At 37.6% G+C, this 51,998-nt stretch carries 39 protein-coding genes, 1 tRNA gene and 2 pseudogenes (1 of these 42 only partly in view); 16 read left to right on the top strand and 26 right to left on the bottom strand.

Going from position 1 to position 51,998, the window contains the following annotated elements; all coding sequences use genetic code 11:
• Positions 1 to 189: 189 nt before the first annotated feature.
• Positions 190 to 1,551 (top strand): Gfo/Idh/MocA family protein, encoded by a 1,362-nt coding sequence (locus tag ACFX5U_RS22685; RefSeq protein ID WP_400262203.1) that lies wholly within the window; start codon positions 190 to 192, stop codon positions 1,549 to 1,551.
• 2 nt (positions 1,552 to 1,553) lie between these two features.
• Here ACFX5U_RS22685 and ACFX5U_RS22680 read toward each other — a convergent pair whose 3' ends face one another.
• The 3 genes from ACFX5U_RS22680 to ACFX5U_RS22670 form a co-directional block, all read right to left on the bottom strand.
• Positions 1,554 to 2,141 carry a hypothetical protein gene (locus tag ACFX5U_RS22680; RefSeq protein ID WP_400262202.1) on the bottom strand — a complete coding sequence of 196 codons (588 nt, stop codon included), beginning with the start codon at positions 2,139 to 2,141 and terminating at the stop codon, positions 1,554 to 1,556.
• A 246-nt stretch (positions 2,142 to 2,387) separates the two neighbouring features.
• Positions 2,388 to 2,951 (bottom strand): hypothetical protein, encoded by a 564-nt coding sequence (locus ACFX5U_RS22675; protein WP_280571333.1) that lies wholly within the window; start codon positions 2,949 to 2,951, stop codon positions 2,388 to 2,390.
• Positions 2,952 to 3,797: 846 nt separating this feature from the next.
• A tRNA-Glu gene (locus tag ACFX5U_RS22670) sits at positions 3,798 to 3,869 on the bottom strand.
• Positions 3,870 to 3,995: 126 nt separating this feature from the next.
• On the opposite strand from ACFX5U_RS22670, the gene ACFX5U_RS22665 reads away from it, so the two are divergent.
• The gene (locus ACFX5U_RS22665; protein ID WP_400262201.1) at positions 3,996 to 5,213 is read left to right on the top strand and encodes a family 20 glycosylhydrolase; all 1,218 of its coding nucleotides are present in this window, start codon (positions 3,996 to 3,998) and stop codon (positions 5,211 to 5,213) included.
• The gene (locus ACFX5U_RS22660) at positions 5,155 to 6,507 is read left to right on the top strand and encodes a family 20 glycosylhydrolase (protein ID WP_400262200.1); all 1,353 of its coding nucleotides are present in this window, start codon (positions 5,155 to 5,157) and stop codon (positions 6,505 to 6,507) included. The genes ACFX5U_RS22665 and ACFX5U_RS22660 overlap by 59 nt, the downstream gene beginning before the upstream one ends.
• 75 nt (positions 6,508 to 6,582) lie before the next feature.
• Here ACFX5U_RS22660 and ACFX5U_RS22655 read toward each other — a convergent pair whose 3' ends face one another.
• Both ACFX5U_RS22655 and ACFX5U_RS22650 read right to left on the bottom strand, forming a co-directional pair.
• A complete protein-coding gene (locus tag ACFX5U_RS22655; protein ID WP_280571335.1) occupies positions 6,583 to 6,990 on the bottom strand; it encodes a DoxX family protein in 408 nt (135 codons plus the stop codon).
• A gap of 5 nt (positions 6,991 to 6,995) precedes the next feature.
• On the bottom strand, positions 6,996 to 7,901 hold the full coding sequence (locus ACFX5U_RS22650) for an LD-carboxypeptidase (protein WP_400262199.1): 906 nt from the start codon (positions 7,899 to 7,901) through the stop codon (positions 6,996 to 6,998).
• A 99-nt stretch (positions 7,902 to 8,000) separates the two neighbouring features.
• Between ACFX5U_RS22650 and metG the strand changes: the two genes are divergently transcribed.
• Positions 8,001 to 10,070: a methionine--tRNA ligase gene (metG, locus tag ACFX5U_RS22645; RefSeq protein ID WP_038695154.1), complete on the top strand. Its 2,070-nt coding sequence runs from the start codon at positions 8,001 to 8,003 to the stop codon at positions 10,068 to 10,070.
• Between the two features lie 47 nt (positions 10,071 to 10,117).
• Here the strand turns inward: metG and ACFX5U_RS22640 are convergent, their stop codons facing one another.
• The 13 genes and pseudogenes from ACFX5U_RS22640 to ACFX5U_RS22580 form a co-directional block, all read right to left on the bottom strand.
• Positions 10,118 to 10,909: a GLPGLI family protein gene (locus ACFX5U_RS22640; protein WP_400262198.1), complete on the bottom strand. Its 792-nt coding sequence runs from the start codon at positions 10,907 to 10,909 to the stop codon at positions 10,118 to 10,120.
• Between the two features lies 1 nt (position 10,910).
• Positions 10,911 to 12,653: an outer membrane beta-barrel protein gene (locus ACFX5U_RS22635; protein WP_400262197.1), complete on the bottom strand. Its 1,743-nt coding sequence runs from the start codon at positions 12,651 to 12,653 to the stop codon at positions 10,911 to 10,913.
• Entirely contained in the window at positions 12,650 to 13,696 is a 1,047-nt protein-coding gene (locus ACFX5U_RS22630; RefSeq protein WP_400262196.1) for a carboxypeptidase-like regulatory domain-containing protein, read from the bottom strand. The genes ACFX5U_RS22635 and ACFX5U_RS22630 overlap by 4 nt, the downstream gene beginning before the upstream one ends.
• Before the next feature lie 143 nt (positions 13,697 to 13,839).
• Entirely contained in the window at positions 13,840 to 14,289 is a 450-nt protein-coding gene (locus ACFX5U_RS22625) for an Rrf2 family transcriptional regulator (RefSeq protein WP_038695150.1), read from the bottom strand.
• 165 nt (positions 14,290 to 14,454) lie between these two features.
• Positions 14,455 to 16,095: an alkaline phosphatase PafA gene (pafA, locus tag ACFX5U_RS22620; protein ID WP_051959717.1), complete on the bottom strand. Its 1,641-nt coding sequence runs from the start codon at positions 16,093 to 16,095 to the stop codon at positions 14,455 to 14,457.
• 34 nt (positions 16,096 to 16,129) lie between these two features.
• Positions 16,130 to 18,932: pseudogene (gene uvrA, locus ACFX5U_RS22615) on the bottom strand (excinuclease ABC subunit UvrA).
• Between the two features lie 126 nt (positions 18,933 to 19,058).
• Complete coding sequence (locus ACFX5U_RS22610) at positions 19,059 to 20,756, bottom strand: GMC oxidoreductase (protein WP_400262195.1); 1,698 nt, start codon at positions 20,754 to 20,756, stop codon at positions 19,059 to 19,061.
• 284 nt (positions 20,757 to 21,040) lie between these two features.
• Positions 21,041 to 21,679 (bottom strand): M20/M25/M40 family metallo-hydrolase, encoded by a 639-nt coding sequence (locus ACFX5U_RS22605; protein WP_400262194.1) that lies wholly within the window; start codon positions 21,677 to 21,679, stop codon positions 21,041 to 21,043.
• Positions 21,657 to 22,646, bottom strand: a complete 990-nt coding sequence (locus ACFX5U_RS22600; RefSeq protein ID WP_400262193.1) for a hypothetical protein — start codon at positions 22,644 to 22,646, stop codon at positions 21,657 to 21,659. Before ACFX5U_RS22600 ends, ACFX5U_RS22605 begins: the two co-directional genes overlap by 23 nt.
• Positions 22,647 to 22,936: 290 nt before the next feature.
• Complete coding sequence (typA, locus tag ACFX5U_RS22595; protein WP_280571341.1) at positions 22,937 to 24,736, bottom strand: translational GTPase TypA; 1,800 nt, start codon at positions 24,734 to 24,736, stop codon at positions 22,937 to 22,939.
• Between the two features lie 78 nt (positions 24,737 to 24,814).
• Positions 24,815 to 26,005 carry a glycine C-acetyltransferase gene (gene kbl / locus ACFX5U_RS22590; RefSeq protein WP_038695140.1) on the bottom strand — a complete coding sequence of 397 codons (1,191 nt, stop codon included), beginning with the start codon at positions 26,003 to 26,005 and terminating at the stop codon, positions 24,815 to 24,817.
• Between the two features lie 114 nt (positions 26,006 to 26,119).
• Positions 26,120 to 27,367 (bottom strand): ABC transporter permease, encoded by a 1,248-nt coding sequence (locus ACFX5U_RS22585; RefSeq protein ID WP_038695139.1) that lies wholly within the window; start codon positions 27,365 to 27,367, stop codon positions 26,120 to 26,122.
• A gap of 140 nt (positions 27,368 to 27,507) precedes the next feature.
• Positions 27,508 to 27,936, bottom strand: a complete 429-nt coding sequence (locus ACFX5U_RS22580; protein ID WP_280571343.1) for a DUF2147 domain-containing protein — start codon at positions 27,934 to 27,936, stop codon at positions 27,508 to 27,510.
• A gap of 205 nt (positions 27,937 to 28,141) precedes the next feature.
• On the opposite strand from ACFX5U_RS22580, the gene ACFX5U_RS22575 reads away from it, so the two are divergent.
• The gene (locus ACFX5U_RS22575; RefSeq protein WP_038695135.1) at positions 28,142 to 28,492 is read left to right on the top strand and encodes a phage holin family protein; all 351 of its coding nucleotides are present in this window, start codon (positions 28,142 to 28,144) and stop codon (positions 28,490 to 28,492) included.
• An 88-nt stretch (positions 28,493 to 28,580) separates the two neighbouring features.
• On the opposite strand, the gene ACFX5U_RS22570 is transcribed toward ACFX5U_RS22575, so the two are convergent.
• The 3 genes from ACFX5U_RS22570 to ACFX5U_RS22560 form a co-directional block, all read right to left on the bottom strand.
• Positions 28,581 to 29,942: a PepSY-associated TM helix domain-containing protein gene (locus ACFX5U_RS22570; protein ID WP_400262192.1), complete on the bottom strand. Its 1,362-nt coding sequence runs from the start codon at positions 29,940 to 29,942 to the stop codon at positions 28,581 to 28,583.
• A gap of 86 nt (positions 29,943 to 30,028) precedes the next feature.
• Positions 30,029 to 31,438, bottom strand: coding sequence for a hypothetical protein (locus tag ACFX5U_RS22565; RefSeq protein WP_400262191.1), 1,410 nt, complete (start codon positions 31,436 to 31,438; stop codon positions 30,029 to 30,031).
• A 14-nt stretch (positions 31,439 to 31,452) separates the two neighbouring features.
• Positions 31,453 to 33,894 carry a TonB-dependent receptor gene (locus ACFX5U_RS22560; protein WP_400262190.1) on the bottom strand — a complete coding sequence of 814 codons (2,442 nt, stop codon included), beginning with the start codon at positions 33,892 to 33,894 and terminating at the stop codon, positions 31,453 to 31,455.
• A 153-nt stretch (positions 33,895 to 34,047) separates the two neighbouring features.
• Between ACFX5U_RS22560 and ACFX5U_RS22555 the strand changes: the two genes are divergently transcribed.
• Positions 34,048 to 34,935, top strand: a complete 888-nt coding sequence (locus ACFX5U_RS22555; protein ID WP_400262189.1) for a helix-turn-helix transcriptional regulator — start codon at positions 34,048 to 34,050, stop codon at positions 34,933 to 34,935.
• 298 nt (positions 34,936 to 35,233) lie between these two features.
• Here ACFX5U_RS22555 and nagB read toward each other — a convergent pair.
• Positions 35,234 to 37,154 (bottom strand): annotated as a pseudogene (gene nagB / locus ACFX5U_RS22550) (glucosamine-6-phosphate deaminase).
• A 435-nt stretch (positions 37,155 to 37,589) separates the two neighbouring features.
• On the opposite strand from nagB, the gene ACFX5U_RS22545 reads away from it, so the two are divergent.
• Positions 37,590 to 38,270, top strand: a complete 681-nt coding sequence (locus ACFX5U_RS22545) for a peroxiredoxin (RefSeq protein ID WP_038695130.1) — start codon at positions 37,590 to 37,592, stop codon at positions 38,268 to 38,270.
• 65 nt (positions 38,271 to 38,335) lie between these two features.
• Here ACFX5U_RS22545 and radA read toward each other — a convergent pair whose 3' ends face one another.
• Entirely contained in the window at positions 38,336 to 39,721 is a 1,386-nt protein-coding gene (gene radA, locus ACFX5U_RS22540; RefSeq protein WP_280571349.1) for a DNA repair protein RadA, read from the bottom strand.
• Between the two features lie 97 nt (positions 39,722 to 39,818).
• Here radA and ACFX5U_RS22535 point away from each other — a divergent pair, with 97 nt between their 5' ends.
• From ACFX5U_RS22535 to ACFX5U_RS22525, 3 genes are read left to right on the top strand one after another with little or no spacing between them, the layout of a single operon-like run.
• Positions 39,819 to 40,319, top strand: a complete 501-nt coding sequence (locus tag ACFX5U_RS22535) for an RNA polymerase sigma factor (RefSeq protein ID WP_400262188.1) — start codon at positions 39,819 to 39,821, stop codon at positions 40,317 to 40,319.
• Complete coding sequence (locus ACFX5U_RS22530) at positions 40,319 to 40,939, top strand: hypothetical protein (RefSeq protein WP_400262187.1); 621 nt, start codon at positions 40,319 to 40,321, stop codon at positions 40,937 to 40,939. Before ACFX5U_RS22535 ends, ACFX5U_RS22530 begins: the two co-directional genes overlap by 1 nt.
• Before the next feature lie 34 nt (positions 40,940 to 40,973).
• Positions 40,974 to 41,252, top strand: coding sequence for a DUF1294 domain-containing protein (locus ACFX5U_RS22525; RefSeq protein ID WP_400262186.1), 279 nt, complete (start codon positions 40,974 to 40,976; stop codon positions 41,250 to 41,252).
• Here ACFX5U_RS22525 and ACFX5U_RS22520 read toward each other — a convergent pair.
• Together ACFX5U_RS22520 and ACFX5U_RS22515 are read right to left on the bottom strand one after the other, a co-directional pair.
• Complete coding sequence (locus tag ACFX5U_RS22520) at positions 41,249 to 42,406, bottom strand: dipeptidase (RefSeq protein ID WP_400262185.1); 1,158 nt, start codon at positions 42,404 to 42,406, stop codon at positions 41,249 to 41,251. The genes ACFX5U_RS22525 and ACFX5U_RS22520 overlap by 4 nt on opposite strands.
• A gap of 16 nt (positions 42,407 to 42,422) precedes the next feature.
• Complete coding sequence (locus ACFX5U_RS22515; protein WP_400262184.1) at positions 42,423 to 44,174, bottom strand: serine hydrolase domain-containing protein; 1,752 nt, start codon at positions 44,172 to 44,174, stop codon at positions 42,423 to 42,425.
• Positions 44,175 to 44,427: 253 nt separating this feature from the next.
• Between ACFX5U_RS22515 and xseA the strand changes: the two genes are divergently transcribed.
• On the top strand, positions 44,428 to 45,696 hold the full coding sequence (gene xseA, locus ACFX5U_RS22510) for an exodeoxyribonuclease VII large subunit (protein WP_400262183.1): 1,269 nt from the start codon (positions 44,428 to 44,430) through the stop codon (positions 45,694 to 45,696).
• Positions 45,686 to 45,901 (top strand): exodeoxyribonuclease VII small subunit, encoded by a 216-nt coding sequence (xseB, locus tag ACFX5U_RS22505; RefSeq protein ID WP_038695121.1) that lies wholly within the window; start codon positions 45,686 to 45,688, stop codon positions 45,899 to 45,901. Before xseA ends, xseB begins: the two co-directional genes overlap by 11 nt.
• Here xseB and ACFX5U_RS22500 read toward each other — a convergent pair whose 3' ends face one another.
• Positions 45,902 to 46,588, bottom strand: a complete 687-nt coding sequence (locus ACFX5U_RS22500; RefSeq protein ID WP_038695119.1) for a FadR/GntR family transcriptional regulator — start codon at positions 46,586 to 46,588, stop codon at positions 45,902 to 45,904.
• Positions 46,589 to 47,124: 536 nt separating this feature from the next.
• Here ACFX5U_RS22500 and ACFX5U_RS22495 point away from each other — a divergent pair.
• The 4 genes in view from ACFX5U_RS22495 to ACFX5U_RS22480 are tightly spaced (at most 20 nt apart) and all read left to right on the top strand, a layout consistent with a single transcriptional unit that may run on beyond the window.
• Positions 47,125 to 47,859, top strand: coding sequence for a dihydrodipicolinate synthase family protein (locus ACFX5U_RS22495; protein WP_400262182.1), 735 nt, complete (start codon positions 47,125 to 47,127; stop codon positions 47,857 to 47,859).
• A gap of 4 nt (positions 47,860 to 47,863) precedes the next feature.
• The gene (locus ACFX5U_RS22490; RefSeq protein ID WP_400262181.1) at positions 47,864 to 48,976 is read left to right on the top strand and encodes a kelch repeat-containing protein; all 1,113 of its coding nucleotides are present in this window, start codon (positions 47,864 to 47,866) and stop codon (positions 48,974 to 48,976) included.
• A 20-nt stretch (positions 48,977 to 48,996) separates the two neighbouring features.
• The gene (locus ACFX5U_RS22485; protein WP_235212319.1) at positions 48,997 to 50,226 is read left to right on the top strand and encodes an MFS transporter; all 1,230 of its coding nucleotides are present in this window, start codon (positions 48,997 to 48,999) and stop codon (positions 50,224 to 50,226) included.
• Positions 50,210 to 51,998: the 5' portion of a GDSL-type esterase/lipase family protein gene (locus tag ACFX5U_RS22480; RefSeq protein ID WP_400262180.1), read on the top strand. 284 nt of this gene lie beyond the right edge of the window; the window shows 1,789 of its 2,073 coding nt (coding positions 1-1,789); its start codon is at positions 50,210 to 50,212; the stop codon falls past the right edge of the window. The genes ACFX5U_RS22485 and ACFX5U_RS22480 overlap by 17 nt, the downstream gene beginning before the upstream one ends.

The following is a 51,998-nucleotide window of genomic DNA, read 5'->3' as shown; positions in this document are numbered from 1 at the left end:
CCAAGTTCAACTTCTTTTCAAATTTATAGCCTCCGTATATAGTCATTTCTATAAGGAATGGGAAAAGAATCAGATAAAACATCAACTAAAATCTTCTTATTTAAATAGATCTTTAGACCAGAAATAGCCAAATAATTAGTATCTTCATGTGTTATGCTTCCTCATAACAACCAATAAACCAACAGATATATGGCTGACTTAAACCTAAACCGTAGAAAATTCATTCAAAGTACAAGTGCCGTTTTAACATTATCTGCACTGCAGACTAATGGGCTAGCCTTTACAAATCCAAGTAAAAACTTGCGTGTCGGATTGATCGGAGCTGGTTGGTATGGAAAAAGCGATCTTTTCAGACTCATGCAGGTCCGTGACATTGATGTTGCTGCAATCTGCGATGTGGACAATAACCATCTACAAGAGGCGGGTAAACTCATCAGCGAGCGACAAGTATCTAGAAAGATACCAGCGCTTTATACAGATTACAGGAAGATGTTGGCGGAGCATAAATTCGATCTCGTGCTTATCGGTACTCCAGATCATTGGCATGCGCGTCAAGCAATTGATACCATGCGTGCTGGTGCCCATATCTATCTACAAAAACCCGTAAGTATTGATGTGCTAGAAGGAGAAGCCATACTCCAAACTGCTCGAAAGCTCAATAAAAAAGTGCAGGTAGGTACGCAACGGAGAAGCACCCCACATCTCCTAGATGCTAAACAAAGGGTAATAGACCAAGGTCTACTCGGTAAAATAGCACAGGTAGAGATGTGCTGCTACTACCATATGCGTCAAAATGGAAATCCACCATTACAACCTGTCCCTGATTTTCTGGATTACGAAATGTGGTCTGGGCCAGCCCCACTACGTCCTTATGACGGCTTACCACATGGAGGTTGGTGGCGGACTTTTATGGAGTATGGCAATGGTATTACGGGAGATATGGGCATGCACATGTTCGACGCTGTCCGTTGGCTCCTTCAATTGAAATGGCCCACCAAAATCAGTGCATCGGGAGGAATATTTGTCCAAAAAGAAGGAAAGTCAAATATCCCAGATACCCAAACGGCTATATTTGAATATCCTGACCTCAATTGTGTCTGGCAGATGCGCTCATGGGGTACAGCAGCTGACACTGAATATCCATGGGCATTTATTATCTATGGTGAAAAGGGAACTTTAAAAGGGAGTGTGATGAAATATGAGTTTATTCCAATCGGAAAAGGGGAACGAATCGCGATGGATGTGGTTTATGAAAAAGAAGAATTCCCCGAAGATCTAAAAGAACCGCGTATCGAATTGCATACTGCTCCCGCAACGCGGCAGCACATGCGGAATCTCCTGTCGGCAATTGAAAAAGATCATCTACCTGTTGCTGATATCGAAGAGGGGCACATATCGACGTCAAGTTGTATTCTTGCAAATTTATCCATGCTGCTGAAACGTCCGTTGGTCTATGACCCGATCAAAAAAATATGTATCGATGATCCAGAAGCAACGCGGCATTTAAGAAGACCTTATCGTGCTCCTTGGCAGCATCCGTACACAATTTAATATCAGGAAGGGTCATTTCCTCCTCGCGACAAATGAAGGGGAGTGCTGTAAGTCATGATTTCCGTACCGTTAGACTTTTTCACAATTTCTTTTGTATTTCTAAGTATCAATGTATGGCTTCCAAGTTTGCTATATGAAACAAATTCGCCATCCGGAGTTTGGTTGCAGATAACAAACATATGCCATCCTGTGTCCTCCGGAAGGGAGATAATCACTTTTTTACCAGACTTCAATTCATTTTCTATAGTTTGAAAAAGACTGTCTATCGGAAAGTTTGCATCCCGAGGCAAAACAAATTTTTGGGAAAAAGTAATGCCGTATAATTCTTTATTGTCAAAATTACGGAAAGAGCCATCAGTTTTGTTTTTCCATTCATTTTGTAAGTCGTAAAAATCAAAATCTACGACATCATAATACTTTAGTACCATTTCGACAGCTGATGGAATGCAAGACAATTGAAAGAGTTGATTGTGGTTATTTACGACAGTATCAAAAAAATCACAATTATCGATTTTTTGTGTTTGAGCCTTCGAATGAAAAATAACAGATGTGGATATGAACATGACCAATGTTAAGAGAATCTTTTTCATAATTTAAATCATTATTGTTTTTACCAAAGCTGTGTTAAACGGTCGAAATCTTGGTGAATAAACATATTGTACTCCCCATAACATGCTCATTTTAATGTTTGTACTAATATATATATTTGGCAAAAGTTTTTTACAAAGAATGCCTTTATATTCCATCTTTTTTTAAATATATCTATTTTTATTTTTTTGTTAGGAGGAATAATAAACAGGCTACAAGTCTGTACCATAGGGCATTCTTACCTCTCACTACAAACGAGGAGAAATGCTGTAAGTCATGATTTCTGTACCGTTAGACTTTTTCACAATTTCTTTTGTATTTCTAATGATTAAGGTATGGCTTCCATGTTTGCTGTATGAAACAAATTCGCCATCTGGAGTTTGTTTATAGACGACAAAAATAGGCCAGCCCGCTTCCATTTGCAGTGCGATAATTACTTTTTTACCAGACTTCAATTCATTTTCTATGGTTTGAAAAAGACTGTCTATCGGAAAACTTGCATCACGAGGCACAACAAATTTTTGCGAGAAAGTGATTCCGTATAATTCTTTCTTGTCAAAGTCCCCGAAAGAACCATCCGTTTTGTTTTGCCATTCATTTTGCAAGTTGTAAAAATCAAAATTCACTACCTTACAATACTTTAGCACCATTTCGATAGCTGAAGGAATACCTGAGAATGGAAAGATTTGATGATGATTGTTTACGACAGTATCGAAAAAATCAATTTTATTGATTTTTTGTGTTTGAGCCTTCGAATGAAAAATAACAAATGGAGATGTTAACATGACCAATGTTAAGAGAACCTTTTTCATAATTTAAATTATTCTTGTTTTTGTAGCAAACGCAATAAAACTGTTCTAAACACAAGTTTCTCCAACTTTTTTAAATAAGATACAATTGTAAATTTTCACTCAGGTTCCTCGCGTCTCTCAAATATACGCAATAATCTGCTGTATGAAAGGATGTCAAATATCTTGCTATTAACCCCTTTAAATAGTTGTTTTTAAGCGTCTTGAGTTGGTTTTGTTAGGTTTTTATTGGTGTGAAAGATAAGGTTCTTTTCGCTATGTGTGCGTATTTTCAACTCTTTTACTATTATTTTGACAAAAAAATAATACCGATACTACAAAAGTGTTATAGTTCTTTTCATTCCACCAAGCTAACCATTTATGTTATTGCTTGATAAGTTACTATACACGCATTTGAATAAGTTCCTTAGAAGCGTTGCCCTAAATGAACCTACCGGAAAAAGTTTCGTAACAAGACACTACGCGAGGCTAAAATAAAGAAGCATTTTTGAGCGAACTAGATTATAATTAAAGAGGTACTAAGCTAATACCAAGTTTTGATTTAATAAGGGAATAACAGGGGGTTAATAGGGGTTTTATAGGGGGTTAGTAGGGGTATATCCCTATTAACCCCCTGCTAACTCCGGCTTACCACTATCGTAACCCTAATTTAATGGCGGATTTGGTATCCACTTGTTCCCCTTTTACCCCCCTACTGTTCTGGAAACTGTTCTTTTCGAGGGATATGCTGATTGCCTGCTTAAGGTTACTTAATGGACCATATGCACACATCGTATATTGTAAATAAAAAATGAAATATGACAGAATAGATTGCATAAAAAAAGCGACTCTTTTGGAGTCGCTTATTTGTAGCCCGTAGGGGAATCGAACCCCTGTTTCTAGAATGAAAATCTAACGTCCTAACCCCTAGACGAACGGGCCTTTTTGTGTTTCGGTGTGCAAATATAGAAAGTATATTGAATATATCAAAATATAAATGATAAAATTATTTATTTATCTAAAAATTGTATCTTTAGATACACAACAAACTAGAGCGCTATTAAATTTATGAATAATCAATCTTATAGAAAGCACTTTTTGCTATCGGCAACAATGGGGCTTTTGGCTGCAAATCTCTTTGCGCAGTCGCCAACAAATATTGAAAATAAAATTGAGGTGACATGGGAAGTACCGACTGGAAAAAACTTGAAAAAGAATCCTTCTTCTAAATTAATCATCAAAAACACCAATAGCCAAGCGCTTGCTCTCCAGGATTGGTCTTTGTGGTTTAATTTCATCCGTGGAATAAATGCTCAATCTGTCGATTCACGTTTTAAGTTATCCCATCGTAATGGTGATTTATTCCAGATCGAGTTTGCGAAAAATAACCTAATCTTACAACCTAAGGATACGATAGAAATCAGCTTCACCACGGTAGGCGGTTTGATTAATTACACCGATGGGCCTATTGGGCTATATGTAAGTTATGACGACAAGGGTACTTATGCTGACATCAAAAACTATCAAGCACAAAGGAATACCTTTACTGAGGACGAACGGAAAACATACTTAGCGCAGAAGTTTACGAGCAATGAACTACTTTCTAAAGGAACACAACAAGATATTTTACCATTACCGGCACAAGCCATAGTGGATAGGGCTAAGTCCTTTAAGTTGGTTAATACTGTTTCGATCAATTCAGATGCAGACTTTAACAAGGAGGTTGCTTTATTCATCCAATTCTTAAAAGAACAAACAGGTATACAAGCACAAAACAGTCAAAGCAAAGAATCGCAGTTAAAGATCGTGAAATCAGCAGGTTTCGCAAACGAAGGCTACGCATTGACGATCGATAACAAAGGAATCGAAATTAAAGCCAGTACCGCAACAGGCGCTTTTTATGGTTTACAATCGTTAAAATCGCTACTTCCTGCAACAGACTGGAGCAGCACAAACAAAACTTTAAACTTTCCATTTGCTCAGGTAAAAGACCAACCACGTTTTCCATACAGAGGATTAATGCTGGATGTAGCACGCAACTTCCACAGTAAAGAGGAGGTTTTACGCATCCTCGATGCCATGGCACAATATAAATTGAATAAATTTCACTTCCATTTTATCGATGACGAGGGTTGGCGCTTAGAGATTCCAGGATTACCAGAATTGACAGAAATAGGAAGTGTCCGTTCGGCTAACTTTAAAGACGGAAAAGCGATACAACCAGCCTATGGTTTCTGGTGCGGTAGCAAAAGACAAGCAATACCTAACTGCACAAGATTACATTGATATTTTACGTTATGCTGCAGCGAGACATATTGAAGTGATACCAGAAATCGAAACGCCGGGACATGCTCGTGCTGCGATAAAATCAATGGAAGCTCGCTATAACAAGTTGAAGAAGGCTGGAAACCTAAAAGCTGCTGAAGAATATTTATTGCATGACCCAGCTGACCAATCGGTTTACAATTCTGCTCAAAACTGGAATGACAATGTCTTGAATCCAGCTCTACCTTCTGTTTACCATTTTCTAAGCAAAGTCATTGACGAGATTAAAAGCATGCATGAACAAGCGGGTGTACCGCTGACAATGATTGATTTAGGTGGCGATGAAACACCAGCTGGCGCATGGGAGAAATCTCCACTGATCGCGGCATTCATGAAAGAAAACAACATCACCTCTATATACGATGTGTGGCCATATTATATCAATAAGATTAATGAAATCTGCCAGTCCAAAGGATTGACCATGTCGGGTTGGGAAGAAATGGGAATGAAGAATTTCGGAAAAGGAATGGATGTCAACCCTGCACTAGCGGATCATAAAATAAACTTAAATGTCTGGAATAACCTCATTGGTGGTGGACAAGAAGATTTAGCTTACCGCTTAGCAAATGCGGGCTATAAGGTCGTCTTTACATCTGCTTATAACAATTATCTGGACATGACTTGGGACCATAATTTTGCAGAGCCAGGTCACAGCTGGGTGGGATTGGTTGATATCAACAAAACATACTCTTTTGCTCCGGAAAATTATTTCCTCAATATTTTTAAAGATAATGCTGGAAATGACTTACCACAAGATTTTGCAAAAAATAAAGTGCACTTGACTGCAAAAGGAAAAGCCAATTTCTTAGGGGTGAAAGCTGGTCTTTGGTCCGAAAAAATAAATAATGACACCCGGTTAGAAGAAATGATTTTCCCACGCTTATTGGCTGTTGCCGATCGTGGATGGGCAGCTGAACAAAGCTGGGAAAAGGGCGATAGCTTTGATGCACAAGCTTACCAGAAGAGCTATGCCGGATTTATGCAAAAACTGGGTAATGATGAATTAAAGAAACTAGACAAGTTAAATCAGGGATACCATTATCGCGTACCAGCTGTTGGCGTCAAACTAGTCGATGGAAAATTGGTTGCAAATGCCGATTACCCTGGATTTAAGATCTATTATACGGAAGATAACACTGAACCCTCTTTAAAATCCAAGGAATTCAAAGAGGCCATTCCTTTTCATAACAAATCGACATACAAATTTAGAGTCATCACACCAAACGGTGACCTAGGGATTATTTCTAGCTTCTAAAATAGTTGATCAACAAAAAAGCGGGATTCCATAATTTGGAATCCCGCTTTTTTTTTTGCTGTAAGCCTTATCGGTTTATTTTTTATCGACTGAGTATTTCCCAGGTCCAATAAATAACAGACCAAAAAACACAAAGCACAATTCGATAGCATGGGAAGCCCCATTAAGTCCATCCCCTTTTCCAAAATGAACTAAAGTAGCAATGAACATCGTAAAGGCTAAGAGTAATAAAGATGGTCTAGTCCAAAGGCCTATTAATAGAAATAACCCTCCTATACTTTCCGTAACAGCTGCCATCAACCCCCAAAAAACGGGTAAAAAATGAACGCCCAAAACACCCATAGACGCACCTAGTTTTTCCCACATCGGCATCCCACCCATTATCTTCGGGAAACCATGCACAATCATCATCGCTCCCAAACCTATACGTATCATCAATAAACCTAGATCCTTGTATTTTCCTAATGTTTGAAATATTGCCATAATATTTAATCGATATATGTTAATGAAACCTTATTTTGTGTTATTTTCAATTTTACTTTCTTCCCTAGAATCAAGGCATGATTATCGTCAATATGTCCTGCAGGATAATCAAATGCAACAGGAAAATGATCATCGGATACTTTATCCATCACCATCTCTGCTACCGTTTGGCCAAAGGAAGGGTCTCCATCTTTCATGGCCGTAAAACCACCGACGATTAAGCCCTTCAATTTTCTAAATTTACCGGCACGTTTTAATGCCCATAACATGCGGTCTACACTATAGAAAGACTCTCCTACGTCTTCAATAAATAAAATTTTACCATCGTAATTGACATCCGATTCTGAAGCCAATACGGACAAAAGTATGGCCAAATTTCCGCCTATAAGCACGCCTTCGCCCTCACCTATCCGACTTGGAGCCGCTTCTTGGATATATTGATGATCTATAATATGTCCAAATAATGCTGCTTTTAGGGTATCTAATGATGCTTCAGTCCCAGCTTCAAATGATTTGGGCATCTGTCCATGTATCGTGGGGATACCATATTGACGTTGGATATGACTATGTAAAACCGTGATATCACTAAAGCCAACAAGCCACTTGGGTTGTTTTTCAAAAAGAGAAAAATCAAGTTGATCAATGATACGTACGCAACCATATCCACCGCGAGCTGCGAAAACAGCTTTAATAGACTCGTCATCCAAAGCCCATTGCAAATCTTCAGCACGTTCGCGGTCATCACCTGCAAATTGATGATAAGCAGCAGTCACGGTCTTCCCTAAAAGAACCTCTAGACCCCATGACTCTAATATTTTAACCGCTACATCTATATTCCCACGGATAAAACTTGCTGGACAGACAATTGCGACTTTATCGCCTGCTTTAAGAAATTCAGGTATTTTCGTCATAATCTTTATTTTAATACCGCAAATTGAATTATCTTTGTGAAAGAAACAAACATTTAATTTGTTTTTTTATTTCGCTAACAATTAATTTACTGTATAGCATTGAGTAATTTATCCAAAAAACGTTACACCATTACATCTGCATTGCCTTATGCTAATGGTCCTTTGCATATTGGTCATTTGGCCGGCGCATATATCCCAGGCGACATTTTCGTTCGTTATCTACGTCTAAACAATAAAGACGTTGTTTATGTTTGTGGTTCTGATGAACATGGTGCTGCGATTACCATTCGAGCTAAAAAAGAAGGTATTACGCCACAGCAGATCATTGATAAATACAATACGCAAATCAAAGAAAGCTTTGAAGAGTTTGGTATTGCGTTCGATATCTATCATCGCACTTCCGAACCTATCCACCATGAATTATCCCAAGAGTTCTTCACGAATTTATACGATAAAGGAGAGTTTGTTGAAAAATTTTCAGAGCAATATTATGATGAAGATTTTAATCAATTCTTAGCTGACCGTTACATCGTTGGTACTTGCCCGAACTGTAAGGCTGAAGGCGCCTATGGCGATCAATGTGAAAAATGTGGTACATCATTAAGTCCTACAGATCTAATCAATCCGATCTCTACATTAAGTGGTAAAACACCGATATTAAGAAAAACAAAACATTGGTACCTTCCTCTGGATAAGTATCAGCCTTGGTTAGAAAAATGGTTGATAGAAGGTAAAAAAGATGTTTTAAAATCCAATGTTTTTGGTCAGTGCCAATCTTGGTTAAAATCAGGTTTACAACCGCGCTCCATGACACGTGATCTGGACTGGGGAGTAGATGTTCCGCTTAAAGAAGCTGCTGGTAAAAAACTCTATGTTTGGTTAGATGCTCCTATCGGTTACATTTCGGCTACTAAACAATGGGCGATAGATCAGGGTAAAAACTGGGAAGATTATTGGAAAAAACAAACAAATCCAGAGGATGACTCTTGTTTGATACATTTTATTGGAAAAGATAATATCGTATTCCATTGTATCATCTTTCCTGCCATCTTACATGCGCATGGTGAATACATTTTACCAGATAATGTACCTGCCAATGAATTTTTGAATCTTGAAGGTGATAAATTATCGACCTCACGTAACCATGCTGTATGGTTACATGAATATCTAGAAGAATTTCCAGGAAAACAGGATGAATTGCGCTATGTATTGACATCAATACTTCCGGAGACTTCAGATAGCGAATTTACATGGAAAGATTTTCAAGCACGTGTGAACAATGAATTGGTTGCCATTTTAGGGAACTTTGTCAATCGCGTCATGGTGCTTTCTCATAAATATTTCAATGGTCAAGTTTTATCCGGATCACCTTTAAATGAGGTGGACCAACATGTCTTCAGCGAAATGGCAAAATTGCCGGAGGCAATCGCTGGTTCGTTGCAACAATACCGTTTCCGTGAAGCGATGGCTCATTTTATGAACGTTGCTCGCCTAGGAAATAAGTATTTAGCAGATGAAGAACCATGGAAAGTCATCAAAACGGATGAAGAACGTGTAAAAACAGTGTTGAATGTGGCTACGCAAATTGTTGCAAACTTAGCTGTATTGGCACAACCATTCCTTCCGAAAACGGCTACTAAACTTTTCGAAATGCTGGATTTCCCGCGTAAAGACTGGACAGATGCTGGAAAGTCTGACTTAATTGCTGATGGACATCAATTGAGTGAGGTACAGTTATTATTTGAAAAAATAACGGATGAGCAGGTTGAGTTTCAATTGAACAAGTTGGCGGAAGCAAAAATTGCGAATGCAGCGGCTAACGTGAAAACGGAACCTGAGAAAGCAAATATTGCTTTTGAAGACTTTACGAAACTTGACATTCGTGTAGGAACTATCCTCGAAGCGGAAAAAGTTGCCAAGACGAAAAAATTATTAAAAATCAAAATCGATACAGGGATTGATCAACGTACTGTTGTGTCAGGAATTGCTGAATTTTTCTCGCCTGAGGAAATCATCGGTAAGCAAGTATCTATATTGGTGAATTTAGAACCTCGTGATATCAAAGGAATCACCTCTCAAGGGATGATCCTAATGGCGGAAGATGCAGATGGTCGTTTGGATTTTGTCAATCCAACAACGGCAATCAAGCCTGGTAGTACCATTAGATAACAATACGAGCATAAACAAAAAAGGGAACGTTGCGTTCCCTTTTTTGTTTAAAATAAAATAGCATTCAGCTTTTTATTAAATTCCTTCTCGCTTAGCCAATCGTAGACGGAGGTCTTCAATTTTGCGATAATGGCTGTTTTTGGTTCTGCCACGACCTTCTTTTTCTTTGTCAGCACAGCAGAAACGGGTGTATTGGTTAACTCCACCTTGGTCGCAAATATATTGACGTTCATACTGGGAATGGATACCCCTAATATCAAGCCGGGCAAGCCGTGGATAAGCTCTGGGCCTACCGGAACAGGAATTTGTCCCGCAAAAAAAGCGACCACATAAATGGAATCTTGTATAATCCCATTTGCCCGACGGCAATCGTATCCCGCAATATTGCGATACTCATCGGTATACTTCCACTTCACATGGGGTAGCGAGTCTTTCATTAATAATTCCTCATCACCAAATGGAAGTAGCTTAAAGAAATTACTATCTTTTAAGTTGATGTAGGTCTTGCTGTCGGCAATAAATGGACTATGCCAAAAGACGTTCCGATAATTGGCCGGATAATCTTCTTTTATGGTCTCAAAAACAGTCTCATCATCAAAAAATTTCAAACTGTGATGGGTAATCATCTCTACAGGTCCATTTTTTACTGCTGCTTCTACACTGATTTTGTCCCAAGCTTCCAAATCGGGCTTATTCATAAAATTTCTATTCAAATAATTCCGAAGATGGAATTTTCTTTCATAGGTCACGGTGCCACTACTTGGAAAGAATGCGTATTGGGCCGACACTTGAGCGATAAAGCCCATACATAAGAATAAACATACGAGATATTTTTTCATGCTATTTTCCTCCTTTCATAGTTGTAAAATTATAAATCACCTTCAACATGCCATAGCGGTGTAACACCTGATTACTGGACTGAATAAAGGATGAACCACTTTGAGAGCGATCGATACCTTTATTTTTATTCAAGATATCATTGACAAAGAGCTGGGCTTCTAACGATTTGTCTTTAAAGAATTTTTTCGAAATATAACCATTCATGTTGACGGTATTAATTGCTTGTAGGGTCTGTGTAGCACGCTGATAGTTTTGGCCTACGTTGATCCCGATTTTAAATTCTTTGGGTAAATAGTACGTAGCATTACCATAAGATCTCATTTTAAAAGTCATACTGCTGTACTCAGGCTGTAACGAAGAGTTTAGATTTTCAAATCCTGGACTGATACTGAGGTAAAAATCAAGCTTATTTGCTTTGTAGCGACTAATGCCAATTTCAGGGGCTGCTCTCCAGGTCTCATTCTGGTTGAGTTCTGCTTCTTCTCCTTCTATCGATAGGTAACTATATTGGCTATTATAATTGATATTTGCACCCAAGTCTAAATTTAATCCCCACTTCTTGTGCACGACAAATCGGTATCCCGAGCCTCCATAAAGACCCCAATTGGTCTTATCGATATTCACAAATTGAATCTCTTGTCGACCATCATCAAAATACTTCACTTTGTTCGTTATACTGTTCACTCCTTGCGATGCACTGAGGTAAACATAGATACTTTGATCTTTCAGCTGCTTGTACGAATTGAAGTTGATCGAGTAATTATTGTAAAACCCTGCTTTCAAATCAAAGTTGTCAAGATAGGTCACCAATTGCTGTGCGTTTTGTTTTAAGGGTTCAATTTGAGTCAATGAAGGCTGCGTAGAACGTCCTGAATAACGCACATTGAAACTTTTACTTTTCGTCAGTTTATAGTTGATAGACATGCTTGGTCGAAAAGACGTTTGATTGCGTTGTAGTACCGTCTCTAAATTATTATACTGACGTTTAACATCTTCCAAATCCAATTGATTGCTCACATTCATGGTCAACTTATCGTCTTTATAATTCAGTGAAGTCGTGATTCCATTTTTTGTACTGGTATAGTCAAAATCATTGAGCACTTTCTGGTCAAGCACCGTATATTCTCCTGTTATAGGGTCTTGGTCGAATGACTGATTCAAGGTCTCTGAGCCATTACTTGAAAACGTGTAACCGAGCGATCCGGTCAATCTTTTGGACAAAGGTTCGCTGAAGGTCAATGAGGCATTTAAGCTGCTATTATTATTCTTGTCTTTCTTCAATTGATCGATGACGGCTGTTTTATTTTCAGTCGCTAAATAGGTACTTGAAAAATAATTCGTTTTCGCATCATTTTGATCAATATTGGTATTGATGCCTAGTGTCAGTGATCTTCGTTCTTTCTTAAAGCGTCTGGTCAATAAGACGTCCAAATTAAACCGTTCCTGATCGCCATTCACTTTGTTTCTAGCATCTGTCTTTGTAATCAGCTTGCGGTCTAGATTCATTTGTTCACTAAATGATTCTGAAAAATCATCGCGTTGCACTTTATTGAACCCCATCTTGACAATCAAGTCGGTCAACGAGTCCAATTTACCATCGTACCTCAGATTTGCCGCTTGAGTCCGACTCTCTTTGTCCGAATGGGTTAAAGAGCTATCAATGCGCGCTTGTCCTGGAAGGTTATTTTGAGCAAAATAGGTGCTTGTATTACGGACATTGAGCTGATTGCGTTTTACATTCACATTAATTTTATGTTTATCATTGGCTGTTTTATCTGAAAAGCTCGCTCCAAAGTTAAGGGCTTTGGGTACGCCTCCACCATAGAAAACTGACCACTGTAACCACCTTCTGCTCCGTCTCCTCCTGAAATCATGATACCGCCACCATCCATAACTTCCATATTACCGGCACCGCCTACACCATATTTCTGACCGTCTTCAAAACCAAGGCCAACCATACCATCATTAGCTGCTATTCCATAGACAGCTATTTTCTGACTGCCATTGAAACGATTGGCCATGACTTTAACGCCGTAATAGTCATCGGTTCCAGTGCCAACAGTAGCCTGTCCGAACATACCCTTTTTACTATCGGCCTTAAGCTTGATATCGATGGTTTGCGTGCGTTCTCCATCATCCACACCTGTACGGTCGGTTAAATCTGATTTCTTCTCGTAAACTTGGACCTTACTGACCATATCCGACCGGATATTTTTAGTGATTAGGGTCGGGTCGTCACCAAAGAATTCCTCACCATCCAATAAGACTTTCTTTACTTCTTTTCCATTGGCAGTGATTTTTCCATTGGCATCTATCGTCATACCAGGAAGGACTTTCAATAGATCTTCAACCTTGGCATCCTTCTCCACTTTAAAACTCGCGGCATTGTATTCAATGGTATCTCCTTTAATTATAACCGGTATTCCGCCGACTACTTGGGCTTCCTCCAGCAATAAAGCGGCTTTTGATAATTTGATTGCACCCAAATTAATCGGTACTTTTCCTACCTCAACATCCTTGACATAGTCTGCATATTGCGGAAAGGATACGATGAATTTATAGGTTCCAGTATCAATTTGTGGAAAGTTAAAAGTTCCATTTTCTTTTGTCCGGACGAACTTAACAAGAACAGAATCTTTAGCATTTAATAATACAACAGCTGCTTTACCTAGTTTTCCCCCATCCTTCGAATCAACTATCTCTCCCGCTACCTTGGTTTGTGCATGTGCTGAATTGGTCAGAATAAATGAGCATAGTATCAGTATGCTCCAATAGAATTTGGCCATTAAATCAGGTTTATAGTAGTTTAAAAACTAAAGATATAGTTTTGATACGATAAAATCGTATTCTTTTTGTTAAATTTTCGTTAAAAATAAAAAGGGTCGCGTTAATTGATTAACGCGACCCTTTTTATACCTATTAATGTTAACTAACTATCTTCTGATGTATCTAAGTTTAATTGTTTTTCCTTATTAATTAAACTTGCTACACTTGTATCGTTCAATATTTGTAACATAGCGTTACGAACCTCGACAAATGTATCGCGTATACCACATGCATGCTCCGTTGTACATTCATCACAAGAGCGATAAAAATTAAGACTTACACAAGGTAATAAGGCTATAGGACCATCAATCAATCGCATTACCTGAGATAAATAGACATCTTCAGGTGCTTTATTCAAACTATAGCCACCTCCAGCACCTTTTTTGCTATACAAAATTCCAGCATTACGCATTTCTAACAATATCTGTTCTAAAAATTTCTTAGGAATATTTTCTTCCTCGGCAATTTTCACGATCTGCATGGGGTCCTTACCGTAGTTCCTACCTAAAACCATTAAGGCCTTAATTGCATATTTTGTCTTTTTAGAAAGCATATTATTTAATCAAATTTTATCTACAAACTTAGATAAATTTGTGCTATTTACAATTTTAATTACATTGTATATAAAACAAACTTATCTTCCTATCCACTTCATACACTAATTTTTCATAGCGGAAATCAAACATCCCCTACCTGCCATATAGCATTAAAAGCAGTATTACTGCCCAAGCACCTCTACGATTGGTGTGCCAATGCTACCATTTGGTTCCATGACATGCAACAAGGCAGCAAGTGTAGGAGCAATATCGGTTACGTTTACAGCTTTATTAGAAACGCCAGGTTTGATGCCCCAGCCCATAAATACCAGCGGTATATGGGAATCAAAGCTCGACCAGGTTCCATGTGTCGTTCCTGTCGAACGTGGTGTACCATCATACCATTGTGGTTCAACAACGATTTGAATAATACCACTACGTTTCATATGATATCCGTTTATTGCTTTTTCTCGTATCGCAAGTGGCGCCTGTAAGACATCCCCTTTTGACATATCAAATACAAATGCAACGCCATCCTGTTTCTTCAGATACTTGATGATATCCGTTTTAATCGCTTCTTCATCTAACTTTAAGGTCTCAATCTTTTCATTATCCAAATGCACCTGGTAGTTCATTAAGCTTTTAACCAGTTTTTCTTGACCATATTTCGCTTTCAAATTTTCGTTTAAAGCTGTTATAATCTGTCTACTTGGAAAATAACCACCGTTGCCCTTCATATCCATAAAATAACGCGAGTTATAAGATGCGGCATGATCTGCTGTTAAAAAGAACGTATAATTGCCCGCTCCAACGGTCTTGTCCAAATAGTTAAAAAGATCAGCCAATTCATGATCCAGTTTCAAATAGATATCTTCGATTTCTACAGAAGAAAGAGAATAGCGATGTCCTACATAGTCCGTAGCAGATAAACTGACACACAAAAAGTCTGTACTTTTCGTCGGGTTATTTCCTAGTTTTTCATTTTCAATAGCTGCTTTAGCCAAATCCAATGTCAAGGTATTGCCCATAGGTGTAGTTTTGATTAACTCATAACCTTCAGTCTCCATCAGTTTGGATGTCGCTCTTGGCAATGTTGGACTTGTTTCTCCGGCATATTTCCCCTCATATATATTGTCATCTGCAATACTTGAAGTATAGGTTGCCAAAGGATATGATGGTTTCCAATCTTGTTTTAAATATTTTTCAGCAAGCTTTTTCTTATTAAAATCATCTACCCACTTCGGTAACTTATCCATATAAAAATTGCTCGTAATCCAATTGCCTGATTTAGCCTCAAACCAATATGCAGCATCAGCAAAATGACCTGCTGGAAGAATACCACCACGATCTTTAATGGCAATACCGATAACCTTTGATTGAAAATTGGTTGCCAACTTCAGTTGATCTGTAATCGTTGAAGCCAACAGATTACGTGGCGATTGCTTACCCTCAGGCTCTGTTGTACCAACACCTTCTACATTGTCATCCTGTGTACAGTACATCGCTTTACCGGTTTGCTCCATAATCCAATCATTTCCTGAAATACCATGTATAGCAGGGACTGAGCCTGTATAGACCGAACTATGTCCAATTGCTGTATAGGTTGGAATATAGTTGATCAAAGTATTTTCACAAGAAAATCCATCACTCAACAATCTTTTGAAACCTCCATTACCGTACCTTTCAGCAAATCGATACAAATAGTCCCAACGCATTTGGTCAACCATAAGACCGACGACTAATTTAGGACGTTCTGGAGACTGTGCGAAGGTTGTTAAGGTACTCAACCCAAAGCACATCATTACTAACATTTTTTTAATCATGCCTTTTGTATAATCTAGTCTATAAATGTAAAAACTAATTTTTTAAATGCGTTTGTAAATATTGTCCTGTATAAGAATCTTTACAGTTTACCAAATCTTCGGGCAGACCCGCGAAAACTAATTTACCCCCTTTGTCTCCACCCTCGGGCCCGATATCAATAACCCAGTCTGCGGACTTGATCATATCCATATTATGTTCGATGACCAAAATGCTATTCCCCAAGTTAATCAGTGCCTCAAAAGATTTCAAAAGCTTTTTGATATCATGAAAATGAAGGCCTGTCGTAGGCTCATCAAAAATGAATAGTGTTTTCTTACTATTATTTCCTTTGATTAAAAATGAAGCCAATTTTATCCGTTGTGCTTCTCCTCCAGACAGGGTACTCGATGATTGTCCCAACTTGACATAACCAAGTCCAACATCTTGTAAAGGTTGTAACTTAGCTAATATCTTAGGTTGATCAGCAAAGAAAACAATGGCCTCATCGACACTCAATCCTAAAATATCAGAAACAGATTTATGTTTATATTGCACATCCAACACATGTTGCTTAAACCGTTTTCCATCGCAGACTTCACAAGGCAAGACGATATCTGCCATAAACTGCATCTCGATCTTCACTTCACCTTCACCTTGACATACATCGCAACGCCCGCCTTCCACGTTGAATGAAAAGGCTGCCGGTTTGAGACCCGCGGCTTTTGCTGCCGGTAAGTTCGAATACAATGCTCTCACTTCATCCCATGCCTTCACATAAGTAACAGGGTTGGATCGTGAGGAACGGCCAATAGGATTCTGATCGACCATTTCTATTTGCTCCACATGATCAATATCTCCTTCGATACCGTCATACACACCGGTTTGTTCTCCCGAATAATTTCCGATGGCTTTCTGCAAAGCGGGATACAGAATTCGTTTCACCAAGGATGTTTTACCAGAGCCTGAAACACCGGTAACCACTGTAAAATTGTTCAACGGAAACGTCACATCAATTCCCTGAAGGTTATTCTCATGCGCGCCCTTGATGGTAATGGCATTATTCCACTGCCGACGTTGCTTAGGAATATCGATACTATCTTTCCCGCTTAAATAGCGTCCTGTCAAACTTTGATCATCCTTAATAATATCTTCGTAATGACCTGCAAAAACCAATTCCCCGCCATTAATTCCTGCTTCAGGACCAATATCGATCAAATAATCTGCGGCCTCCATCATTTCTTGTTCATGCTCCACCACAATTACGGTGTTCCCAATATCACGTAATGATTTTAACACACTGATCAACCTTTGTGTATCTCTAGGATGCAAACCGATACTGGGTTCATCCAAAACATAGATAGAAACCGACCAAAGAACTTCCTAAAGAAGTGGCCAGATTGATACGTTGTGACTCTCCTCCGGAAAGCGAGTTTGAAAGTCTATTTAAGGTTAAATAGCTCAGTCCTACATCGCAAAGAAACTGTAATCTACTTTCAATTTCTGATAATAATCGCTTCGCTATCAAGAGATCATTTCCCACCAATACCAAGCCTTGAAAAAAGGCTAATGCTTGGTCTAATGGCATCAAAACAATATCTGTAATGGATCTATCCCCAACCTTAACGTATGTCGCATCTTGGCGAAGACGTGAACCATGACAATCTGGACAATCGGTCTTGCCACGATACCGTGATAACATAACCCGATACTGGATCTTATAGGTCTGCTCTTCTAGTTCCTTAAAGAATTTATCCAAACCTGAAAAATACTTATTCCCAGTCCAAAGCACCTTCTTTTGTGCGGCGGTTAGATCCGAATAAGCGCGATGTATAGGGAAATCAAATTTTAAGGAGACTTTAATTAAAGCCTGCAACCATTCCCCCATCTTTTCACCACGCCATGGCGCAATAGCGCCGTCATACACCGAACGACTTTTATCAGGAATAACCAAATCAGGGTCTATGCCGACAACTTTTCCATATCCCTCACATCGACGACAGGCGCCATAGGGATTATTAAAACTGAAAAAATTGGCAGTTGGCTCTTCAAATAAAATACCATCGAGTTCAAAGCGATCAGAGAAATGATGGACTTCTTCGCCCACAGTAATGGAACAATTGCCTTTTCCTTCAAATAAAGCTGTCTGAATGGAGTCCGAAAGACGATTTAAGGTGTCGTCATCCGATTCGATGCGCAAACGATCCGTAACAATTTCAATCTCTCCTTCTTTTATGGCCTTATTATCGATCTTTTTATTATCGATAATACTTTCTATTTTCTGCAGTTCGCCTTTATATTTTATACGAACAAAGCCTTTTTGCAATAATAGCGAAAGCTCCTCTTTCAATTTACGATCGTTCGTAGGAATAAGCGGGGCATAAATAGTAATGGAAGTTCCCTCTTCTAAAGAAGTGGCAAAATCGACAATACTGGAAACAGTATCTTTCGTCACAAGTTGCCCAGATACAGGAGAAAAAGTTTTGCCGATACGTGCATATAGTAATTTTAGGTAGTCATAAATCTCTGTGGATGTACCTACCGTAGAACGTGGATTGCTGGTGATGACCCGCTGCTCAATGGCAATTGCTGGCGCAATTCCTTTGATATAATCCACCTCTGGTTTATTCATCCTTCCCATAAACTGACGGGCATAGGACGACAGACTTTCGACATAACGACGCTGCCCCTCTGCATATAATGTATCAAAGGCTAAAGAAGATTTTCCTGAGCCTGACATACCTGTGATAACAACCAGTTTGTTTTTCGGGATATCGACATCAATATTCTTTAAGTTATTGACCCTTGCCCCTTTTATTTGAATATAATTTTTCGGACTATTATCCTGTGTCTTCGCCATTTATAAATTCCAATCTAATTTGTTTTCATCTGACATACAGATAAAAACAAAAATAAGGATTTAAAATCCTTATTGATAATCTCCTTCAATAAAAGCTTTGATATTTTACATAAGCTTAATAAAGAATTATTTTATATTTCCTTTTTTCATCTGTTCAACTGCATATGTAACTGCTCTGGCGGTTAGTGCCATGTATGTCAATGAAGGATTTTGAGTTCCAGTAGACACCATAGATGCACCATCTGTCACAAAAACATTAGTACAATGATGCATTTGATTCCATTTGTTCAAAATTGACGTTTTAGGATCTAGCCCCATCCTCGCTCCTCCCATTTCATGAATATCGAGCCCTGGATTTTGACCACTATTATGTGTTGAAATATTTTTTGCTCCACCAGCTTCTAACATCTCCGCTCCCTGCTGAAAGAAATCATCCCGTGATTTAAAATCATTTTCATCATACGCAATTGCTGTAATGACCAATGGAACTCCATATCTATCCTTTCTATCTGTGCTTAAACGAATGTGATTTTTTTCTTGAGGAATGGTCTCGCCCTGCATCATCATGCCTACATGCCAATCTCCTAAAGTACTCAATTGATCTTTATAATCACCTCCTACCTGCATGGCTAATTGAGAGGCTGATGAACGACCTCGGGAAGCTCCAAAAAAAGATGCATATCCACGTAAAAAATCCATTTCCTGTTTTGCTACATTTCTAAAATTAGGGATAATAGGCTGTGTAGGTCTCCTTCCATAATAATAGCTATCTTCAAAACCTTCATAACTCGCACTGATGGAACCTAAGTAATTGTGAAAGGCAATATACTTACCCAAAACACCGCTATCGTTACCTATTCCTTGCGGGAATCTGTCGGAAATAGAATTTAATAAAATTTGATTTGTAGCAATTGCAGATGCATTTACAAAAATTACTTTAGCATAGAATTCCATACTTTTATTGGTCTCGGCATCTATGACACGTACACCAATAGCTTTTCCTAATTGATCATCATAAATTATCGAATCGACGACTGCATGAGGTCTCAACGTTAGTTTACCGGTCTTCTGTGCCCATGGTAAAGTGGAAGCATTGGAACTAAAGTAACCTCCAAAAGGACAGCCTCGTTGACAGAGGTTTCGAGCTTGACATGCTCCTCTTCCTTGATCAATATGTATCTGTTTTGGTTTAGTGAGGTGTGCACATCTCCCTGCAATCACTTTGCGGTCAGGATAGCTATTGTGAATTCTACGTTGAATTTCTAATTCTACTTGATTCATTTCCCAGGGTGGCAAAAACTCTCCATCGGGCATCGCCTCAATACCATCTAAATTACCTGAAATGCCAACAAATTTTTCTACATAACTATACCAAGGTGCTATATCAGCATAGCGGATCGGCCAATCTACAGCAAATCCATCCCTTGCGGGACCCTCAAAATCATATGGCGACCAACGTTGTGTTTGTTTAGCCCAGGTCAAAGATTTACCTCCCACCTGATAACCTCTAATCCAATCAAAGGGTTGTTCTTGGATATAAGGCTGTACATCATCCGGTGTAAAAAAATGTTTGGCATCTTCCTTATTCGCGTAACATTTTGAGGCAATTGGATTTTCTTTTTGTTCCTTTAAAGTCAGTTGATTATTATTTCCAAGCTGCCAGGGATCTTGGTATGCTGTGGGGTAATCTTTAATATGCTTAACATCTCTACCCCTTTCTAATACCAATGTTTTTAATCCTTTTTCACAGAATTCCTTTGCGGCCCATCCTCCGGAAATTCCAGAACCGATTACAATAGCATCATAATTATTATCGTTTTTCATCTATAAAATTAGGTTGTGGTTGTTTCTAAAGGTAATTAATCTATTGACTAGATCCAAAATAGATTACATACTATTTTCTCAAAACTTCATGCAGACACGACTTCGCTTTATAAATTTAAAAATTTTATATGGAAACAAGAAATTGTAAACAAATAGATTTTCTAAGGATACAAGCAGACTTATTAGAATCGTAAACATTAATCTGTAACTAAAAAATCTTTAAAATAATGATTTAGATACATTATTTTAAAGATTTTCATGAAGGTCTTATTCGTTCGTTCTGCTTAATAACCAACACCACTTCTCCTTGGTTGCCTAATGGGAGGCCAAACACCCGGTTTGCCATCTCGATCTGCAGGTAGCACACGTTGTTCCCTATTAACTAAAGCAGGTTCTTCAGAGGCTTTATACGCCATCACAGCGGTAAGGATGACATTGTATTTCAAATCATCGAATACCAACTTATCATAAGTATCTAAGTTCGTATGCCATGTATTCGTAAAGTAACCCCAAGATAAAGAGCTTAACATAAAGGCTGGTACACCCGCTGCGACAAAAGAAGAATGGTCTGACCCACCGCCACTTGGAGATCCTGGGAATTCAGTTTTGATATCTTTTGTCACCGCAACCGGTACGGCAGACATCCAACGTGATATATAATCGTAAGCATGTACAAAGCCCGAACCATTAATTCTCTCTACACGTCCTGTTCCATTATCCAGATTGAAAACAGCTTGTGTGTTTTCAACAATATCTGGATTATCCAATACAAAAGAGCGAGAACCATTTAAACCCTGCTCTTCACTTCCCCAAAGACCAATCAAAATAGTTCGTTTCGGATTTGGTAATACCTGTTTTAAAATACGTGCTACTTCCATCATTGCGATAGTCCCTGTGCCATTATCTGTGGCGCCAGAAACCACCCTCCCACGAATCTAGATGCGCCGAGAGAATAATATACTCATTGGGAAATTCACTTCCTTTAATCTCTGCAATGGTATTGAACGAAGGCACATTGCCTAAGTCTTTTGAAGAGGTCTCTACACGGATCATAGGTTTGATACCTTTATCTGCGAGACGATATAACATACCATAATCCTCTAAAGATATATCGAGCGATGGTGCCTTATATGATCGTGCTCCAAAGATTTTATTTGCACCAAATTCATTTGACCAGTTACTGGTCAAAATACCTGCAGCTCCTGCATCTTCCAAAATGGAAGGAATAGAGTTCGCTGACATGCCCGATGCTTTAATGCGATTGTTCCATAAAAGCGCCAAAGAATCCCGAGATCTATTCATTTTTTCAATAGACTGCTTTGTCCCAAACTCTTCCCAATTATGATCTGGTCGCCCTGTAGGTTGTGGCATGGAAATCATGACGAATTTGCCTTTAACATCTGGTAGCCATTTGTAAAAAGACAAGGAATCCTTTACATCTGGTAGTGCTATAACCTCTCCTTGTATACTTTTTCCTTTTGTACTTGGACTCCAAGCCAGTTGTGTGCCGACCAATGACTTAACACGAGGCGTGATCATATCGATATGCGAAATACCGCGTTCCCATCCTCTCCATTCACCAAATTTCTCATTCTTGGCCGCAATTCCCCAACTTTCAAACTTTGCTAATGCCCATTCATTTGCCCGAGTCATACCTGGAGTCCCCACTAAACGTGGACCAACAACATCGAGCAACTCAAATGCAAGTGATTCTAATTGAGAATTATGATTGGCTTCTACTACGATTTTTTGCACAATAGGTTCTAATACCTGCGGCGCTTGTTGAGATCGGTTTTGTGCAAATCCATTGTCTATCGCTAGAAAGCTTAAAAACAAAGCATATCCTAAGACTTTTTTTGATAAAATATACGTAAGATTAGTTCTTTTCATAAAAACATGATGTTTAGCGTTTTTTAATAAGGCCCCATAAAAATCGAAATTTATATTGACATTAGCTATTTTGCATTCATTTTTATTACAAAAAGAATAACGATATCTAAAACGAAATGATGAATGAAATCTTGGAGAATTTAAAGAATGGCTCCATCATGATCCCGACAGGCAAATAACCTTTTCATGAATACATCTGATAGATAAAAGTTGTAGTAAAAATAGGTTTGCACAAAAAAAGCCTCCGATTTCTCGAAGGCTTTTCTATTATTTTGATTCTAATGATAAGATTAGAATTTTTTATTCACTTTACGTTCACCTTCTGTTAAGTAGATTTTACGTAAACGGATAGATTGAGGAGTAACCTCGATATATTCGTCACCTTGGATATACTCCATTGATTCCTCTAAAGAGAATTTGATTGCTGGTGCAATACGTGCATTATCATCTGTACCAGAAGCACGCATGTTAGTCAATTGTTTCGCTTTAACGATATTGATTGTTAAATCATTATCACGGATATGCTCTCCTAAGATTTGTCCTTCATAGATATCTGCTCCTGGATCAACGAAGAATTTACCACGATCTTGTAATTTATCGATAGAATAAGCTGTTGTAGTACCTTTATCCAATGAAATCAATACACCATGTTGACGTCCAGGGATTGTACCTTTCCAAGGTTCGTAACCTTTCAAACGGTGCGCCATAACAGCCTCACCAGCAGTAGCAGTCAGTACGTTGTTACGTAAGCCGATGATACCACGAGAAGGAATTTCGAACTCTAAGTGTTGCATTTCACCTTTTGTCTCCATAATCAATAACTCACCTTTACGTTGTGTTACCAATTCGATTACTTTACCAGAAACTTCAGCAGGAACATCAACTACCAATACTTCAATTGGCTCACATTTCTTACCATCAATTTCTTTCAAGATAACCTGAGGTTGACCAACTTGCAATTCGTAACCTTCACGACGCATTGTTTCGATCAAGACTGATAAATGGAGAATACCACGACCATATACTAACCATGCATCAGGAGATTCTGTAGGAAGTACACGTAATGCTAAGTTTTTCTCTAACTCTTTTTGTAAACGATCATGGATGTGACGAGAAGTAACCAATTTACCTTCTTTACCAAAGAAAGGAGAGTTATTAATCGTGAACAACATGTTCATCGTAGGCTCATCAATGTGGATGACCTCTAATTGCTCTGGGTTTTCGAAATCAGCGATAGTATCACCGATGTCAAAACCATCGATACCAACTACAGCACAGATATCACCACAAGCAACTTCTTCAACACGACGACGACCTAATCCTTCAAATGTATGTAACTCTTTTACACGAGATTTAACGATTTTACCATCACGTTTCATTAATGAAATAGGTTGGCCTTCTTTAATTGTTCCACGTGCAACACGACCGATAGCAATACGACCTACGAATGTAGAGTAATCTAAAGATGTGATTTGCATTTGTAATGTACCTTCATTATATGGTGAAGGTGGGAAATGTGCAATGATAGCATCTAACAATTCAGATAAATCCTCTTTAGGCTCTTTCCAATCAGTTGACATCCAACCTTGTTTACTTGAACCGTATAATACAGGGAATGCTAATTGTTCCTCAGTAGCATCTAAGCTAAAGAATAAATCAAATACATTTTCATAAACCTCGTCAGGACGACAGTTTTCTTTGTCCACTTTATTCACAACAACTAAAGGTTTTAAACCTAAAGCTAACGCTTTTTGTGTAACAAAACGTGTTTGAGGCATTGGACCTTCAAAAGCATCCACCAATAGCACAACACCATCAGCCATTTTCAAAACACGTTCAACTTCACCACCGAAATCGGCGTGACCAGGGGTATCAATAACGTTGATCTTTACATCTTTATATTGAACAGAAACGTTTTTAGCAACGATCGTAATACCGCGTTCACGTTCTAAATCGTTGTTATCTAGAATTAAATCACCTGTACCATCATTATCTCTAAAAAGATTTGTGAAGTGTAAGATTTTGTCTACCAAAGTAGTTTTACCGTGATCGACGTGAGCGATAATCGCTATATTTCTAATATTTTGCATCCAGCAAGTAAATTTGTTTTAAATTCAGGGTGCAAAGATAAGTAATTTGCACCATAAATTCATATAACTATGTGTATTTTATTTGATTACACCTAAATCTTTTCCAACTTTCGTGAATGAAGCTATTGCTTTATCCAAATGAGACACCTCATGACCTGCTGAAATTTGTACACGAATACGTGCTTTCCCTTGTGGAACCACAGGGTAATAGAACCCAATAACATAGATTCCTTCTGCCAACATTCTTGTGGCAAATTCTTGCGCTAATTTCGCATCATACAACATAACAGGCACAATCGGATGGAATCCGGGTTTAATATCAAAACCTGCTGCAGTCATTTTATCGCGGAAATAAGCTGTATTTGACTCTAATTTATCACGTAAGTCTGTTGTCTCACTCAACATGTCCAAGACCGCTACAGACGCTCCTGCGATAGCTGGTGCCAACGTGTTCGAGAACAAGTATGGACGTGAACGTTGACGCAACATGTCGATGATTTCTTTACGACCTGAAGTAAAACCTCCAGATGCACCACCCAATGCTTTACCCAAAGTACCTGTAATGATATCTACGCGATCGATAACATTGTACAATTCGTGTGTTCCACGACCTGTTTTTCCAACAAATCCTGTACAATGTGACTCATCGATCATTACTAAGGCTTCATATTTATCTGCTAAATCACAGATCTGATCTAAAGGTGCTACTGAACCGTCCATAGAGAAGGCACCATCTGTAACAATAATACGGTGACGAGCTCCAGAAGCCGCTTGTAACTGTGCTTCTAAATCGGCCATATCCGCATTTTTATAACGGAAACGTTGTGCTTTACACAAACGAACACCATCAATAATAGAAGCATGGTTCAATTCATCAGAAATGATTGCATCTTCTGCGCTAAATAAAGGTTCGAATACACCTCCATTTGCATCAAATGCAGCTGCGTATAAAATCGTGTCCTCTGTTCCTAAAAATTTAGAAATTTTTGCTTCCAACTCTTTGTGAATATCCTGCGTTCCACAAATAAAACGCACCGAAGACATACCATATCCATGTGAATCTATTGCTCTTTTCGCTGCTTCAGTCACTTTCGGATGCGATGATAATCCTAAATAGTTATTTGCACAAAAATTGACGACTTCTTCACCAGTGCTCACTTTAATATCAGCACCTTGAGGCGTAGTAATTACGCGTTCTTCTTTATACAAACCAGCTTCTTTGATAGCTGCTAATTCTTTCTGCAATGCAGGTTGAAGAGTTTTATACATAATATTTCAAAATTTTCTACAATAATAAGATTTTATAAGAGGATTTACCTCAATTCCGGATGAAGTTTGTGTTATTAATGCGCAAAGCGCGTGTGAAACCGTTTGCACAATTTTTTATTCATAACGCAAAGCCTCTACCGGATCCAGTTTTGATGCCTTAGATGCAGGATAATAGCCTGAAACCATGCCGACGACAATACAAACGGTAAAACCTAAGAAAATCCAGTTCCATGGAACAATAAACGAAGCGCCCAATTGCAAGGCTAACAAATTACCGATAACAATACCCAATAATATTCCGGCCGCTCCGCCTATAAGACAAATCACAACGGCTTCAATCAGAAATTGCTTACGGATAACAGAAGGAGTAGCCCCGATTGCTTTTCGTATACCAATCTCCCGCGTTCGTTCGGTCACAGAAACTAACATGATATTCATAAGACCAATGGATGCACCAATCAATGTAATTAAAGCAATCACAATAGCTCCCATAGTGATGACTACCATATTCTGTAGTAATATCTGTGCTACCGCATCAGATTTTGTAATCTCAAAGTCAGACGTTTGTTTGGCTGTCAATCCACGGATATTCCGAAAGACAATGGTAGCCTCTCCTACCGCGGCTTCTAGACGGATTGGGTCATTTGCCGACACCGTAATGGTGTAGGATGGCTCCTGTCCAGCCATAACGCTCCTGGCCTTAATCAATGGAATGATACAGGCTTTATCTGCCCCCATTCCAGCACTAGAACCTTTGTTTTTCAATACACCAATCACTTGGTAGCGAACACCCCCAATGGTCATAAATTCACCTATTGGATTGATGGTGCCCTTGAATATTTTTTGATATATTTCATCGCCAATAATAACAACCGAATTACCATTATAGACCTCTCGATTTGTGAAATTACGTCCTAAGGCCAAATTATAACCCGAGGTCTTCAGATAAGACTCATCAGCTCCGATCACCCCAATATTAGGGTTGGTCTTTTCGGATTTATATTTCGCAGTTGCTGCCCAGGATACATTGACATTGATGGAGGTAACGGCATCGAATTTAAATAATTCTTTGAAACTTGAAGCATCACGATAAGTAATGGACGAAAAGACTTTTGACTGCTCTCCACTGTTACCTATCCGTACATTCAATCCACGATTTCGAATATTGAATGAATTGGAACCCATTGAAGAAAAAGAGTCTGTCAGTGAAGATTTAATCGCATCGATAGAAGTTAATACCCCAATCAATGCTGTAATACCAATTGCGATAATCAGTGCTGTCAGAAATGTCCGCAACTTATTGCCTACAATAGATTGTAGTGCAAGTTTTATATTCTCCGAATAGGACATCTTAACAGCCATAGCATTATTATCGTTAATTTTAGTGCTGAAATTACTGCTATTAAATTAATTATACAATATTTTTAAAAATAAAGGCCCAATAAACAACAAAAGTGCTGTTTAACGCAACAGCACTTTTTCAATTTTTATAGCATAAAGTATTATTTAACTCTTGTCCACACATCGGTTCTACCGAATAAACTGACACCGACATACCCTCTAATATCCAACTTATCAGCTCCCTGTAAAGTCATCTTACAGCTATATGTTTTCCCTGTCTTAGGGTCATAAATCTTACCTCCGCCAAATGTGCTACCGTCTTTTGTAAAGTTGGTTAATATCTCTAAACCCAATACGTTTCGGCTTTGCAAATTTTTATCTGGATTCTTAATATCTTTTTTAGGTTGACCTTGATCATTATTGGGTTCTTTTAGCCAATATAATTTTCCAAAATAGTGATTTCCCTTTTTAAAGATCTCGATCCTTCCCTCGCCACTTGAGTTTTGCCACTTCCCGAGAATGGGTTCTGTCTGGGCAAAAATAGCTATTGTGGTCAATAGCATTACTAATGTCATAATCATCTTTTTCATACCATCTTCATTTATAATTGTTCTATGTGAATTTACGAAAAATATGTTATGCATGCATAACATATGTTCACTTCATTATAGTAAACACTCCAAAGTGCTAAAAGTTTAAGGCACTAAAAATCAATATTTATGACCAACACTTATCGATATTTTGGCATCGCATTTGATATAAAAAAATCAAGAGTTAACTAAAATTATACATATTATGAAATTCATTATTAGCCTACTTATTACAGGTATAGTTATCGCGGTAGCCGCTTACATATCTCCAGGAGTACATGTTGCCAGCTTTTTTTGGGCGATTATAACAGGTCTTGTTATTGGATTTGTTAATGCAACAGTTGGTTCAATTTTAAGACTATTCACCTTTCCCCTAAATTGGTTAACACTCGGTTTGGTTTCATTTATCATAACCGTGTTAATGATCTTACTAACAGACTCCTTACTCGGTTCTAAATTCGATGTTTCAGGTTTTTGGACAGCAGCACTGTTTGCTATTGTAGTAGCGGTATTGGAGATGATTATCGGGAGATTATTTCCAGGGAAGACCGATTAAATATAGATTTTACATCAACAATAAAGGCTCCCAATTATAGATTGGGAGCCTTTATTGTTTGTTTTTATTCTAGCAGTGTGTAATCGGATTACTTTCTACTAGGCTTCTTTTTCATCTTATTGATCCAGATAAGCACACCTGTTATTGGCAGTGAAGTGGCTATTAAACAGGAAATAAAATAGAGAAGCTTTGAAAATGGTCCATAGATATCCCCAATATGCAATGCTTTTATGGACGCAGAGGCTCTCTGTGAAAATGTTTTCTCTCGAAATATTTCCTTTTCCAAGATTTGTCCTGAATACTGATCCAATGTGAGCTTATCTCCTGCAGATGGAGCAAAAAAGCCTACTCTATTCTTCAACACCGAGATTGTTTCTGAACTATCTTTAGGAAAGTTGATCGTGACATCGCCATCATAAGGGAGCACTTTATTGATTGCAACTAGCGTCTCGTCAATCGTCATGGCCTTTCCCCCTGTTATCGGGTAGATAGAATTCAACTTAGCTTTTTCTTCTTTTATACTTGTAGGGTTCTCATAAGTCCCCCAAGTTTTTTGCCAACCTGTACGATACCAATCAAAAGACCAAAATGGTCCGGTTACACTCATCAAAAACAAGATAATACAACTATAAAAACCAAGTGTATTATGGATATCATGATTGATTCGCTTCCAGTTTCCAGACCATTTTACGGATAGGCCGTTTTTCCATCCTCTTAATTTATTAGGAAACCAAATGACCATGCCACTGATGACTCCCAATAAAAATAATAAGGTTGCTGTACCTGTTATCCAACTTCCTAATTTTCTATTTTCAATGCCTTCAAAAATCGGTTCCTCGATTTCATTCAGCAGTAACCAACGGTGCAGTCCAAACATGACCTGCATAAAGTCATTCGTACCGTTCTTAATATCGTTAGCATCTCCAATGATTTCTGCTGTATAAGGGTTTACCATCATTTGATTAGCTCTAGGCTTACGCCCACCCTGTTTTTTTGGTTCTTCTTTTTTAGGTTCTGATGATTTATTTCCTCCTTCAACGGCTATAACACCACGATCTGTTTTCTTTCCGATAGCAGTAGCTGTTTCTTTTTTCTCAGCACGTTCTTTATCGGACTTCCCTTCCCCCTCTTTTTTAGGTTTACTGTAAAGGAATGCCACAGTACGTTCCTGATCAAAAGGTATTTTCATACCAACTATTTTCCCTTGAATGCCTTGCTGTGCAATATGTAATAAAGAGTCTGGAGCTATTCTTCCCTTATCTTCTGAATTTACGTGATAATATTTTGGTGCTGCAGCCTCACGGATTTCGGTATTATAAACATAGATAGTTCCTGTTATACAAACGACAAACACGACAATACCGCTAATAAGTCCAAACCACAAATGTAGATCATTAAATAATTTCCTGATTTTCTGCCAATTGGATGTTTGATTTTTTGCAGCTTTCATAGCTCACAGATTCGATTATGGGTTAAAATAAAAAATTAGGAAAGGTAAAATACCCTTCCTAATTCATAACAAAATTACAATTTATCTTAGTAAGCTCCTAAATAGAAACTACCTGATTGGTTTTTCAATTTAGCTCCTTTTGTTACCTGTCTGGTTTTTATATTAATCACATATAAATTACCATCAAGACCATTTGGCGTCAAAGGGACATAAGCAAGATCTCCAATAATACCAACATTTTGGAATTGACCGAAAGTACCTGTTATAGCCGCAACCCCTGTAGCTTTATCTGCCGATCTACCGGAAAACCCTATATTAGATTGATTTTCAGTCGCCAATTTTACTGCTGTATTAGCCGTTAAATCAACAAGGGCTAAATAACCACCATCTACGCCTGTCTCCGTATACAATACTAAACCGAGATTATCTTTCACATATCTCCATGCGCGAATAGCAACATTATTACTTGTTCCTAAAGCCGCTTTTAAATCAAAGTTATAAGCCTGATCATATGCTCCTGTTGAACCGTTGATTCTTAAAATTTGAGAACCTGAAGTGGCTGTTGCTTGATAAATATTGCCATCGGACCCTAAATATTGAGTCATTGTACGGTACGAATGATTAGTCGCATTACTATTGGACGAATAAATCAAAGTTGGATTGTTTAAGGAAGGATAATCTACGACTAAAGTTGCTGTCCCCAACTCATTTGCTGTTGTACTCCATACTTGGTTCCCAGAAGAATTTACAGTAGATTTTTTTGTTACATCTGTTCTGGTTAAATTACAACCAATAAACAACTTCGTTTTTGCAGCATTCAAAATGGGCACATCGATACGTCCAATTTGATAACCAGCTTTCGTTTGTTCTGCACTAAATGGGATCACAAATTCTGTTTGACGCGTAATTTGGGGGTCATTTAAATTCAATACGGCTATTTTCGCTGTACTGCTCACATTCACAAAGTCTGCCCCTGCTCCTTCATCTGTGCCCGAAACCTTAGCTGATGCATAGACACCGACACCAATACCTTCTGCCGCAACAACCCAGCGCGGTGCTGTACCTAAAATAGGTTCAGTGTTGACTTCTTCACGTGTATCCACAAAGCTTTTACCACCCTCTACTTTATATTTATTAAAGATACCGCCATCATTACCCGTGTACTGAATATTGTACAAGTAATTCCCATTGACAGAGCCTTGAACACGTGCTGTACGCTGAGATCTTAATCCATAACCTTGAGCAAATACATTGACTTCAAATTGAGCGTCTAATGCTTGCTCTGGTGTGATTGCAAAAGCCATTGTACCGCCATTACCCGCAGTCCCTTCAGCATCAGGAAATGCACCCGTTAATGTAATATATTTACGCTCTCCTAAATCTGCACCAGACTCTTGCTGTTCAGCATCAACGCCTTCACTTTTTTTACAAGAAGTCAATGCACCAATAGCGATTGCAGTACCGAGCACTGCTGTCTTAAAGAATTTCGTTTTCATGTGAATGATCGTATTTAAAATTTATTAATCGTATAGTTTAATTTAATATAAAATGCTCTTCCTGGTTTTTGCACGCCAAAATTATCGTATAGTTCAGCGTTCAAAATATTCTTACAATCTAAACTAGCTACCAATTTCCCGCTCGGAAAACGATAACTTGTTCCTAGATCATGTGCAAATTGTGTTGGCGTAGTAAACCATTCCGATTCGATCCAAATGGTACTAAATGGTGCTACATAACCGACATTGTAATATAAATTGACAACAGATTTTTTTTGGATGATATTATTTAGGCGATACTGCACATTGCCATTTACGGTGAAAAAGGGTTCATTGGGAATTTGTTTGTCATAAAGACTATGTGGATTTCCCATTTCATCGGACTTCACTTTAAACAAGGAGTTGAATTTTGAAAAATTCACCATCGCATTGATCTTATCATCAAACACATAGTTAACCTCTGCTTCATAGCCGATAGACTGCGTTTTAGATAGATTAACAAATTGTGTTACCTGTATATCTTCTACTTGCTCTTCTCTTCCATCAATAACCTCATCTATACGTGTTTGCTGAATAATCTTATCGTATCCATTCCTCCAAAATATATTTCCATAAAAAGAAAGTCTATGCTTACCCATTTCCATTGCACCATATCGAGCTCCCAGATTATAATTAATGGCACGTTCGGGTAAAATATCCGGGTTGGCTAACAAATTATTTTCCGGTTCGCCATACATATGTCGATCTGTGGGCATGATGAAAGACTTCTCTGCCGAGACAATAAGGAATCCTTTTTCTACAGCTTGATACGATACTGTCGCACCAAATCCCTTATTGTTTCTTTTTACTTTTTGTTGTTCATAAATCATCACGCCATCAGTCTCAGCTGTTGGTTTACGTTGTTCCGTCTGATAAAATGCATACTTACCAAACAGGTTGGTTTTTAATTTGCCATCTAAGAGCTCGGATTCATAATTCAAACCCCAGATATTGGTGGTTGTATTGCTATTTGTAATCCAACGATTTCGTGCTGGATTTAACAAATCTTTATCTTCCCTTCCTGTTTTCTCAAACTTATGGTTCAATGAAATTCGATGACCTGAAAAAACGGTGTAAGCTAAATTAGACCGAACATTAGAAATAGTTCTATCGATATCTGTAATAACAGCATCGCCCTGTTGTCCCTTTCCAGGTTCATACCCATAATATTCTGGAGGGCCTTCCGAATTTTTCACCAACAAACTACCATCCCAGTTATATTTTAAACTTACCGTATCTTGTAAATACGTGTTTCGTTTACTGTGAACGGCATTCACGTTAAGAGAAAGTCCATCAATAAATAAATTCTTTTTGTTGTAGTTCAAGCTAAATACATGGGCTTGATAATCATTAAAGCGTCCAAAATAGGGCTTTGTCATCGTGATACCGTGCGGGACTTCTTTGTGTGAATCGGATACATTATAGCCTATAAAAAATTGATCTGCCCATTTTACATCTGTAAAACCAAACTCAAAACGGCCACCTAATGACTCAAACTTATCATTAGCACGCTCGACTCGGTAATTACGAATTATGCGCCCTCCTGGTTTAGTGTATTTGGAAAACTTACCCCACATCTCATAATTATTATCTGAATGGGTGTAAAAACCTGACAATCTCGCTGTAAAGCCGCTTTTCTGATTTCTATATAAACCTCCAACATCTGCTCTATAGGTGTTAAATGAGCCATAAGAAACCGCTGCAGTGATATTATTGGCTGAAGCATCCTTCTTCATGATGACATCGATAGCGCCGCCAATATAATTACCTGTCAAATGCGCTGGCAATACACCTTTATAGACCTCAATTCGTTCAATCATGGCTGGTGGGATATTATTCAGGTTAAACGAAGAACCATAAGTAGATATCTCAATACCATCCAAAAACAATCCTATTGTGCTACCAGACATACCGTTTAAGTTATATTCAATCGGCGATCCTTCTCCTCCATTTTGGCGAACACGCACGCCGACAGCTCTGTCCAATAACTCATTGGTTGTAAGATTTCTTAAAGAGGCTTCTTTTGTCTCAATAACAGCTACTGCAAATCCACTCGTCTCTATCTCTTTTTTTACTGATTTTTTTTCTATACGCACCTCATCTAAAGAAATATCTCCTTTGGTATCGATATGAATATGTAATTCATGTACTTTTTTATTCACATTAATTTTGAGTTTCTTATTCTGAATCTCAACAGAAGAAACCAATATTGTTTGCTGTCCATAAGGCACATTCTTTAATTCATAAGCTCCTTTGTCAGAAGATACCCCAACCAGATTGGTGTTTTCGATTACTAGTGTTACATGTGAAACAGGTGTTCCATCAAGCAAATGAACAATTCCTTTAATAGTCCCCGTTTGGGCAAAAGCAGACCACGCTATTATAAAAAATACAAAGGTTGTGTAAAATCTTTTCATTAATTGAGATTAATTCTTAACTTCGAGCATCCGTTTAGAACGAGTCTAAATAAATACTGTGCCGCAAATATAGAACTCTTCTAAATACGAAAAAGACGTTATTGGAAAATCTAATAACGCCATCCGAAAAATCAATAGAATACTTTAATCGAGATGATTAATTTAGCATTAGACCATAATTACAAGCTAATTAAAATATCAGACCATATACAGTTTGGAGAATTGAATGCCTTTTCTGGATTTGAAATGAAATTTAATGAAGAAGTATATGTTAGCCTTATAGCTGTTCGGCAAACATGCCTATATTCGACATCAAACTCCAATGCACTTGCAATTCAAGAACGGGAAAGTATAGTGATTCACGTTTCGAAAGACCGTAGTCTAATTGTTCATTCTCCACAGATTGATAGCAGATGCATCGTTATTATATACAGCAGTAGCTTTATCGATAGATTGTGTATTGAAGATCGAAAGTTCCTAAAACTAATTGAAGCCTATAAGCGCCATTCCATACAAGACGACTCAATTTATCCATTGACACTGGAGCTATTGCATAATAGTATGCCTGATTATCTAAGAAATATTCAACAAAAATCTAAAGTCCTAGAAATATTTTTCAAGCAACTTACCCATATTTCTACTCATCAAGCAGAAAATATTTTCAACCTGAAAAAGGTAGAAATGAAGAAGGCTGAAGATGCCAGACAATTGATAGATAGTGATGTCTCCAATTCATATACGATTCCAGAATTGGCAAGAATTATTGGCACCAATGAGCAATATCTAAAAAAGCACTTCAAACAACTCTATGGAACTACAATCCATAATTATATTTTGAAAAACAAGATGCAGCACGCCAAAGAGTTGTTAATCACAAGTGAGCTTAAGATTGCTGCAATTGCGAATAAAATAGGCTACAAACATGCGACTCATTTTACGACTGCTTTTAAGAAGTATTTCGGATTTCTACCTAATTCTATGCGATTCAATTGGATAGCCTACTTATCTCCCTATTATTTAGAATTTCTTTGTATCATTTAAGGTATCATGGACCAGTCGTCGACTCTTACTTATTGGCTAATCTATGAGGTCGCTTAGATACAAGTGAGCAACAATACGTAAGCGATGCGCCATTTAAGCTGGATGACTCCAAGATAAGATCACCTTTTAGTACTGGCTAGCATTCGTAAGTATATGGACGCCAATCGTACTTAGCCTTATCTGAAGTCTAGACAAATCACCACAAATCGACTTAAGTTCGGGTGAAAATATCGTCTTAAGAGGGTATAAAAAAGGCCCTCCTAAATGGAGAGCCTATTCTTTAGTTATTTCATCATATTTAGAATTCCCATCTTACGAATGCTTCTATCGCTTCGTAATTTGCTAATCCCAATTGATCGTACAATTCTGCTGTTTCACTTGTACGGTCTTCAGCACGTACCCAGAATTCACGTGGATCATCTCCAGGGAAAACAGGAAGATCTTTTTGTGACTGATGTTTAAAAATCGCAAGACGTTTACGGTAGACTTCTTGTGGAGACAATGGAACTGCCATTTCAATTTCGTGAATAGGGTATTCATGCCAAGCACCACGGTATAACCATAACCAACAATCTTTTGTCCACTCATCAGTTGCTTTTAAACGTTTCAATGCCTCGAATAGAATATTAAAACATACTTTATGCGTACCGTGTGGATCTGCAAAATCACCTGCAGCAAACACTTGATGTGGTTTTACCTGACGTAATAACTCCATCGTTTGTTGAATATCATCTTCAAAAGAAACATCCTTTGCAAATTTTTGTCTATCATAGAAAGGCAAATCTTGGAAATGGATGTTAGTATCTGGCAATCCTACGAAACGAGCTCCAGCAATAGCTTCTCCCTTACGAATCAAAGCTTTAATCTTACGCACGATATCCGTATCGATTTGATTTGGCTTTTTAGAATCGAAAATTTCACGGCTTTCTTGATATAATGTTGAAATTTTTGAAGAATCAATGCCCATTTCTTTGGCAAAATCCTCTGCAAATTCCAAATAACGAACCACATCATCATCCCAAACTGCTGTGTTACCACAAGTTTGATAAGCAACGTGAACATCATGCCCTTGATCCGCTAGACGAATAAAAGTACCCCCCATAGAGATAACATCATCATCTGGATGTGGTGAGAAAACAATCGATGTTTTCTTTGCTGGGTTAGCGCGTTCAGGTCTTTGTGAATCGTCAACATTAGGTTTACCTCCTGGCCAACCCGTAATAGTATGTTGCAGTTCATTGAAAATCCGAATATTGATATTATAAGCGGGACCACTTTGAGTCACCAACTTTGCCATACCATGACTATTATAATCTTCTTCTGTTAATTTAAGAATCGGTTTTTTAACCTCTAAAGACAACCATACAACCGCTTTTTTAATCAAAAGTGGCGTCCAGTCAACATCCTCAGCTAACCATGGTAAATCAAATCTTGTCAATAATGATGCAGACTCTGTATCCAATATAAACTCAACATGATCAGATAACTGCAAATAAGTTGCAGGAATCTCTGATGAGATCTCTCCTTCAACAGCTTTCTTTATGATTTCGGCCTTATTACTACTCCAAGCCATCAAAATAATATCTTTAGCTTTGAAGATTGTACCTACACCCATTGTGATTGCTTTGCGAGGTACATTTTCTTTACCACCAAAATCACGAGATGCATCACGACGAGTTAAATCATCCAACGTCACGATACGTGTTCCCGAGTTAGGTGCTGAAACCGGGCTCATTAAAACCAATATGACCTGTACGACCAATTCCTAAGAGCTGAATATCTAAACCACCTAAATCAGTTATCTTTTGCTCATATGCTTCACATGCTGCATTGATCATGTCTACCGCCAATGTGCCATCAGGAATATTAACATTTGTTCTTTCAATATCAACATGATCAAACAAATTTTTATTCATGAAAGTCACATAACTTTGTGCAGCGTCTGGTTGCATAGGATAATATTCATCCAAGTTAAATGTAACGACATTTTTAAAACTTAAGCCTTCTTCTTTATGTAAACGAATCAATTCAGCGTAAACTTTAATAGGTGTCGCACCAGTAGCAAGTCCTAAAACTGCTTTTTCGCCGTTTTCTTGCTTTGCACGAATAATATTCGCAATACGATCCGCTACAACTTTGGAAGCTGTGCTTGGGTCAGGATACACACTTACAGGAACTTTTTCAAAGCGTGTTTCTTCCAATAAATTTAATCTAGCCATTATTAGAGTATAATATTGATAGGGTGAACTACAAATTTATAAAATATTGTAGCTTATCCACCATTTATTGCAAGTTTTTAAATGTTTTATAACAAATATACCAATGCACACGTTTGTTATATCGTTTGTTGAAAAAAAATGCAGCATATTATTAAGGAAATCAACTTCTTGTGATTGGATTCCAACTTTACCTTATAGCTGTATGCATGAAAAAATCATTCTTTTTTCATCTTCTTTTGGGATAAAATTAGTGCCACGTTATCGCTAAATAAAAGGATACGTCTTATAGGTCAAGAACTCCCGCTCAACCATATAGGATAATCCTATATTCCAGCGCTTTTATCTTAAAGAAATGTAAAAAAATAAAAAAAAACACAATAGTACTCGACTAATTCGGTAGATTTTAAATAGTTTTGTTAAAACATACACTAAAGAATGAAAAAGATAATTGTATACCTTATTTTATGTCTCCCTTTACTCGCTATTGCTCAAACCAAAAGCTTGACAAAAGAAGACTATATAGCTCGTGTCAAAGCTAATCCCGATTCCATTTCTTCCTTGATCGACTTGAGGAGAGTAGGTGGTTATACACCAGAATATGCTGAATTACATCGTTTATATCAGACTTTAGGAAAAAAGGTGAAAAATTCTGAAGAAGGAAAGGAATTTGAAACCTACCTTGAAGCATTATCTGCTGTCACAATTGGAAAACAAGCTCCTCTATTTTCACAACCGGATACTTCAGGTAATCTGGTGAACCTTTCAGATTTTAAAGGAAAATATCTCTTACTTGATTTTTGGGCTTCATGGTGCCCAGATTGTCGTGTAGAAAGTCCGAACCTTGTTAAAACCTACGCTCTTTTTAAAGATAAGAACTTCGAGATTTTAGGAATCTCTTTCGACAAAGACCGTAAATCATGGATTAATGCCATTCATATGGATAAACTTCACTGGCGACATATTTCGGATTTAAAACGCTGGCAGAATGATGTAGGGACTTTATACGGTGTAAAATCTATCCCTCAGAATATACTGATTGACCCGACAGGTAAAATCATTGCTCGAAATCTACATGGGGAAGATTTAAATAATAAATTGAAAGAAGTACTTAAGTAATATGTAGGAACAATAAAAAAGGAGCAATGATAGGCTCCTTTTTTATGAACTATATGCATCTATTTTTATCCAAATAAAGCCCTAAATACGTCTTCAAGCGTCGCAACAGGACGGATTGCAATATTATATTTTTTAGCATCTAAGCCTTTTGTATTAAATTTTGAAATAAAAATACCCTCAAAACCCAATTTTTCAGCTTCCGCAATACGTTGCTCTATCCGGTTCACTGCTCGAATCTCTCCAGATAAACCTACTTCACCAGCAAAAGTCATACTCGTTTTCACAGCAATATCTTGTTGTGAAGATATGATAGCAACAATGACAGCCAAATCTATTGCTGGATCTTCAACGCGCAATCCTCCTGCAATATTTAGGAAAACATCCTGTGCACTCAGACGAAAACCAAATCGTTTCTCCAATACTGCAAGTAGCATACTTAATCTTTTGGTATCGAAACCTGTGGACGTCCGCTGTGGATTTCCAAAAGCAGAATTACTAACCAATGCCTGTACCTCGATCATCATTGGACGAGCACCTTCTAACATGGCTGCAATCGATACCCCACTTACAGGTGCATCTCGTTGCGAGATCATGATTTCAGAAGGATTGGATACTTCTCTCAGACCAGTACCTTGCATCTCATATATACCCAATTCTGATGCTGAACCAAAACGGTTTTTCACTGCTCTCAATATACGGTATACATGGTGTCGATCACCCTCAAACTGCAGGACCGTATCTACCATATGTTCTAACACCTTGGGCCCAGCAATAGAGCCGTCTTTTGTAATATGCCCTACAATCAAAACTGGTGTACTCGTTTCTTTTGCAAACCGCAACAATTCTGCAGTACACTCTCTTACCTGCGATACCGAACCTGGTGCTGATTCTATTTGAGAAGAATGTAGCGTTTGAATGGAATCGATAACGATGACATCGGGTTGTACGATTTCAATCTGCTTGAATATATTTTGTGTTGAAGTTTCAGTCAATATATAACAGTTCGCATTGGAAGATTGTGATAGACGCTCGGCTCTCATCTTGATCTGCTGCTCACTTTCTTCTCCAGAAATATATAAAGTCTTTACCTGTGGAATCGATAAAGCTAATTGTAACATTAAGGTAGATTTACCAATGCCCGGTTCACCACCTATCAGTACTAAAGATCCTGGGACTATCCCCCCACCTAATACACGGTTAAATTCCTGATCGGGAGTTAAAATACGTGATTCATCTTGATACACAATCTCATGGATTACTGCGGCTTTATTTGCTCGCTTAGGAGATGAGGTTAAGGTGGTACTTCGCCATTCTGGAACTTTCGAACTTGCTTTCTCTACAATTTCTTCTACGAGAGAATTCCATTGTTTACAGGAAGGACACTGTCCCAACCATTTTGCAGATTCAAACCCACAACTTTGACAGAAATATGCTGATTTTGTTTTTGCCATTGTACGAATTTACCACTTTTTATACGTCTAAATTTAGGTTATTAAAAATTCTTATAATATTTTGTAACAAGAATGAGGAGTTTTCGACTTATCAGTTATGAATTTAGAACAAGAGTTTGTCATACTTTTAGAAAAGAATCAAAATATTATCCATAAGATCTGTAAAATATATACCGATCAAGAGGCTACCCATCAAGATCTTTTCCAAGAAATAACCATACAGCTCTGGCATTCTTATCCAAAATTCAGAGGAGAAGCAAAGTTTAGTACCTGGGCATATCGAATTGGGCTAAATACTGCGATATCATTATTTAGGAACAAAAAAAGGACTTTACCAGTTATTGCGTGGGATCAAAAATTAGAAAAGATATCATATGAAGAATACGACCCGGATAAAGATGATCAACTTCAATATTTATATGAAGCTATCCAGCATTTGAATGATATTGAAAAAGCACTCATATACCTTTATCTGGAAGATAAGGATTACACAGAAATCGCTGAAACTTTAGGAATAAGTGAGGTGAATGCTCGTGTTAAAATGAATAGAACAAAGACAAAATTGAAAGAAATATTAAAAAAGAGAGGAGCTTTATAATGGACGAGTTAGATCAATTAAAAAAACAATGGCAAAAAGATCAAAACTTCATTAGGATCGATCAGCCTGAAATCAAGACGATGCTTCATAAAAGTTCTTCTTCTATCGTGAAATGGATTTTTATCATTAGTCTAATTGAGTTGAGCTTAGGTATTATATTGTCTTTTATCGTCCCAACCTCAGATAAAGAAGAGTTATTCTTTCTTCAGTTTCTAGATTATGCTTCGCAGTTGATTTTTTACATTGGAATAGGCTATTTTATCTATCACTTCTTTAAATCCTATGCGAGTATCTCAAATACGAACAGTACTAAAATATTGTTAAACAGCATTTTATTGTCTAGAAAACATGTTGAAAATTATATAAAATTTAATATTTACTTTTTGATTTTTGAATTTTTCATGTCCTTTATTCAGCTATTAATAGATAAATTAGATCTCAACAATCAATGGGGCTACAATTTCTTTATGACGATTGTATTTGCTGTTTTATTTACTTTAATAACCTTAATATTTATCTCCATTTTCAAATTCTATTATAAAATCGTTTATCGTCGATTGCTAAAGAAACTCAATAAAAATTACGAAGAGCTATCAAAATTGGAAGAAGAAAAAATTTAAAAGAGACTATAGCTTTTAATTACCTTTGTGAAACATGAAGCAAATAATCGTAATTTCTTTTTTATTCATCAATCTATTTACCCTAATAATTTTCTATATCGACAAACGGAAAGCTAGAAAAAAAGTCAATAGAATATCGGAGAAATCGTTACTTACCTTATGTGCTTTTGGTGGTACTTTAGGTGGATTTATAGCCATGCAATTCTTTAGGCATAAAACAAAAAAGAGAAGCTTTTTGCTCCCCTTTTATATCATTATTATAATACAAATTGGTTTATTATACCTCTATGTAAAGCAAAATAAATGTACCTAATTTTCATTTTCTTTTAATATCCTTAAGAAGTTCAATCCCATAATCTTCGCAACATCATCTTGAGAATAACCTCTTTTTAATAAAGATTTTGTCAATAATGGCAATTTACTGACATCCTCTAATCCTTGAGGAGTAGATTCTATACCATCATAGTCTGAACCGACAGCAACATGGTCGACACCTACTTTTTTTACTAAATAATCGATATGCTTCAATAATTCACTTAATGGAGCATCTGCTTGATGTCTAAATTCATCAGATAATTTATGATATTGACTAGAAGCCGAAAGGGTAAAATCACCATCCTTGCCAAACTGTTTTTTATACAATTGCTTAATTCTTTTTTCGTAGTTCTTATCTAAAAAACCAGAATAAAAGTTTACTCCAACAACTCCACCATTTTTCTTCAAGGCTGCTAATTGGTCATCTTTCAAATTTCGATAATGCGGTGTTAATCGATAGGCATTACTATGCGAAACTAAAATTGGTTTTGTTGAAGTTGCTATCACATCATAAAATGTTTTTTCGCCACCATGAGAAAGATCAACCATCATACCCAGTGCATTCATTTTCCGAATAATATCTTTTCCTAAATCTGTCAAACCTTTTCCTTCTGTAGATTTTGTTTTAGATTCTTCTGCGGCACATGTAGCCCAGGGGAGATCATAATTCCATGTTAAAGTCAAATAACGAGCTCCACGATTATATAACGTTTCAAGATTAGCAATACTACTTTCAATCATATTGCCTCCTTCGATACCAATCACAGCCGCTATTTTACCTTGCATCGTGATTTGATCGATTTCTGCACTGCTTTTTGCTAATTTGATTTTATCTGGATTTTTAGCCAGTACTTTTTCTAAAGCATCAATCTGATCATTTGCATGTTTAAATGCTTCTGTTTTCCATTTATTGTCATCAGACCAAACAGCAAACACTTGAACATCCACCCCACCCTCAATCAAACGAGGAATATCAGTATGGTTAGTTTCCAAACGAACGCTAATGTCTTTACCTTTCAGAATGGAAGTAATAATCACATCATTATGTCCATCCACAACAGTCAACGATTTATGAATCTCCTGATAATCTTGTGCTTGAACCATCCCTATACTAGAGATGACCATTGCGACTTGTAAAATAAAAATTTTCATAAATGTTATTTTTTTCTTATTCAATTACCTCGTATATAGCATCTTGTATGCGGCTCCGGATATTAAGATTCAATAATTTCGTAGAAACTTGAGGGTGTACACGGTTTGACAGAAAGATATAAATCAATTGATTTTGTGGATCGATCCAAATACAAGTACCTGTATATCCCGTATGTCCATATACCGAAGGGTTAGATAATTTTGATGGATATTCATTTTTTAAGTTTGCATCCCAACGGTCAAAACCCAATCCCCGTCGGCTTGATAGTGATTGTTTCGAGGTAAATTGTTCGACAGTTTCAGCCTTAAAATACCGTTCTCCCCCATATTCACCTTTATTCAGTAACAGTTGTCCATAGATTGCCAAGTCATTAGCTGTTGCAAATAATCCGGCATGGCCAGCTACACCACCAGCCATCGCCGCACCTTGGTCATGTACATACCCCTGTAGTAACACCTTTCTAAAGGAAGTATCCAGTTCTGTGGGTATAATCACCTCTTTCGCAAAGCGTGCCCTTGGATTATAACCAGCAGTCTTCATCCCCAATGGTCGATAAAAGTTATTTTGCACATAATCTTGAATTGGTATTGCAGTCTGATTTTCTGCCACTTCCTTCATCACATACATGCTAATATCACTATACACATAATTCCCAATAGGCTTCACCTCCGAATTAAGCATCTCTGGCCACATCACCTTTTGATAATAATCATGAACCAGGTAAGCACTATCGGCTACCTTGACATCATGAGAAGGAGAATAAAAACGTTGTAAATCTCCCGATTTCAAATTTTTATAAAATGGGATATAGGGCGTAAACCCAGCTTCATGAAGCATGACACTTTTTAATGGGATATCCTTTTTATTCGTTGATTTAGCCTGCCAAAGGTAATCGCCGATTGGCTTATTTAAATCAACGACCCCTTGCTCTGTCAACCGCATAATAACAGGTGTAGTACCAACTATTTTACTGATAGAGGCCAAATCAAAAATGTTATCAATGGTCGTTGGTTCTTTTTTTGAATAAGTATGATAGCCATATCCTTTTTCAAAGATTACTTGACCATTCTTAATGACCATGACAACTGCACCTGGTGTTGCCTCTTCAGCTATGGCTTCTTCAGCAATTGCGTCTATTTTCTTCGATAATTTAGCAAGGTGCATGGCATCATAATCGTCGACATATTGAAGTCGAATTTGACCGGTCGCCTCCCCCATACCCTGAGTCATATGGGGAGCATATGTTCGATTAAGCTTATTGACTATAGAAACACCTCCAAAAATCGACATTGCTGCATTTTTCTGCGTTTTAACCGAACTATCTTGATTCCACAAAATAGGGGTAGTAAAGTTATTGAGCAAGGACAAAGCCTCCCCCTTTCCAAAAATTGCTAAAATGATATTTTTGTTATTAGCTTTTGCTTGTTGCAATTGGGCTATAATAGTGGTTGTGAGCGCTTCAGATTTGATTGCCACAATAACAACGTTGCTGTATTTAATCTGTTCATCAAAATGATTAAAATCAGCATAACTAACATCAGTATAACGTGATAATTGATTATTAAACGCACTAAAAAAACTAGAATCCGCTGTACAAACAGTAATCTTAGACTGATCTAACTTGCCTAAAGGAAGTAAGGCATCGACATTATTAAGAAGTACGGTTTCGTTAATAATAGTAGATTTATATTGGGCATGTAAGCGATTTGGATGGAGATAACCTATTGCAAAAAGTGCAATAAATAGAAGTCTTATGCTACTTATCATCTTGTAATCTAAAAAGGTTTATATGTAAATGTACAAATAAAAGATTTACAATCATGCACAAAAACGCAACATTAAAATTTCTCACAATTAATAATCCTATATTTCCTATAAAAATCATTTCTTGATGGAAGAGGAAGGCTCGACAAGAGCTTAGCATCATGAGCCCCAAATAGAAAGACACGAACGAATAAATTTGTTTTATATATGACACAATTAAAATTGTAAATAAAACAAATTTATCTAAGTTTGAGATATGCCAGAGCTATTAGAAAACAGAACTATTTTTTCATTGCTGGAAGTAACACGCAGCATTCAAAAAACTATTGCTGAGCGTTATAAGAGCTTGTACTGGATTAAAGCGGAAATGAATAAATTAAATCATTATTCGCATTCCGGCCACTGCTATCCAGAACTAGTAGAAAAAACGAATGGAAAAATCGTTGCAGAGATACGTTCTATCCTTTGGAAGGCAGATTATAATAGGATCAACAATCTCTTTCTAAAAATAGCGCAAGAACCCTTACGCGAAGGCATCACCATGTTATTTCAAGCAAGTATTTCTTACGACCCAATGTATGGATTAAGTCTACGAATTGTTGATATTGATCCCACATTTACATTAGGAGAGCTTGAAAAAGAAAAAATATTGAGTATCAATAAACTTAAAGAAGAAGGTGTTTTTGATACTAACCGCAATCTGCCATTTCCAACATTGCCAAAACGACTAGCTATTATTTCAGTTGAAACAAGTAAAGGTTTATCTGATTTCTACAAAATTATCAATCAAAACCCTTGGGGATATAAGATTGAACAAACACTATATCCAGCGCTGTTGCAGGGAGATAAATCCGTCCCATCCATTATTAAGCAATTATCAATCATTGCAGAACGTTCTGATTCTTACGATGCTATTGCAATTATTCGAGGCGGTGGTGGCGAAGTTGGCTTATCAAGTTACAACAACTACTTATTAGCAAAAGCTATCGCTATTTTCCCACTTCCTGTTTTAACAGGTATAGGGCATTCCACAAATCTTACTGTCAGCGAAATGGTTGCTTATAAAAATGCAATTACCCCAAGTGAGCTCGCTGATTTTTTAATTCAAAAATTTCATAATTTTGCCATTCCATTGGATCAGTTGACCAGTAGGATATTAGAAAATACAAACGTAATTTTCAAAACTGAAAATGAAAGATTAAAAGCTTTCGCCTCAGCGATTAAATGGTCTACACAGCAATCCATTCAACAAGCTAAAGTCGATTTATCTGCTTTTGAAAAGGATATGAAAACAAATCTAGCTTACATCTTTAGGCAAAAATATACCACAATGGACCATCTGGAGAAGATTATCCAATTGGCCGATCCTATTCGCCTCCTTAAAAAGGGTTATTCGATTACCAAAATAAATGGTGAGTTGCTCGTGTCAATCGACCAGCTCAAGGAGCAAGATGTAATAACTACACAAGTTTGGGATGGAGAAGTCATCAGTATAACACAAAAAATAAATAATAATGGAAAGTAATTATACGTATACCGACGCATTTGCAGAATTGGAACAAATCGTAAAAGACATTGAAACAGGTAATACAAATATTGATGCTCTTTCTAAAAAAATAAAAAGAGCATCCGCATTGATTCAAATTTGTAGGGCACAGCTCACTTCGACAGAAGAGGAGGTCAATCTTTTACTAAAAAACTTGACTCCAATTGAGAATGAGGAAGAATAGCTAGTGTCTCAGCAAATGATAATAGTGGTTATCGAGATGTTTTCTTATTCCATCTTTAAAGGCCATCACATCACCGCCCTTCAATAATGCCACTAATTGCTGGTGTGAAACGAATTCTTTTGGTGACCTATTTTTATTCAAAAGACCACTATCATGTACATATTGAAAGATAGGCAATAACAACTCTTGAAAATCCATGAGCATTTTATTACCCGAAATTTTATATAGTTTCCCATGAAATGCAACCTCTTCTTCAATCTGGAATAATGTTGTCTCCATATCATAAGACTCACGGAGCACTATTTCTTCCAACTCTTTGATGTCTAAATCTGTAGTACGGTCGAATATCAATTCAGCCATTCCCACCTCTAATGCAAGACGCATTTCAAAAATATCTTTTAATGTATCTTCATTTAACATGGCAGGATGGAAAACCTTTTTTAATGGAGATAGCAGATTTGGATTGGTCAAAACTGCACCTTTATTTTTTCCAGATTCAATTAGACCTATCATGCGTAAGCGCAAAAGTGCCTCCCGAATCACAGTTCTTGATACACCAATACTTTCCGATAATTCTGCTTCTTTAGGCAAAGACTCTCCTATCTGAAGGTTACGGGTGCGAATTAAATTAATAATATGATTCTCTACTTTATCTACTAAACTTGAGGTATCTACATTTTCTAGCATAGAATTTTCTGTTATAATGATGGTTATTGATTAAGGTCTGTACAAATGTTACATTTTTTTTCATCATTTACTTGCTATAATACAGATAAAAGAATAATTTTAAACTCTAAATGTATGACATAATGCTTTTAACTGATAAACGTGCCTCTTTTGCCTTGAAAAAATAGGTACAGACTAGGTTTTGATCAATACAATTATAAATGTTTATTCCAATTAACGCGAACAATTGAGTGCTATACTAAATGAACGGCAATAGGCTACATATTCGAATTAATCTGGAAAGGGAAGACTGGCAAAATTATTACACTAAACACCAAATCGTTAAGAAACTATAATTATTACACGAATGAGCAATTACAAGTTACAAGGCCTCGTTGCCGCACCATTTACGCCCATGCTAACAAATGGCGATATCAACATTGCTGCAATTCCGGCATATTACGCCTTATTGAAAAAAAATAAGGTTTCTGGAGCATTTATTTGCGGTTTCCACGGGTGAGGGTGTATCCTTAACTTTTGACGAAAAAGTGGCTATTATGCAAACTTGGGCAGATATCACTGCAATGGACAAAGATTTTAAAGTGATAACACTTGTCGGAGGAACGAATATCAAGGAATGCTGTATATTGGCACAAAAGGCCGAAGAAATTGGTTTATTCGGGATTTCGTTTACCTCACCCTTCTATTTCAAGCCTGCCAATGTTGACCAATTAGCTAAATGCTGTACAGAGATAGCCGCAGCAGCACCTAATACGGCATTCTACTACTACCATATCCCCGTATTAACAGGTGGCAACTTTCAAATGATTGATTTATTAAAAGCAATTGATGGGAAAATCAGCAATTTCGCAGGGATAAAATATACGCATGAAGATTTCATGGACTATCTTTCTTGCTTAAATTTTGCTGATCGCAAATACGATATGTTATGGGGTAGAGATGAAAATATGTTATCTGCACTTGTCTTAGGAGCTAAAGGAGCTGTTGGAAGTACCTACAATTATGCAGCCCCCCTATACCTTGACCTGATCAAGGCATATGAAAGTGGTGATTTTGAAACTGCCAATGCTTTACAACAAAAATCTATCGATATGATTACATTGTTGGGGAAATATGGCGGTATCTCAGTGGGCAAATCTTATATGAAATTAATTGGACTCGACTGCGGAACATTCAGACTTCCGGTACGCAATATGTCTACACAAGATTATGAAAACTTTAAAGCTGATGTAGCAACCTTACATTTTCCAGATTTCCAATCTACAATTTAATGGTATGAAAATTATTCCTCTTTTACTAAGCACTTTTATATTTATGCAATGCAACACAGCTAACAAGAACGCAGAAATCATGTGGTCCAATACAGATTCTTTGCCAAAAACGGTTAATGGTCAAACCCAACTTGGGGTTGCTGGTCCACTTGTAGGAATTCATCAGAATCATCTATTGATTGCTGGTGGTGCCAATTTTCCAGAAAGGATGCCTTGGGAAGGAGGAATAAAAAAATATCAACGTTCAGCCTACATTTATCAGATCAAAGATCAGATCCTAAAGCTATCAGACACGCTATCTTTTGACACTTCAACTGCATATGCTGCAAACTGTAGTACGAAAGAAGGAATCTATACTGCAGGGGGAGAAAATGAATCGGGTGCTTCATCACAATTCCATATTTATAAATGGAACGGTGAACAACATAACTTTGACGTCCAAAAACTGTCTGACCTACCTATCCCACTCAGTAATGCGAGTTTGGTGGCTAGCGAGGATAAACTATATTTAGTTGGTGGTGAAAATACCACCCTTGTTTCCGATAAAATATATCAATATGACCAAGAGTGGAAAGAATACCTAACTCTTCCTTATCCTATAACGCATACCGTTGCGGTGGTTAAAGAAAATTACCTATACCTATTCGGAGGTCGTACCCGAGAAACGAATGCCATCAGTACATTATACAAATCTTGTTACAAAATAGACCTCAAGACAAAAGAAATTGTTCAGATAGCCGATTTACCTGAAGCCCTTTCCGCAGGAACGGGTTTCAAAGATGATAAGGACCGTTTATTTTTAGTCGGTGGTGATAATGGTACAACATTCCACAAAGTAGAGCACCTAATCCTGGAAATCGCCAATGAAGCGAATCCAATACATAAAGAAAACCTGATCGAAGAAAAAGCAACGATACAATCAAAACATCCTGGGTTTACAAAAGAGGTGTTACAATATAATGAAAAATCCAATACATGGAAGGTGGTTAGCAACTTAGCTGTAGGTGCTCCAGTCACAACAACGGCTGTTTACCATGACCAACACGTTTATATTCCTTCGGGGGAAATTAGAGCAGGTGTCAGATCTGCTGGAATATTGACGGGAACAATAAACTAAACGAATAGATAAACCTAATCATGATAAAAAATCACAAATACTACCCTTGGATCGTTGTCGGTCTACTTTGGGTCGTCGCATTATTAAATTACATGGATAGACAAATTCTGTCTACTATGCGCCCGACTATGCAAGTAGATATTGTCGAATTGCAGTCTGCAACCGTCTTTGGACAACTTATGGCTATATTCTTATGGATTTACGGATTAATGAGCCCCGTTTCTGGCATTTTAGCAGATAGGCTCAATCGTAAATGGCTCATCGTTGGCTCTCTTTTTATCTGGTCATTAGTTACCTCATTGATGGGCTATGCCACCACTTATCCAGAACTCATGATATTAAGGGGAATCATGGGTGTTTCCGAAGCCATTTATATACCTGCCGGACTGTCCCTCATTTCTGACTTTCACAGCGATAAATCCCGTTCGTTAGCAATAGGGATACATATGACGGGACTCTATACGGGGCAAGCTCTAGGCGGTTTTGGAGCAACATTGGCAAGTTCATACTCATGGCATAGCACCTTTAAAGTTTTTGGTTTAGTGGGCATATTATATGCCTTTGTGCTGCTGTTTTTTCTTTCCGAAGCACCAGTAAGAACTGAAAAATCAGAGCAATCTGAAAAACCAGTAAATAGTTTTAAAGCCATAGGCATGTTGCTGAGCAATATCTCTTTTTGGGTCATTCTCTTTTATTTTGCAATTCCGAGTTTACCCGGTTGGGCGACCAAAAACTGGCTACCTACCCTATTCTCAGACAACCTAAATATCTCGATGGCACAGGCTGGTCCACTTTCCACCGTTACCATTGCCGTCTCGTCTTTTCTAGGCGTTATATTTGGGGGTTTATTATCTGACCGATGGATTCAAAAAAATGTTAAAGGTCGTATCTATACTTCAGCTATAGGATTATTATTGACCATTCCTGCTATGTTCTTAATCGGCTATGGCCACCATGTCATACATGTTGTCGGTGCAGGATTAATGTTTGGTTTTGGCTTTGGTATGTTCGACGCCAATAATATGCCTATTTTATGTCAGTTTGTACCTAGTAAATTCCGCGCAACAGCATATGGTATCATGAACATGCTGGGCGTTATGGCAGGAGCATTCATCACTAAAGTGTTAGGCGCTTCTGCTGATGAAGGAAAATTAGGTAAGGACTTTGCACTTCTAGCTGTCATTGTCCTTGTCGTAGTAGTCATTCAACTTGTTGTATTAAAACCCAAATCAAATGCTTCGCTTGATTAAGAAACTAGTACTCATATTGCCCATACTGCTATGGAGCACCATGATGGTATCCGCCCAGAAAAAAGTCGCTTGTATTGGCGACTCCATTACAAAAGGGTTAGGATTAAAAAATGGTGAAAAAACTTATCCCGAACAACTTCAAGAATTGCTAGGGATAGATTTTGATGTTCAAAATTTCGGTTTTAGTGGCGCTACATTACTCAGTAAAGGACATAAACCCTATATTGAAACTTCAGAATATAAACAAGCGCTCGCATTTCAACCAGACGTCGCTATTATAGCACTAGGGGTAAACGATACTGACCCCCGAAACTGGCCTAATTATGGTGACGAATTTGAAAAAGACTATAGTACCCTAATCAGTAACTTAAGGAAAGTAAATCCAAAAGTTGCCATCTATATCTGCAACCTTACGCCCATCTTTAGCGGCCATACCCGCTTCTTATCGGGCACTCGCGATTGGTATCAAGCTATTAGCCTATTGATTCCAACAATCGCGCAACATAATCAAGTACAGTTAATCGATATCAATGGGCAGCTGAAGAGCCGAATAGATTTATTCGAAGATAATGTGCACCCCAGTTCGGAAGGTGCTGCCATCATAGCAAATCAAGTTAGTCAAGCCATACAGGGAGTCAATCAACCACTTGCGGTAGCACTTAATTTTGGAGACCATATGGTCTTACAACGAAATCGGGAAAATCCTATTTTCGGAAAGGCAAGCTCCAATATACATGTCAAGTTAAAGTTCAATCAAAAAACCTATCAAAGTCAGGCAGATGAAAATGGAAACTGGTCGATTCTTTTACCCGCCATGCCTGCTGGAGGGCCATTTGAAATTCAGATACAAACAGATAATCAGCAAATAAACTTGAATGATGTACTGTTTGGTGATGTGTACCTCGCATCGGGACAATCGAATATGGCATTTGAACTCAAATATGCAACTGGGGCAGATAGCTTGATACAAATAAACTCACCTCAAGTACGATTATTCAAAAACAACAATCTTGTCCAAACCAATTCTGTATCTTGGGATTTAGCGACACTGGATAAAATAAACAAATTAGATTTTTTTACGGGCAATTGGAGTACCTCAACCAAAGAAGATAAGGTGAATTTTTCAGCGATAGCTTATACCTTTGCTTATGAATTAGCAGAAAAGACAAACATCCCGATTGGCATCATAGAATTGGATGTACCGGGTTCGAATACCGAATCCTGGATAGATCGTACAACCTTGGAAAACGACAATTTACTGGCCGCTTACATCCATAATTGGAGAAAGTCTGATTTCATACAAGATTTTTGCCGAACGCGATCCGATCAAAACCTTTCGCTTTCATTAGTCAAAAATCAAAGACACCCCTATGAACCCGCTTACAATTTTGAAGCCGGTATCAAGCATTGGTTAAAAACACAATTCACAGCTGTATTATGGTATCAGGGAGAAAGCAATGCACATAACATTGAACTCCACGAAAGATTATTTAAGACGTTAATAAAATCATGGCGTCACAATTTTAATCAGGATCTTCCATTTTATTACGTGCAGCTCTCGAGCATCAACCGTCCTTCATGGCCTCGATTTAGAGATAGCCAGCGTCAGATGGATCAGCAAATTGAAAACACCTTTATGGCGGTATCTTCCGATGTTGGAGCCCCAACAGATGTACACCCAAAAAATAAGATCATTATCGGAAAGCGTTTAGCAAAATTGGTACTAGCACATGAATATAAATCCAAAATAAACGCCGACTACCCAGCATTTG

Origin of the sequence: Sphingobacterium sp. SG20118 (assembly GCF_044740685.1) — a bacterium.
GTDB lineage: Bacteria > Bacteroidota > Bacteroidia > Sphingobacteriales > Sphingobacteriaceae > Sphingobacterium.
This window is presented reverse-complemented; position numbering and strand designations above follow the sequence as displayed.

Excerpts from the sequence above, each read along its gene's own strand:
- ACFX5U_RS22685 (WP_400262203.1), top strand. The coding sequence starts at position 190 with ATGGCTGACTTAAACCTAAACCGTAGAAAATTCATTCAAAGTACAAGT.
- ACFX5U_RS22680 (WP_400262202.1), bottom strand. The coding sequence starts at position 2,141 with ATGAAAAAGATTCTCTTAACATTGGTCATGTTCATATCCACATCTGTT.
- ACFX5U_RS22675 (WP_280571333.1), bottom strand. The coding sequence starts at position 2,951 with ATGAAAAAGGTTCTCTTAACATTGGTCATGTTAACATCTCCATTTGTT.
- ACFX5U_RS22665 (WP_400262201.1), top strand. The coding sequence starts at position 3,996 with ATGAATAATCAATCTTATAGAAAGCACTTTTTGCTATCGGCAACAATG.
- ACFX5U_RS22660 (WP_400262200.1), top strand. The coding sequence starts at position 5,155 with ATGGTTTCTGGTGCGGTAGCAAAAGACAAGCAATACCTAACTGCACAA.
- ACFX5U_RS22655 (WP_280571335.1), bottom strand. The coding sequence starts at position 6,990 with ATGGCAATATTTCAAACATTAGGAAAATACAAGGATCTAGGTTTATTG.
- ACFX5U_RS22650 (WP_400262199.1), bottom strand. The coding sequence starts at position 7,901 with ATGACGAAAATACCTGAATTTCTTAAAGCAGGCGATAAAGTCGCAATT.
- ACFX5U_RS22640 (WP_400262198.1), bottom strand. The coding sequence starts at position 10,909 with ATGAAAAAATATCTCGTATGTTTATTCTTATGTATGGGCTTTATCGCT.
- ACFX5U_RS22630 (WP_400262196.1), bottom strand. The coding sequence starts at position 13,696 with ATGGCCAAATTCTATTGGAGCATACTGATACTATGCTCATTTATTCTG.
- ACFX5U_RS22625 (WP_038695150.1), bottom strand. The coding sequence starts at position 14,289 with ATGCTTTCTAAAAAGACAAAATATGCAATTAAGGCCTTAATGGTTTTA.
- pafA (WP_051959717.1), bottom strand. The coding sequence starts at position 16,095 with ATGATTAAAAAAATGTTAGTAATGATGTGCTTTGGGTTGAGTACCTTA.
- ACFX5U_RS22610 (WP_400262195.1), bottom strand. The coding sequence starts at position 20,756 with ATGAAAAACGATAATAATTATGATGCTATTGTAATCGGTTCTGGAATT.
- ACFX5U_RS22600 (WP_400262193.1), bottom strand. The coding sequence starts at position 22,646 with ATGAAAAGAACTAATCTTACGTATATTTTATCAAAAAAAGTCTTAGGA.
- typA (WP_280571341.1), bottom strand. The coding sequence starts at position 24,736 with ATGCAAAATATTAGAAATATAGCGATTATCGCTCACGTCGATCACGGT.
- kbl (WP_038695140.1), bottom strand. The coding sequence starts at position 26,005 with ATGTATAAAACTCTTCAACCTGCATTGCAGAAAGAATTAGCAGCTATC.
- ACFX5U_RS22585 (WP_038695139.1), bottom strand. The coding sequence starts at position 27,367 with ATGGCTGTTAAGATGTCCTATTCGGAGAATATAAAACTTGCACTACAA.
- ACFX5U_RS22580 (WP_280571343.1), bottom strand. The coding sequence starts at position 27,936 with ATGAAAAAGATGATTATGACATTAGTAATGCTATTGACCACAATAGCT.
- ACFX5U_RS22575 (WP_038695135.1), top strand. The coding sequence starts at position 28,142 with ATGAAATTCATTATTAGCCTACTTATTACAGGTATAGTTATCGCGGTA.
- ACFX5U_RS22570 (WP_400262192.1), bottom strand. The coding sequence starts at position 29,942 with ATGAAAGCTGCAAAAAATCAAACATCCAATTGGCAGAAAATCAGGAAA.
- ACFX5U_RS22565 (WP_400262191.1), bottom strand. The coding sequence starts at position 31,438 with ATGAAAACGAAATTCTTTAAGACAGCAGTGCTCGGTACTGCAATCGCT.
- ACFX5U_RS22560 (WP_400262190.1), bottom strand. The coding sequence starts at position 33,894 with ATGAAAAGATTTTACACAACCTTTGTATTTTTTATAATAGCGTGGTCT.
- ACFX5U_RS22555 (WP_400262189.1), top strand. The coding sequence starts at position 34,048 with ATGATTAATTTAGCATTAGACCATAATTACAAGCTAATTAAAATATCA.
- ACFX5U_RS22545 (WP_038695130.1), top strand. The coding sequence starts at position 37,590 with ATGAAAAAGATAATTGTATACCTTATTTTATGTCTCCCTTTACTCGCT.
- radA (WP_280571349.1), bottom strand. The coding sequence starts at position 39,721 with ATGGCAAAAACAAAATCAGCATATTTCTGTCAAAGTTGTGGGTTTGAA.
- ACFX5U_RS22535 (WP_400262188.1), top strand. The coding sequence starts at position 39,819 with ATGAATTTAGAACAAGAGTTTGTCATACTTTTAGAAAAGAATCAAAAT.
- ACFX5U_RS22530 (WP_400262187.1), top strand. The coding sequence starts at position 40,319 with ATGGACGAGTTAGATCAATTAAAAAAACAATGGCAAAAAGATCAAAAC.
- ACFX5U_RS22525 (WP_400262186.1), top strand. The coding sequence starts at position 40,974 with ATGAAGCAAATAATCGTAATTTCTTTTTTATTCATCAATCTATTTACC.
- ACFX5U_RS22520 (WP_400262185.1), bottom strand. The coding sequence starts at position 42,406 with ATGAAAATTTTTATTTTACAAGTCGCAATGGTCATCTCTAGTATAGGG.
- ACFX5U_RS22515 (WP_400262184.1), bottom strand. The coding sequence starts at position 44,174 with ATGATAAGTAGCATAAGACTTCTATTTATTGCACTTTTTGCAATAGGT.
- xseA (WP_400262183.1), top strand. The coding sequence starts at position 44,428 with ATGCCAGAGCTATTAGAAAACAGAACTATTTTTTCATTGCTGGAAGTA.
- xseB (WP_038695121.1), top strand. The coding sequence starts at position 45,686 with ATGGAAAGTAATTATACGTATACCGACGCATTTGCAGAATTGGAACAA.
- ACFX5U_RS22500 (WP_038695119.1), bottom strand. The coding sequence starts at position 46,588 with ATGCTAGAAAATGTAGATACCTCAAGTTTAGTAGATAAAGTAGAGAAT.
- ACFX5U_RS22495 (WP_400262182.1), top strand. The coding sequence starts at position 47,125 with ATGCAAACTTGGGCAGATATCACTGCAATGGACAAAGATTTTAAAGTG.
- ACFX5U_RS22490 (WP_400262181.1), top strand. The coding sequence starts at position 47,864 with ATGAAAATTATTCCTCTTTTACTAAGCACTTTTATATTTATGCAATGC.
- ACFX5U_RS22485 (WP_235212319.1), top strand. The coding sequence starts at position 48,997 with ATGATAAAAAATCACAAATACTACCCTTGGATCGTTGTCGGTCTACTT.